Source organism: Pseudomonas sp. KUIN-1, from assembly GCF_009176725.1.
Taxonomy (GTDB): Bacteria; Pseudomonadota; Gammaproteobacteria; order Pseudomonadales; family Pseudomonadaceae; genus Aquipseudomonas; species Aquipseudomonas fragariae.
In genome coordinates, this window is record NZ_AP020337.1 from 3091245 (window position 1) to 3148915 (window position 57671).

Here is a 57671-nt window from a genome sequence, read left to right on the forward strand (position 1 = left end):
ACGGGATTATCTCCGGGCGCAAGGCCTTGCTTGGCGATGTGGTATCGGCGGGCAGTGAAATGTTCAGGATGATCCGCGATGGCCGCATCGAGTGGCAGGCGGAACTGGATGCCCAGCAACTGCCAGGCGTCAAGGCCGGTCAGCTCGCCCGTGTGACGCTGCCCGGTGGTATTGCGGTGCAAGGGCGCGTGCGGCTGGTCTCGCCAATGCTCGACAGCAAGACCAGCAGGGCGCTGGTCTATGTCTCCCTGCCGGTGGGGTCTGTGGCGCGCGCCGGCATGTACGCCAGCGGTCGCATCGAACTGCCGTCCAGCCCGGCGCTGACGGTTCCGGACACCAGCGTGATCCTGCGCGACGGGCGCTCTTATGTGTTTGTGCTGGGCAAGGACATGCGCGTCAGCCAACAGGTGGTCGAGGTCGGAAGACGTCGTGGATCGGCGCTGGAAATCCTCGGCGGCCTGCCAGAGCAGGCACAGATCGTCCGTAGCGGTGGGGCCTTTCTCAATGACGGGGCCAGCGTGACACTGGTCAACGCCGAGGCCCGTGTGCAATGAATATCTCCGCGCTGTCGATTCGTTACCCGGTCCCGGCGGTCATGCTGTTTTTACTGCTGACCCTGTTTGGTTTCCTCGGGTTCGAGCGCCTCGGTATTCAGGACTTTCCCGATACCGATCTGCCTGCAGTGGTCATCAGTGCCTCGCTGGAAGGGGCCGCCCCCGAACAACTGGAAACCGAAGTCGCGCGCAAGCTCGAAGACAAGCTGACCTCGTTGCGCCTGCTCAAGCATGTCACCACGCAAATTACCGAAGGCAGCGTCCTCATCAATGTCATCTTCGACATCGACAAGGATGGCAACGAAGCCCTCAACGAAGTACGCAATGCGGTGGACAGCGCTGCGGCTGAATTGCCCGCCAACCTCGACACGCCATCGGTAACCCGCCTGACCACCAATACCACGGCGTTGCTGACCTATGTGGTCGATGCGCCACGGATGGACGAAGAAGCGTTGTCATGGTTTGTCGACAATGAGTTGAGCAAGCAGCTGCTGACCGTACGTGGTGTCGCAAAGATCAGCCGCGTGGGCGGTGTGGACCGCGAAGTCCAGGTTGACCTTGATCCGGCGTTAATGGCCGGCCTGGGTCTGAGTGTGACCGACATCGCGGATCGGTTGCGGGCGATGCAGAAAGACAATTCCGGCGGCCAGGGCGATCTGGGCAGCGGTCAACAGGCGCTGCGTGTCCTGGGCGGCATTGACGACCCGGCGGCGCTGGGCGCCATCCGCATTCCCGTTAGCGATGGACGAATGCTCGCAGTGCAGCAACTGGCAACCGTGCGTGACACCCATGCCGAGCGCAACACCCTGGCGTATCGCGACGGCAAACCGGTGATTGGCTTTCAGGTCATCCGCTCCCTGGGTTTTTCCGACGTCGGCGTGACCAGGGATTTGCGTCAGGCAGTCAATGAGTTCGCCATACAACACCCTGATGTGCGTATCGAAGAGGCGAGTAATGCCGTCGAGCCGGTGATGGAAAACTATCGTGGCTCTATGGCGCTGCTCTACGAAGGGATGTTACTGGCGGTTTTGGTGGTCTGGTGGTTCCTGCGTGACTGGCGGGCGACGATTATCGTGGCCACGGCACTGCCTTTGTCGATCATACCGACCTTCGGCGTGATGTATTTTGCCGGCTTTAGCCTCAATACCGTTTCGCTGTTGGCGCTGGCGCTGGTAATCGGCATTCTGGTCGACGATGCCATTGTTGAGGTCGAAAACATTGCGCGACACCTGCGCATGGGCAAAACCCCGCGACAGGCCGCGATTGAGGCGTCCGACGAGATCGGCCTTGCGGTATTGGCAACCACCGTGACCCTGGTCGCGGTATTCCTGCCGACCGCTTTCATGGGCGGGATTTCCGGCAAACTGTTTCGCCAGTTCGGTGTGACGGCCAGCGCTGCGTTGATGTTTTCGTTGCTGGTCGCCCGTCTTCTGACGCCGATGATGGCGGCGTATTTACTCAAGCCACGTCCGCATGGCGAGCATGACAGCGGTTTGATGAGACGTTATCTGGGCTGGATTCACACCAGCCTGAGCCGCCGCAAGACCACCATGGCCATTGTTGGTGCTTTGTTTATCGGCTCGCTGGCGCTGATCCCGTTGCTGCCGACCAGCTTTCTGCCTGCCCAGGACATTGCCAGCAGCACCGTCAGCCTGGAACTGCCGCCCGGCAGCAGTCTGGCTCAGACCGGTGAGGTTGCCTTGCAGGCTGAAAAGCGTTTACGCGCGATTCCTGAAGTGGCCCACGTGTTCATCGCGGCCGGCAGCGGCGAAACGGGCGGTGCAGGTGATCGCGATGCGAAACTGACCGTCGATTTGCTGCCGCGTGACCAGCGCGCACTGAAACAATCCCAGGTGGAAGCGAGCATGCGTGAAAGTCTGCGCAGCTTGCCTGGTGTGCGGGTGACGGTCGGCGGTGACGCCAGCGGCGAACGGCTGGACATCGTCCTTGCCAGCGATGATGGCGATTTGCTGGAGCGGACTGCCGCCGCGCTTGAACCGCAGTTACGCCAGATAAAAGGCATCGGCAACGTCACCTCAAGTGCTGCGGTACAACGGCCGGAAATCCAGATGCGCCCGGATGTTGTCCGCGCGGCAGAGCAGGGCATCAGTAGCCAGGACATCGCCGACACTCTGCGCATGGCCACCTATGGCGAATACAGCTCGTCCCTGGGCAAGATCAATCTGTCCCAGCGCCAGGTCAATGTGCGGGTGCGCATGCAGCCGCAAGTGCGCACCGATCTGCAAAGCCTCGGTCAGTTAAGGGTCACCGGGCGTGATGGCCAGATAGCACTGGCGTCGCTGGGCGAGCTCAGCATGGGCAGCGGCCCCGCGCAGATTGATCGTATCGATCGCTTGCGCAATATCACGCTGTCCATCGAACTCAATGGCAGCAACCTGGGCGAAGTGATGGAGCAGGCCAGGCAGTTGCCGGTCATGCAGAACCTGCCAGCGCAAGTAAAACTGGTGGAGCAGGGCGAGTTGCAGTTGATGAGCGAGTTGTTTGGCAACTTCAGCCTGGCGATGGCCGTCGGCGTGTTCTGTATATACGCGGTACTGGTGCTGTTGTTCCATGACTTTATGCAGCCGCTGACAATCCTCTCGGCGCTGCCTCTATCGTTGGGCGGCGCACTGTTGGCACTGTTGATCGGCGGGATGAGTTTTTCCATGGCGTCGGTCATCGGTTTGCTGATGCTGATGGGGATCGTGACCAAGAACTCGATCCTGCTGGTGGAATACGCAATCATGGCCCGCCGTGCACCGACCGTGAGCCGCTATGACGCGTTGATCGACGCCTGCCACAAACGCGCCCGGCCGATCCTGATGACCACCATCGCAATGGGCGCGGGCATGTTGCCGACCGCACTGGGATGGGGTGGCGAATCAGGCTTCCGCCAGCCGATGGCGGTGGTCGTCATCGGCGGACTATTGGCCTCGACCGTACTAAGCCTGTTGGTAGTGCCCGTTATCTTTACTTATGTCGATGATGGTCATGAGGCATTCAAAAGATGGTTTAGCAGGCCTCGCCAGACTCAAGATTAGAAGGGGGCGGGTCAAGGTGACACGCGCACGAGTCCTGATCGAGCGCGCGCGCCTCGGGTGCATGGCCATATCACTCGCCGGGGATTTTTTTCTCTGTACACGCGGGGGCCGCTGCGACTTCTTCCATGGCTTCGCGCAGCATCCTTTGTACCTCTCCCGCTTCGCGCGCGGCATATACACGGCCACCGGTATTTTCAGCGATACAGTTTGAAAGCTTGCTATCGCTGATATTGACAACATTGATCCGCAATCTTGGCTGCTGACGGGCGATACGGGCGGACACCTCGCAAGCGTTTTGCCCACAACCGTCCTCGCCATCGACAAACATGACCACCAAGGCATCTTTAAAACGCCCGTCCACCAGACTTGCCGACTTGATAAGGCTGGCGACTAATGGCGTACCCCCGTCCGCGCTGAGTTTTCCAACCCCGGCCAGCAATTGCTGACGCGCATCACGCTGGAACACGCCTTGATCGACCGTGCCCTCACAGCCTTGAAAAGTGATCAAGCGTGTATCAATGTCTGGGTGCAGTTGCCCGAGCATCGCGCCAAAGGCTTGCTTGGCGACAGTCAGGCGAGTCGGTTCAGCAAGCACGCGAGCTTTTCTCGGGTTGTCGGCGGGAAGCGCGCCACCGACCTGATACATCCAGGCCTCGTCTTCAGAAGACGTATCGATGTTCAGATTCATCGAGCCGGAAGTATCCAGCACCACGGCAAAGTCAGGGGCGGGCACACCCTGTGTGCATGAGTAATTACCCATAGGGGCCGTATTGAACACGTTCCACACGCTCCCGCGCCATGCCCATAGCAGCCACAGTAGTATCAACAGTAACGGCAGTAATAGCAGCAAAACCGGAATACGCAGCCACCATCGCCTTGATGCCGGGCTGGCGAGTGATGACACTGGTAATGTCGACGGGATTGCAGGGGCCACTGGCTGCGCCATACCCCAGCGGATGACTACAGGCTCGTCATTGAGACTATAAAGGTTGTTCAGCGCAGGGGCGCCGACAAGCGTACGAAGACTATTGGCCTCATCAGCTCTATCGCGCGCCTGCAGCTCATCCGCCAACTGCACAATGGCTTGCTGGCGCTGCAGGTAGCGTGCGAGCAACGCCTGTTGCGCGCCAGCGTCGAGGCTGTGATACGGCAAGTGCTGACCGCCTAGTTCAGACCACCATTGCAGCGTGCCGTCGGTACCCGCACGCGGAATGGCAAACAGCCTGGACACGCTGGGCGGAAAGTGGCGACGCAGCAACGCAACCTTGCTCTCCAGTGTGTTCAGCAGCTCGGCAGGGTGGGACGTGGCGTCGATAGTGATGCGTTGCATGGGACCGGTCCCGGATCAGATAAGGCCCCATGGGGCCTCTGAAGATATTTACGCTTTATTCGTAACCCAGACTTAGCTGCAGTCTGGAAACCTTCTGCTGCAGCGCTTTGAGTTCCTGCTGGCGTGCCTCGACCACTGCCGGGTCGGTACTGGCGACAGCCTTTTTCTTGTCGGCCATCTGTTTTTCAAGATCTGCGATCTGTTGTTGCACCTGCGCCTTGTCGGCATGCCGGGCCTTGAGCTGGCTCAAGAGCTTGCTCATTGAACTGTCCAGCGTCGCCTGTTGCCTTTGTTGCTCGGCAAGGCTCTTGCTGGTCGACTGTCGTTGCTCTTGCAGGGCGTTGTACACGTCGCGAAAGGAGGCGTTTTCAGCGCGTGCATCGGTCAGCTCCTGTTCGCGTATGCGGACCTGATCGCTGTAACCACCGGAATGATCGCAGTTCATCTTGGTGATCAGGCTCGCCTCGGCGTTGTTTGAATCACAGCTGCCGGGTTGAGTGGCACAACCGGCCATAAGCAACAGGGCCGAGCTGGCAATCAGTGCTCTAATATTCATGTTCAGTTCAACCCAATGTGATGGCTTGGCGCTGGCTGTAAAGGCCGTCCACTTCTTTTTGCAAAGACGCGACCTTGCTGTTCATTTTGCTGATCTCGCCGTCGATAGCAGTGACCTGTGTGCCGCCACTATTGGCGCGCTCAAGGTCAGCGGTCTTCTTGTATTCAGCTACTTTGGAGCGCATGCCGGTCAGGTCTTTATTCATCTGAGCCAGGTTGCTGTCGACACTGGCGATCTCTTGCTGAGCCTTGGCTTTGTCCAGTGTCTTGGTTTTGATGGATTTCTGAATACCGGCGATGCGCTCTTTGTCGTCGTTGATGACCTGCTGCAGCGTGTAAGTACGCTGGGCAACTTTTTCGGTGTCGGCTTTTACATCGTCACTCATCAGCTGCAGGCGCTGGGTGGTGTCGGAGTACTTGCTGCGCCGGTAGTCATAGTAATAGTTCGCCCCCATGGCGACGCCGCAAGCAGCGATACCCGCCACAACCATGCATTTCACCTTGTCGCTGGGACTCGCAACGGCACAGGCCAGAATACCTACGCCTGCAGCAGCGGCGCAGGCGGTAAGGCCTGAAGTAGAGAAAAATGACGAATCGGTACTTTTGGTCAGACGTGGATCAGGGGCAGTGCCTGAGCCGAGCAGGCTGCTGCCGGTGCCGTTGTTGGCGCAACCGGCCAGCACCAGACTGACGGAGATGATCAGGCCCAACATGGCCCTCGGCAGATGACGACGTACATGTTCCATACTGTTGCTCCTTGATTAATCCTGACGACGAATTACTGGACTGCCTTACAGCGGTTCAGCCATGCATCGGTGTCTATTTTCTGGGTTTTCAGAAAAGCCTGCTGATTGACCCAATGGGTCTGCAGGTAGGGCTTGAGCTCTTTGAGCTGCTCGTTGCGACTGATGATTTCGCCCATGACCGGTATTTGCTGCGCCAGCAAAGGCTCTCCGTAGAGGGTGGCAGAATCTACCAGACTGCTTGCGTAGTACCGGCTGAGCTTGTGCAGTCGGTCTTTTTGTTCGTCGAGCTTGCTTTTACGCATCGGGCAACTGGCATCCTGCTCTGCAGCCGAGCAATTGAGCTCGTAGTTTTTCTGCAGAAAGTCGAGGTATTTGCCATCGTCGAGCATTTTCGTGCACAAAAAGGCACCAAGATTCAGGCTCGCGCGAATTGCCTGATCGCGAGTTTCCTCCTGTTGCTGATTACTCGCGCGCAGCTGGTTTTCCAACGCTTTGAGCTTTTCTTTCAAGGCTTCGTCGGATACACCCGAGGCCAACGTCCCAAGCGTTTGCACGGCATTCTTGTCCTCGGTTTGGCCAGCCTCTCCACTGCCGGTGCCAAGCTTTTTCCAACTGCTCTCGATGCTGCTGACACGCTCGCGGGAGGTCAACGTGCTGGACGCCAATGCCAGGCGTACGCCAGTGGTTTTGCTGGTGGCTGCGGCTTTCGCGTCATAGTAGTTGCGCTCTTTGCGCAGCGAACTGCGCAGCTCGCCTTGCGCTGTGCGGTAATCACCGCCGCGCACCACATAACCGCCAGCCTGGCCATGTTGGCGGTCAAGCTTGTTCAGTCGGAACGGCTCGAACATCATCTCGTCGACATTGCCAAGCATGTCGTGCAGACCAAGCGGGTTCGGCTTGAGCAAACCGGCCAGTTGCAGCTGGCCATTGGAGGATTGCGTCCCGGCGAACCATTCGTAGGCGTTTAAGCCTTCCGGCATCGGGTACCGCAGGTCACGAAACTCCGCAGTACTGACGCTCAAGCCTCCGCGCGCCGCAAACTCCCACTCGACCTCAGTCGGCAAGCGTAAAAACCCAGCTAGACCATCTTCTTTCGGCAGTTTGTCTGCGGAATTTTCGCGTAGCCAGACATTGTATTTATCGGCGGCGTCCATAGCCTGTATCCAGCTCAACGAGACTATGGGCAAGCGCTGCTTGTTCGACGGTGTCGGACATTCTGCCTGTGTCAGTGCGCTGTATTGCAGCGCAGTCATCTCGTACTTCGCCAACAGGTAGTAACGTGATTTAGCGTCTTTTTCGTTAGTGAAGCTGCCCGCAATAAAGGCCGGACGAGTCTGTTCTACGTAGCCATATTCGGCGTTATCGCCACCGATATTGATTGGATAATCATCAAGCGGACCGGCCAGCGGGATAAAGACCTTGCGAAAGACCATGGCGCCATCACACGGCATAGGCAGCACTACGTCTTCAGCGTCAGGCATCGGGTTGTAGAGTTTCTCATCCCAAGTCGCGGCAAACGTCTGAAAACAGATCAGGGTGAAGGGTAGAAAGAGCACCTGGCCCCAGTATTTAGAGTTCACGCAGACTCTCCGCAGGTTGAATTCGGATGGCTCGGGTGGCACCTGCCAGCGCGACCAGCGCTGGAACCACTAACGCAAGCGCCAGTGCGGCAAGGCCGTGCAAGGGGGTAATCTGGCAAATGAAACCGCCGGTGATGCGCTGGCCGCCCAGCAGGTGATTGAACGCCTCACTGCCGGCAAAGTAGAAACCCAGTCCTCCCAGGTAGCCAACCACGGCCAGCAGCAATGCCTGCAGAACCAGATAACCCGCCACTGCGGGCGCTGTGAACCCCATCAGCCGCAGCAATGCGAGGCTGCGGCGTTTGCGATCAATGTTGGCTAGGAAGGCACCTATAAGCGAAGCGATACAGCCCAACAAAGCGGCCCCGGCGATAACCCCGAAGATCACGCCGAGCACATGATTGATGGCTTTTACATTGTCGATATCGGCCAGCCGGCTTCCTGTTTCGATATGTTGAGCATTCAACCAGCGCTCCAGTGGCGCGACGCTGTCGATATCACGGGCGTACAAACGAGCGCGGGCGTAGCGGGGCGTCATATGCTCGTCTGCCTGGCCGTTGGCGGCGCCCAATGCAGAAATTGCAAAACCGTCGCGAAAACGCTCCAGTTGCAGCAATAGGTCGGGATGAGCAAACGCAGCAGGTCTCGAAAAACTGGCTGCCGGCAGAATATCGATCAGGGTCAGGGTAGCCTCGCCCCGCTCGGATACTCCATCGAGGCGCCGCTGAACGACCAGCCGCAGAGTGTCACCGGTGGCCAATGTCAGTCGTCTGGCAGCTGCTTCGCTGAGAATGACCTGGTCAGGCAAAAGCGCGCTGGCATGCTTACCCAGCAACGGATCGCCGAGCCCCGTTGGCAGGATTTCCGCATTGTCGACAAAGCGACCACCGCTGCCGATGAGGTCGGCCTGGGTGTTAAGCGAGCGAGTCATCCCAAGGGCAAAGCCGGTTTCGGGTCGCTGCTGAAGGCTACTGAGCCACTGTTCGTCGTAGTTGCCACTGCTGAGCAACTTGATTTCCAGGTTGCGCGGGTCGCGCAACAGTTCTGCCTGCAACTGGCCGACCACGCCGTGTTTGAGCCCGAACAGCAGTAACAGCGGGGCGATGACGGCGACCAGCGAAGCCGCAATGCATAGCGACACTTTGCGGTCATGCCACAAGTCTGCAATGGCCAGGTTTGCCAGAAGGCCGAGGCGCTCAAAGGGACGTTTCAAAACGCGTCACTCCAGGCAGGCTGACGGCATTCAAACGGGTGATGCCAAAGCTGTTCACCAGTTGCCAATCGTGCGAAACAATAAGAGCACTCAAACCCAGCTCAGCGACCAGGCCCAATAACAACTCGAACAGCTGCCGAGCGTTATGTGGATCCAGGGCAGCTGTAGGTTCGTCGGCGAGTATCAGGCGCGGCTGATGGGCAATGGCGCGCACGCAGGCCACGCGTTGACGTTCGCCGATAGACAGAGCCTGGGGAAATTGGTCCAGCAACGTCTCCAGGTGCAGCGCAGCAATGGCTCTTTCAACGTGATCACTTTTGCTGGCCAGCCCCAGTAGCCGACGGGGCAGGTTGATGTTGTCCCGGGCGTTGAGAAACGGCAGCAGTCCGCCGCTTTGCAGAACAAAGCCCAATGATCGCGCTCTTACATCAGCCAGTGCAGGTTGATCATCAGCCTTAAGCAAAGCTGCGATGTCCATACCATCAAGGCAATAGTGCGCGACGCTTTCAGGCGCCAACAGCAAACCAAGAGCCTCAAGCAGGGTGCTCTTGCCGCACCCACTTTCGCCGGTAATCGCCACGACCTGCCCACGAGTCAGACTCAGCTCGGGCAGCTGTACCCGATGTGCCTGTACGCCGCTCCCTCGCTGCACATTCAGTCCTTTGATCTGGAGCATGTCAGGGCATCATTTCCAGTGGCACCGGATAAACATTGTCACGGGCATCACTACCCTCGGCCAACGGCACCCAGCGGTCCACATCTGCGTTGTATACCTGGTAATGGCGCAGCTTGGTCGACAGGGTACGGATGAATTTCTCCTGAGCGAGACCATCCCAGCTTTTCCAGGTTTCTTCATCGAGGTTGAGGACTTCACTGTGGTACGGCAAATCGTCCAGATATTCCCCCAACACACCCAGTTCCGAGAGCTTGGCAGTACCGTCCTGCTTGAGCTGATTGGGATCTGTACCCATCGTGGCGGCGACCGAGCGTAACCGCTCGAACATTTCGCTTGGGGAGATCAGGCCTTCGTTGGCGGCATCAAGGATTTTCTTGAGCACATCACTGAGGTCGCTGAGCTGTGATTTGGTCAGCAAAACCCGCACATCGGTAGTGGGGACGTTCTGCTTGATCGGGTCGCGGTCGGCGATCCACGCCTGAAAAACCGGTGGTGCCTGGCTGCCGGTCTTTTCTCCGAGATAGGCCAAGCGCATGGCATGACCAATCAGAGCAGCATCATCGAGCATTTTCTGCTCGGCAGGCGCAGCCTTGGAGTTCAATGCACTTCCAATAGCGTCGTCGCCCATGTAGGCGGCTTTGACCTGACCGGTGATTGCGCTGGCCAGCGCGTCGACCTTGCTGCCAAAGGCATCCAGATCACCTGCATCAACCGGGTAATAAAGCGAGGTGTTGGTGCCCGTGTAAGTGGACAACGCCTGATACTGCGCCTCTGCCTTGGCGTGGTCCTTGGCACCTGCCGCCGTTTTCAGGTGCAGGGTGTAAATGGCGACGCCCGGGTTGCTGGCTTCGATCCGTACCTGCTCCGCGTTCAGCCCGGTCCCGGACAGCTTGTCATCGCCATCCAGAGCGCCGGCATCGGTGATCAATACCACATAGCGCGCACCGAATGGGCTCCAGTCGACCTTGTCGATGGCTTGCATGACACCGGCGTAGGAGTCTTCATTGAAGCTCTTGCTCGACACTTTGGCCTGTTTCAGGTCCGCGGCTTTGGCAAGGAAATCCGCACCGTCTTTTACGGTGTTGGGGTCGGCATACATCTTGGTCACGTATTCCAGCCCTGGCACAGCCTGGGTACTGGAACGAAATGCCACCAGACCGAACTTCACCTGCCGCCCGAGATTTTCCTTGGCAATCTGCGCGTATACCTTGCTGATCGCTTCTCGGGTCCGTTCGATGTACGGATCCATGGAAATAGTCGAGTCAATCACGAACACCACCGCGGCACTGAACTCTTTGAGCTGGCTGGTAGCGTTTGCCGCGGCCTGGCCCTGGTTCTGGCCCTGAGTCGTTCCGGTCTGCGCTTGTTGAGCAGCTAAAGCTGCATCGGCCTTACTTACTGAAGCCACATTCAGGATGCGAGTGCGAAAACCCGCTTCGGTCATGACTTCTTCGCCGCTGAGAACCGGCAGCAAATAAAACTGCTTCTGCATGTCGATGAAGTATTCCGGCTCCTGGGCCAGTACACCCGGCGCCGGCGCGCTTTGTTTGAGCTTGGCGCGTAACGGTGCGACAAGGCTCACCGGGTCTGGCGCGTCCAGAATGCTCTCAAGCGTTTTGCGTTCTTTGAAAAACATCAGCCGGTCGCGGTTGGCCGGGTTGGTGAACGCCAGGGTGAGCTGCATTTTCCAGTCGACGGTGCACGATGCTGGTAGCCATCCTGAGGTTTTACCAAAGCTGTCCGGCCCCACTTTGATCCACTCGGCATTGCCTGCATTGGCATGCTCGTAGACATAGAAACGACTAAAGGGAGGCTGCTCGGCACCGGCAGGGCCGCCAGCGGCTGCACTCATGTGGCAACCCGGAGTCGTCAGCACGCGCTGGAACAGAGTCTTTTTACCTTCCTGCAACAACGGTTTGTCGGCCGCCGAGGCCCAGCCGGCCCCCAGGCACGCGCAGGCTATGAGGGTCAGTGAAAAATTGCGCACTGTCACGGCTTGAGCTCCTTCAGGCGCTGAGCGGCTTCTGCGTTGTCTGCCTGATAGCCCAGAATGGTTTCGTACCAGTAAGCGGCAGTGGCGTTGTCAGGGGCGGTGAAACAAGCGCTGGGTTGCAGGTATTTAGGGTCGTACTCCCGCGCATAGGCCTGGGCCACTTCGACGTTGCCGGCCTGGGCGCGATTCGCGTAAAGGCGCTGGGCGACACCGCACTGCTTGTTGTTTTTGGCCAGACCGATGACGTTCAACAGGGTTGCGCTATCAGGCGCCTGCTTGATGCAGCCTTGAACAAAACTCAACTCGTTTTCGCTGTTTAACGCTTCTACGCTGCAGGGCGCAGCGGCAGCGGGAGCCACAACCGCAGGAGTTGTCATCGCAACGGCGGGCGCTGGCTCGGGGGCAGGTGCTTTTTTGAGCCAGAACCACAGGCCCGCCGCGATGATAGCGAGCAATGCCAGACCGATAATCAGCAGCAATACCTTGCGGTTTTGGGTCTCGGGCGCCGGTGTCGGAGTGACTGGCTCGACAACCGGGTCCGGCAATGCCGGCTCGGCTGGTTCAGGCAATGGCGACGAAGCAGGGTCCGCTACCGGAAGCACTGTTTGTGACGCCGCGGCGAGGCTGACGGTGGTTTGCGCGGCGCCGGGTCCAGTAGCACTACCCGCGCCGGACAGGGCCAGACCTTCCATCAGCTTCATCGGATTATCGTCTTCGCCGCTGCCATCTGGGTTGCGCAAACGAAAATTGAATACCCCGGTTGCCGAATTCTGCAGAAGTGGGTCGACAATATCCGGACCTACCTCATGGCTAATCGAATCGCCTTGAGCGTCTTCCACAAAATGCTGGGCGAACCAGCAGGGCGCATTGGCCCATTGCTGGTTGTGCTGCAGGTAGTAGTCGTCCTGGTTGCGCTGGATAGCAAATTCCAGATTGCCTGCATCATGCTCCCAGCCACGTACCTGGAGAAAGCCACAGCCGGGAACCGGACTTGCCAGCGGTGAGAGTTTGATTGTGATGGACATGAATTATCTCGCTTTGAACGCCTGGATAACGCGGCCCATGGCCTCGTTTTGCTCAGGAGTTATTTCTTTGCCTTTGCGGTGACCGACGTTTTTCTGGGTATGAATGGCAATGCCAGAAATCCAGTCATCAGCGAAAATCACGCTCTGGTCGTCGGCTTGCGCTGCGAGGTGCGGGAAGCGACCTGGCATTTCCTTTTGATAAAAGGCAAACAACGGTTGTTTGGCACCCAGCAGGCCCGTTGGCCGTTGACCCGCCGGCTGGGCGGTGTGCCCGAACCAGGCGGCGAAGTCGTTGAGCAGCAGTTGCGCGGTCAGCACCTGGCGCTGCACCAGGTTTTCTCTGCGCACACCGCTCTGGGCACGTTTGAGCAGCGCGTTGCTGAGCTGCAACGGCAAGTCCAGGCGCTCGGCGCAGACCACCAGTTCCTTGACCAGCAGGGCGATGGCCTCAGCGGGCAACTCCAGCAAGTCCAGCAGGTGCTGGCGCCGGCTGAGGTTTCGCAGGTGCGTTGCCCACAGGTCGAATGCCGCTCGGGCGAAGCGGTGTTCGTGGCTCTGGTATTGCGGCGCTACGGCCGCTGCTGCGGGCGTTTCAACCGTGGCAGTGGCTGCGATGGCCTCGCCGAATATGTCGTATTCCACTTCAGGCTTGCCGACAGCTTGCACCGCCGCAGTGGCTTCGCTGGCAGGGCTGCCGAAATCACCGTTCAGGTAAAGGTCGCGCAACTGCTGTTCTGGCAGCGCCATGTAACCGAGCAGTTCGCCAAGTACATGCTTACCGTGCGGCGTCGTCGCGAACGGACGGGCAATCATGTTGGCGATGACCTTCTTCTTGGCCCGTTCGTCTTCGCCACCGGCTTCGTAGTACTCCTCCAGGCGCGGCAGTAATTGCACCATCAACTCGTCCAGTTGCTCGGCAATACGCTGTAACTTGAAGTCGATGTTGGCGATCGGACTGAACGCCGAGCTGAAACGGGTCATGCCGCCGTCGTTCAGCGTAAGCATCGCTTGCCAGGCTTCCTGCGGCTCCGCCACATGGCGTTTGACCAGCTCACTGTTGCTGAACGCTTGTTGCAGAGCCTGTAGCGCAGTGTGCGATGAGTCGCTGTAAGCGCGTTCTTCACCGTCCGCCGCCAACTCGATGAAGCTGGTCTTGAAGCGCGGCTTGCGCACAAGATAGGTGTTCTTGAATGGAGTGCTGCCCCATTGCTTCATCCAGTCTTCGTTGCCGAATCGCTCGATCATGGTCAGTTTGAGCATGTTGTCGCAGCCTTCGGGAAACTGCACGGTCTCGCCGTTGAGCGCGCCGCCGATAAAGCCGTCACACATGGTCAACGCCCAGATCAGCCCGCTGGCGCGGCCATCGCGCTGCTGGGGACTAGTGCCCTGGGTCTTGTCGATCCAGCTCTTGAGCACCGGACCGACGCTCACCACTTCGCTCTGCTTGAAGGTGCTGGTGCACATCACCAGCGCGTTCATTTCCTGCTCGTTGGTGTAACGTTCGAAAAGGTAGGCGACCTTGCCGCGCAGCAGCAGCCTGGCGACCGGATTGTTGGCGGTGCCATTGCTGTCGACTTCGCTGGCCTCGTTGATGCTCATCAGCTTTTGGCGGCTGCGGTAGCCCGGGAAGTCGAGCAGATCGACGCTGTTGACAATCGCGTTGGCCGGCTCGTTGTCCAGACGAAAAATAAGCTCGTTGGTAAGCGCCGCCAGTTCGGCCCTGTTCACCGACACGGCGGAGCGCAAGGTGCCCTCATGGGCCGGACGCACCTCTATGGGTGAATCCGCGCTGCCGCCAAGACGGCTGAGAATATCGACGTTGATGATGCTGTTGCTTTGCACCAGTTGCCCGTCGCGCTCGGTGACCAACGCGCTGATCGGCGCAAAAACTGTCTCTGCCAGCCCCAGGCGGTGCAGGGCGGAGGCCAGTTGTTCATAGGTTTCGGTCATTTTGCCGATACCGCCCCACAGCGGCTCGAACAACTGAGCGCGTTCACGCACCGACAGGCGCGGCGCCAGTTTGATCACGCAAGGCCAATAACGGGCGTTCAATGGGCGCATGGCGTTGGCGTAATGGTGCTCCAGGTAATCCCACAGCAGCACAACGTCGTCACTGCTAACGCCGGGTGTCGGAGCGGCTGCAGATTGCCCATCGAAACGCTGCAGAAGGGCATCGATCTGCGCGTCGGTGACTTGACTGTTCAGGCGCTGATGATCGAAGTCTTCAAACCAGGCGTTGGCCAGAATAATGGCGATCTCGACCTCGCGAAACAGACGCAACTCCACCGGAAACTGAGGGTCCAGGCTTGGCGCAGCAGTTCGCGTGAATCGCGTGACCAGGCCGGTCGCCTCCTTGCCGCCGCCCACCGGGTTCACGTGCTTGATGAAGTCCAGTTGCCGAGTACCCAGCCGGGTCAGCAACTGGCCTTTTTCGTCCGCCGCCAGGGCGGAAATCAGGTAGCTCTTGCCTGCCTGCGACAAACCGAAGAAGCCGATGCCCATGGGCGTCGTCGAGACCCGACCAAGGCTGCGGGACAGGTTGCGAGCACGGTGCAAGTCACGACTGAGGGCGTCGGCCTTGATGGCCACTTCCTCGACCTTTTCGGCCACATCGGCGACCCAGTCCAGGGCCAGGCCAGCACCGGTGTGAACGGATGTCCAGGCATGGGCGAGTTGTATCTGTCTGGTGGTCAGAGTAGTCATTTCGGACTCACGCTCCCGCTGTCGAGCCAATAGTTGGAGGCACCACCTTCGGCGCTCAGCATGGTGTAGAGCTGTAGTTTCACGTCCTTGCGATCAAAGGACTCGCCGGTGTTGCTTTCGATGTTGTCGTCGATCACCAGGGTTTCGGCGATGATCTCTGCATCGCCACGGTCGGCATCTGCGCCATCGACGCGAAAACGCAGCAACAGGCAGGCTTCCTTGCCGTCCTTGGTCGGTTTGCCGACCAGTTTTCGCGTGCCGCGCTCGGTGAGTTCGATCAGATACAAGGGCGCCGCGACCCAACGCTCGGCGTTGAGCTGTCGATAGCCCAGGCGGGTTTTACCCAGCACCCGCAACTGCGGCCCGTCGAGTTGCGGCTCGTGCAATTGCAGGAATTCGTTGCCTTGCGCGTCGCTTTTGATCACATCGCGATAAAGCATGTCGTGATCGATGACAAGATTGTTTTCGTCCAGTTTGCCGATATGGCGCATGGTCGAATACGGCTTGAGCCGGCCAACACTGAAATAGAAGTTCGACACTTTGCGCTGCTCGCTGAGCAGGCATAGCATCGCGCCGACCGCAGCCGTGCTCTTGGGATCGTCAATCTGGCCATTGCGGTGGAAGGGGTACCACCCGCCGGTACGATAACCGTTCATGGGCACGATGCGCCCTGGTGGCAGCGGCACTTTGCGGCGTATATAAGCCTGCACGCCTGGCAGGCGCGAAGGGCGGCCGGTCAGCAGCAGCGCGTCGCAAGGGTACTGGAAGACCACTTCGCACAATGCATCAAGGATCTTGCTCAGGTTGATCTGGCCTTTGAGGAACGCCCGATGAATGGCAGGCAGATCGATACGCAGCACGACCTGACCCAGCTCGAAGCCATCACGGCCACCATCAATGCGTCGAACGCCACCGGCCACGTATTCGCGAATACGTTCACTGATCGCATCTCTTTCCAGCAAATCAGCAAAGAGGTAGTCGTGAACCGGGCTTGGCAATTCAGGGTCGTAAGTTTCGTAGTCCTTGAGCAAGCGCAGGCCCAGTGGCACGAACACTTGCAGGTTGAGCTGTTGGCGCAGGATGGCTTCCTGAGCGCTGGTGCTTTCGTCGCCGCACAGTCGCGACAGGAGCGAGCGCGGTGAAACCACACCAAAATCCCTGAGCGCTTGTTCCAAGGCAGGCAATACGAACCGCTGGATGATGTCCAGCAAGATGTCATCGCCAGCGACCTTGAAGCTGTCACGAAAGCGCTGCTCGGGGATGATCGAAACGTTGCTTCCGCTGGCCTGTTCTGCACCGCGTTCCAGTGAGTAATCCGTAATGACCAGGTCGGTGGTGCCGCCGCCAATATCGATAGTCGCCAGCGTCAGGTGTTCGCGATTGGCCTTTTCCGGGCGTGCCAGCGTGTCGAAGAACTCTTGTGCATGGCCGGCAAAGTTTTCGCGAATCTCGGTGTACAGGTAGACGAGCTGACCGCACGTCGCTTCATCCCACTCCACTTTTATGCGCGGCAGCGGCACACGAGGCGCGGGTACTGGCGAATTCAGCCCCTTGGCTTTACTCGGGTCGAGGTCACCTTCGTGCCACCCCATGCATTTCCAGACCAGCGCCAGCGCCTGAAGCAGCCGGTCGTTTAGCAGGCTGCGTTCTACCTGCGGCATTCCCGGCGGTACTGTCAGGATGATGCTGGACAACTGACGAGGGCGTTGGGTGTGCCCCATGCGCGTGCGTTGTGCCGGGCTGTTGATTTGCAACAGCGCTTGCGTCAGCACCTCGGCGAGCATGAAGGTCATCAGCGAGCTGCGCGAGTATTGCGGGGAGAACGCAGGCAGGCGGTCGTCCTCATTCTTGAGTTTGTAAAACGCCTGGCCGAGTTTGGTGATCTTGTGCGAGAACGGTGCGGCAGTAGCTTTGGGCTCGCTGTCGGTCTGCACGTAGGAATTGTTGAATCGCCAACCGTGGGTGTAGGCGTTTTCGTCCCACAGATAGCGTTTGGGACTCGACAGGCCGGTAGAGCCCTCAGTACCACGCCGACGGCCAGACAACCGCCCGGCTTCGACGCCGACACGAGCAATCGTCGGCCACTGAAACGCATCATGCCGGCCACTCTGGACCGAGAAGTTTTCCTTGCCGAACGACGCCTGGGCAAACTCCACGCGGCTTTCGAACGGCTGGCTGTAGACCCGCTCAGGGTTGACCAGATCGCGAATCTGCAGGATGTAGTTGTGCTTCATCCCATCGCCGGACTGCCCGTGGTTCTCGATCAGAATGCCGCAGGTACGCGAGTTGCCTACGTCCAGCACCAGATCCACCTGAATCGGCAGGTCTATGGAGTCTGCGCCATTGGCGGCCAGCTTTATTTCCGGGACGACAACGCGTGCCGGTTCACTGCTGCGCTGCTCAGGAATAGGCTTGGCCATGAGGCTCAGCAGGTTGAGGTAGTGGCCGATATGCCGCTGCTCGACCAACTCTTCTTCAACATCTTCGCTGGGGCGATGCCGGTTGCCTTCACGATAGATTTCCGCCAACCAGTCCTGCACCCATTTCTGGTCCAGAAACCAGCGGCTCTGACGCGCGTGGCACGCCAGGCGGAAGGACGAGCCGGCATTTATGTCGTCCCGGGTCGGTGCCAGGTATTGCATGCCCGTCGCCGACGCCATCGCACGCGTGTCGAATGCCAGTGTCAGGCGGTGGGTGTTGCCATCGACATCAGGCTGTTCAAGCTCGATCAGACGAACACGTGCCCAATTGGTCGGACCTTCGTCGTAACGCTCTGGCGGCAAAAAACGAAACACCGGTGCTGGCATCCATAGGCCATCCAGCAATTTGAAACTGGACTGCATGCCCAGCGTGAGGTCTTCGTCATCGACTTCGCTGACCAGGCGTTCCTGAGCCTGCGATTGCGCCAACCGCTCACCGGACTGGTTGGCGGTGCCCACCGGCCCGAAGTGGAAGTACTGCTTGGTTTCCTGGTTCTGCAGCAGACGCGCGATGAGCGTATTGCCCATTTTCGCGAAACGTCCGGCAGGCTCGTTACGCAGATCAAGTTTGACGGCGAAGTCCAGAAACTGGATTCCGCTGTCATTGATCAGGTGAACGGTGTCTTCAAATTGCGTCAGTTCTGGCAGCATGGGTACAGCCTTTATTCGCGCCGCATGGACATGGGAAATTGGGTGTTGCCATAGTTGCCGTTACAATCAGCGATGCTCTGGGCACCCGGTTTGCAGGACACCTGAGGCATGTCGTAGCCGCTACCGTCAGTGCAACTGGCTTGGGTCTGACTGTTCAATGCCAGATTGCCCCCATTCATGGCCGCGTTGATCGCGCCGGAGCAGGACACGCCATCCGGGCGTCGGATAGTGACTTTGCCCTGGCCTTTCTCGAACGCGTACTCAAGCCGTAACGGCCTGGAAGTCTTGGCATCCATGATCCCGGCACCGGCGCGGTAATTCCCGTTCAGAAACTCTGCAGGACCTTCCGCAGCGTCAGGTGGAATACTCAACGGTGCACCGGGAGTGCTGACCTGGGCAGATTCGGCGCTGGATACTGGCGACTGTGGCGGCTCTTGCTTCTCTGGCTGCTCGGCAGGAACTGGCTCGCTGACTTCCGGCTTCGGCTCGGGCACTGGCGCCACCGCAGGCGATTGGACGGGCGTTTCAGAAGAAGGCTCGCCAGTGGCCACGTTCGCTGTAGAGGGCATTGGCGTAGCACTGACCACGCTGCTTTCTATTGCCGGGTCTTTTAGCTGAATGCTCTCTGTGGTGACCGGCACGGTTGGCAACGTCACGCCCACGACAGGCAAACAGCCTCTCAGCAGACCAAACAGCAGCAGCGCCAGAACCAGCAGCAACGGCAAAAGCCACCAGAAACGCCGCCACCAGGGCCGAGCCGGCTCTGCAACAAACGGCAGCACTGCCGGAGCTTCCGGCACAGGCGTTATTGGCAAGGAGGAGGGTGCGGGGGCTGCTGCTCGGGGAGTCAGGAAGTAAAGCGGATCACGATGCCTGTCGCCCTCGTTCTGCACGAAGCCCCAAAACGTCAGAATTGGCTGGGTGTAACGCTCGGCTTCGCCTTGTGCGTTGGTGCGTGTGGCTTCAATCAGGTAAACGTAATTGTCCGCGGGCGCATGCGGGACCAGCCCTAGCAGCTTGCCGAAAATAATCTGATCGCTTTGACCACCCTTGTTGCCGGCCTGCACCAGCGTCGAGCTCATCTCAGCGATAGCAGTCTTGAAATGATTCAGCTGGGCTCTTGCGACTTCACGCTCGGCTTCGGTCGCCGAGCTCCAGGGCACGACATCACCTTGTATAGGGCTGTACCAGTCGATGACGCTGCCTTGCTCGTTGCTTTTCGGCACAGCGAGGAAATTCACCAGAGATGGCGATTTACGGGTGAGGGCGGCTATGAGTTGCAACGCAGCCTTGTAGACAGGCTGCCCTGTTTCGCCTACAGCGATGAATTCATCGCTTTTGCCAGTACGAAGGAGCGCACCGTGCATACTAAACATTCCCTTGTAATTCAATCCGTTGGCTGACGGTTATACGTCTGCAGGCCGCCACATTAGTGGCAAATTGCCGTTGGTGTCAATTTATATGTGCCCTCTGTCTTGCCTGGGGGGCGGGTGACAATGAAGAGCCTGGAGCGACGGCAGAGAAGGTTATCTGTACTTGCAGGTTACTGGCCGCCCGCACAACGTTATCAACGGATAGCCGTAATCGCAGTGTGTGTTAGTGAAGCCCCCCAAGGACGTGATCTAAGATTCCATCCCTATTTAGAAAATCCCCCTCACGCCGATAAGGTCTTAGACCGCAGAAAGTCAGTGCTAAATGATTAAGATTTCTATCCTTGAAGACCTGTGAAGTTTACGGTCTAGTGCCCGCGTTACTAAGACGCTAGAGCGTCTTTCGGCTATCGAAATCAAGTTTCAACGTTGGCACAAGAATTGGATAGCTCGCTTTCATAGCCCGATGAGCGATTTATAGCAGCAGCGCGCAGAACCCTCTTGCTAATGCTCACATGAGCACCGCTGGGCTTGCGGGCAGTTACAGCCATTTACTTAACGATGATGGATAATCAATGAACATGATAAATCGCACCAGTTTCGCTAAAAAACTCATGGCCGCGTTCATCGTTTGCGCCATGATCACATTGGCTGTGGGTGGTTTGGGGATGCTCGGTATCAACCGGCTTTCCGATGCCCTTGAGCTGACATTCTCGAATAACCTGGTTTCAGTGGCCAACACCAACGAGACGATGACCGCCCTGACCACTCATAACCGCGGGCTTTACCGTTTGCTTGATGCCAAGGATAAGGCCGCGGCTGAGAAAATGCGCCAAAGCATCAACGGCGAGCTGGAGCGTGCGCAGAAAGTCTATGCCATCTACCGCGCGACTCCGTTGGAGGACGATGAACGCGCAGCGGGTGACCAGTACGACGCCTTGATGCCGGCCTACATGTCTGCTTCCCAGAACATCTTTGACCTGCAGCAGGCAGGCAAACTGGAAGACGCGCGCAATCGCCTCAACGCACTGGCGGAAGGAGAGTTCAACAAGGCTCGCGGCTATCTACAGATCATGATCGACTCCAACAAGCGCCAGATCAAAGAGGGGGCAGAGGCCGCTGACAGGTTGCAAAGCACCTCGGTATTCATGCTGACCGCGGGTATTGTCATCGCGTTTGTGGTGGCGATCATGTTGGGTATTGTGATCACTCGCATGATTACCGGACCACTGAGAAGCGCTATCGAAGTTGCACAACGTATTGCATCGGGTGACCTGACCCAGAGCGTTTCCAGCACCCGAGGCGATGAAGCGGGGCATCTGCTCAATGCGATCGGCACGATGCAGGGCAATTTGAAACGAACGATTCAGGAGATTTCCAGCGCGTCCGATCAGCTTGCCTCCGCTGCCGAAGAGCTTGGCGCAGTCACTGAAGAAAGCACCCGCGGCCTTACTCGGCAAAATGACGAGATTCAGCAGGCTGCAACGGCGGTGAACGAAATGACTGCTGCCGTGGAAGAGGTAGCCCGCAATGCGGTGTCTACGTCGGAGGAGTCGAAATCACTGGCAACCGACGCCGCTAACGGGCGGGGCCAGGTGGATAACACCGTCAAGGGCATAGGCACGATGGTCAGCGAGATTACCGAGTCGACGGGGTCTGTCACTACGCTTGCTGGCCACGTCCGGGATATCAGCAAAGTGCTTGAGGTCATCCGCAGCATTGCGGAACAGACCAACCTGCTCGCGCTGAACGCCGCCATCGAGGCAGCACGCGCCGGTGAGCAAGGCAGAGGGTTTGCCGTAGTAGCCGACGAAGTGCGCGCGCTTGCACACCGCACTCAGGCTTCAACGGTGGAAATCGAAGGCATGATCGGTACCGTGCAGTCCGGCGCCGACGGTGCGGTCGCAGCCATGAGCAAAAGCCTGGCAACGGCCACCAACACCCAGGAACTCGCGCAGCGCGCCGGCAGTGCGCTGGAAAAAATCACCAGCGGCGTGGGGTTGATCAACGAGCGCAACATGGTGATTGCCTCGGCGTCCGAAGAGCAGGCCCAGGTCGCACGCGAAGTGGATCGCAACCTGGTCAACATTCAGGAGCTGAGTGCCCAGTCGGCGGCAGGCGCCAATCAAACGAGCGCATCCAGTCAGGAACTGTCACGGCTGGCGACTTCGTTCAACACCATGGTTGCGCAGTTCAAGCTTTAACGGGCTTGTGCAGGTGTATTCCCTGTCTGGTCGTCTGGACCATTTGGGCCGGGAATACACGCTGCTTTCCTTTGCTTTTCTCTTGTTTCAGGGTTGACCTCGCCAGTTCGCGGGGCCGAAGCGCATGAGAGTGATATGAGTCTGGTCTCGACGCTGAAGACGAATAGCGACCAGATGCGAAATATCTTGAAACATTCGTGTCACATACCGAGTCAATGGAATAACCCTCTTCAAGGTTTTCCAATGAAAACGCCTCGCCCCGACACCCGTCTCAAATCCCTCATCAACTTGCGCAATTTAAAGATGGCGCGGTCTGCGCACGCGTTCGTGCGAGGCAATACCGCCCAGTTCTATGAGTGGCTTCACAGTCAGTCAGGCAGACGTCTGCCCAGCGGTCCGCCGGTCTGGATCTGCGGAGACTGTCATGCCGGCAATCTGGGGCCCACGGGGGACTCGAGAGGGCGCATCGACATGCATATCCGCGACCTCGATCAAGCCGTCATCGGCAATCCTGCCCATGATCTGGTGAGGCTGGGATTGTCGTTAGCGACGGCTGCTCGTGGCTCGGATCTACCCGGTGTCACCACTGCAAGAATGCTGGAAGAGATGATGCAGGGCTACGAAGAAGCGTTTATGGGCGACGACGATGAAGAGCCCGATCGTCCTGCGCAAGTCAAAGCTGGAATGCGTAGCGCGGTGCAACGCACGTGGAAGCATCTGGCCAAGGAACGCTTCGAAGGTACGCAACCGACCATTCCGCTGGGCAAGCATTTCTGGCAACTGTCGCGTGCGGAACGCGATGCGATCAAGGCGCTTTGTGAGACGCCGGAGATTCATGCGCTGGTGACATCGCTTAAAGGCAGGTCCCAGGATGACCGTGTGCGCTTGCTTGACTCCGCCTATTGGGTAAAAGGATGCAGCTCTCTGGGGCTGCTTCGCTACGCAGTGCTGATGGGGGTTGGCGATGAAGAGGATGAAGAGTTCTGCCTACTAGACGTCAAGGAAGCCGTCGCAGCAGCGGCCCCACGTACGGCGAGGGCTCGCATGCCCAGAGACAATGGCAAACGGGTAATGGAGGGCGCCCGCAACCTGTCGCCCGGCCTGGGCAGCCGAATGGTTGCCGTGCGAATGCTGGATCATTCGTTCTTCATACGTGAGCTGCTTCCCCAGGACATGAAGCTGGAACTGGATGAGCTCACTGAGCAAGAGGCCATGCAGGCCGCAGCATATCTCGCAAAAGTGGTTGGTAACGCCCATGCCAGACAGATGGACCTGGCCACACGTGCGGCGTGGATCAGGGATCTGCAAAGCAATCGGTCCGAGACCTTGGACGCTCCCTCCTGGCTATGGTCGAGCGTCGTTCAACTGGTCGGTAGCCACGAGCAAGGCTACCTTGAGCATTGTCGTCGCTACGCGCTGTAGCGCCTTATGAATGCCGAGATGAGCGGAACAGAATTCAGTTAATCGATATTCCGCACATATTCTTCGGGAACGCATAAGGCAGTCAGCGCCAGGTACTTATCGGTTATGGCGCAGAATGGAGAAGTTCAGCGCCGCTGCTACCGAGAGCCAGACCAGGTAAGGGAACAGGATCAGCCCGGTGATGATGTCCAGTTGCAAGGCCATTACGATCATCGCGGCAACCACGACCCACAGCAGAACCAGAATCACCATCGCAGCAACCAGGCGGTTCGCGCCAAAAAATACCGGCGTCCACAACGTATTCAGGGCAATTTGAGCCGCCCACAGGGCCAGCACGACCTCGCTGCCGGGGATCAGCGTCAGGCGATAGCCTGCCCAGGCGAGAAGCAGATAAATCGTCGTCCACGCCACCGGAAACGCCCAGTCAGGCGGCGTGAAGCTCGGCTTTTCAAGAGATTCGTACCAGGCTCCCGGCTTGAAGATGATGCCGGTTGCTCCGGCGGCGCAGCAGGCTAGAAGGAAAATGAAGAAGGTCATGGGTTGTCCTGGGTCGAGGGCTTATGAGGCTGATCGGTGGTAGCGATACCCAGGTTGGACGCCTTTGCGTTGAAAAGGTCCGTTTTTTTGATGTGAGGGGCAGGGCGAGGAAGGGTCGATCCTCCAGCTCGCCCCGTGGGGCATACCCGGCGCCTCGATAAAGTCTGCCGAGGCGTGCCGTTTAAACGGTGGTTTCTACCATGTAGCCCTGCGTTTAAGCGCTTATTGACGGCCTTATGGTGGTGTAATAAACCCTTGATGGCCAGATGCCCGTCAGACCACGGTGGTCTGCGCTTTATCGGAGGGCTGGCCGGACTGGTCGGGCTCTAGCAACAGGTCACTCTTCTGAACTCAGGTGGATAACCAGAACATGCCAGCACCTTTAACTCCCGTGCATACCTCTGCAGATCTGCCGGCGCAGGCCGATGTGGTTGTGATCGGCGGCGGTATCATTGGCGCGTTTACCGCCTATTACCTTGCCAGGCGCGGCATGAAGGTCACGCTGGTTGAAAAGGGCCGCATAGGCGCCGAGCAGTCAAGCCGTAACTGGGGATGGTGCCGTCAGCAGAATCGCGATGCGCGTGAACTGCCGATGGCCACCAAAAGCCTGGAACTGTGGGAGCAATTCGCCGCGCAATCCGGTGAACAGACCGGTTTTACACGGTGCGGTTTGCTCTACCTGAGTAACAACGACCAGGAGCTGGAAGGGTGGGCGCGCTGGGGCGAGTTTGCGCGCACTGTCAACGTTCAGACCCAGATGCTCACCGCCGAGCAGGCCGCCGAACGGGGCAGGGCGACGGGCAAGCCTTGGAAAGGCGGGGTGTTTGCGCCCACAGATGGCATTGCCGACCCTTCCCGCGCAGCCCCCGCAGTCGCGCGCGCGATCATGGCACTGGGCAGTAGCGTTCATCAGGACTGCGCCGTGCGGGGCGTCGAGACCGAAGCCGGTCGATTATCGGCAGTCGTCACCGAAAAAGGCACTATCCGCACCCGGCTCGCGGTGCTTGCCGCAGGCGCCTGGGCATCTTCGTTCTGCCGCCAGTATGGTATTCGCTTCCCGCAAGCGACGATTCGTCAGACCGTACTTTCGGTCACCGCCCCGAGCCAGGAAATTCCCAGTGCGCTGCATACCACCGGCGCGTCCATGACCCGCCGCTTTGATGGCAGTTACACGCTAGCGATCAGTGGCCGGGGGCGAGTCGATATCACGCCGCAGTTGCTGAGGTTCTCTACACAATTCCTGCCAATGTTTCAGCGCCGCTGGCGCAACCTTGCGCCTGGGGGGCTGGAAGGCTGGCAAGCAGGCCACGAAAGCTTGAAGCGCTGGCGCCTGGACCAGCCCACGCCGATGGAGAGAATGCGCATTCTCGACCCAAGCGCTGACGCCTCCGCGGTTGCGCTGACTTACAAACGCGCGGTGGAATTGGTGCCGGCACTGCAGGGTACGTCGATCAAGGCGTCGTGGGCCGGTTACGTGGACAGTACGCCGGACGGCGTTCCCGGTATTGGCGAAATGGCCAGCCTGCCGGGGTTGGTGATCGCGGCCGGGTTCAGCGGGCATGGCTTTGGTATTGGCCCGGGCGCGGGTCATCTTATTGCCGATATTGTCAGCGGTGTGAGCCCCATTGTTGATCCGCGTCCTTATCATCCGGACCGCTTTCAAACGTCCGCCTGGGGCAAGGTGGCGGACTTTTGAGCTGAAGCCGTCTTGTTGAAAACGTTTGGCCGGGTGAGCGGGTGGGTTTATTTCGCCTTTTCAGTCTCGCGCATGAACTGCCCGAGTTCCTTGCTATAGAACTTCGCCATGCTCGTGGTGCCGTGACCACGGGTGTCGGCGCTGGCGGGGATAAGTAATAGCCGTGCGTGCTTGAGCTCTTTCATCGACGCCTCCATCAGGCCAGTTTCCGGCGGGATGCGCTCATCGTCCGCCGAATTGATGGCCAGCACCGGAGCTTGAATTTTCTTCAGACCGGGGGCTGCGTTGAAGTCGGCGGAAGATTGCCATTGGTAGATAAAGTCATTGGCGTCGCCGGTTTGTGCAGCGCTGAGACGTTCATCCACCAGCTTGTCAGCTTGGGCGCGGGTCGGGGCAGCCGCCTGATACGCCAGGGTACCGCCACTGGTAGCGATGCTGAACATCGCGTTGGCCAAGCGTAGGGACGGCGGTTGCGCGCTGTAGTTGCCGTTGTTCCAGGCCGGGTCCTGCTTGATTGACTCCACCAGCAAGCGGCGCATCATCCAGTTGCGGGATGACATTTCGGTAGGTTGGGACGCCATGGGCACCAGCGCATCCATCATCTGCGGCCAGTTCTGGCCCCACATCCAGGTTTGCATGCCGCCCATGGAGTTACCGATGATCAGCCTCAGGTGCTTGATACCCAGACCTTCGGTGACCAACCGATACTGGGCTTGAACCATGTCGTTGTAGTTGTACGCCGGAAACCGGGTACGCAAGCCGTCCGATGGTTTGCTGGACTGGCCTACGCCAATGCCATCGGTGGAAATGATGTAGTACTTGCTGGCATCCAGCGGCTGACCAGGGCCAAACAGCTCACCGCCAAAGTCCTTGCTCAGCATATCGCTGCCTGGCCGATAGGTGCCGTGCAGAAAGAGGATGGCGGGATTCCTGGGATTGCCAAGGGTGATGTAGTGCAGTTTGAGGTTGGCGAGTTTCTCACCGGTATGGAAGGTGAACTGCGGGGCAATCCAGTCGCCCTCGGTCGCGGCGGGTAACGGCGCGGCACTGACGGCGGAGCTGAGTAAGGCCAGAGAAAGCAACAGCCCGACCGTGGGACGTGAAATGAGTCTATGCATGGTTTTGTCCTATTGTTTTTGTTTTAGGAGGTCCTGCGCTTCGATGCCTGCAGGAGTGATCACTTGGCTAATCCTCAGGGCGAGACAATCATGGCGCAACGTGGACGGGTGTCGATACGGGGATCTTCGCTCCCGTCCTGCTTTGTATTTTTGTCAGGGCGTCATGGGTGTTGGAGAGATAATCTGCCAACGATCAGATAATGTTAAGTTAATTTTTATATAACATTACTTAACACCTTCGTGCCACGGAGCCTTGAAGAACGGGTTGGGAAAGCAGAGATTCGCAGAACATGTAACAATGCCGCATGTCTGGGCCTGGGTGCATTAAAGGAAACGACACGACTATCCAGGATGGAATCCTTCATAGAAGATCACAACACACATGAAAGTACTGCCCCTTTTGGTCACCATAGCCCTACTGACACTGTCTCTGAACGGGTGCATGTCGGACACGGAAGAGGATCGATTGCGCAAACCTTTGCATCTCACCGTGCGCGTGAACGATGACAACGGCGAGCCACTTGCCAATACAGCTATAAAAATCCACCAACTCGTGCCCGCCGGCGATAAATTTTTTTGCCTGAGCATCCCGACATTAGCCGGTGGTGGAAAGAGTTGTGCAAACTATAAAAGATTCCCTATCTTCAAAGGCGAATTCCCCGCTAGTGGTTCACTCGACTTTACTGCCGAGTACCTGACCGGGCTATATATTGAAATAGCCGAGTCCTGCGATAAAGCTGACCCCAAAACCAGACGCCGGTATTTCAGGCGCACGATGTACACAGGGGATCTTATGGACAAGGAAATCATCACGATGAACCCCTTGGATAAGGCCTACTTGGGATACTACATACGATATGAACCCTGCACGACCCGCACACCTCCCGTTGAAAACTGGGACGATTATTATTGATGGGCGAACGCCGCCACAAACCAGCGTTGTGACGCAATAAAACACTACAACACGAAGAGTAGAGCCTCATCACCCGAAACAACTCTAGGAGATGGTTCGCGGTGAGCAATGCTCGGCGATTGAATGGGGGAATCAATACCTACGGATATGTTAGTGCGAATCCTCTGCGTTGGAGCGATCCTCTAGGACTAGCTCCTTGGGATTGGAATGATAGAGGAAATACGGGAGTTTGCAGCTATTATGATCAGAGGGTATGTGAAACCACTGGCGACCTGCATAGCTATTATAAGCGAGCAGAAGAAATTTGTAACGGCGAAGATCGTGCAATGAATAGTCTTCTTACGCTCGGCATAGCCAGCGCCTGGACGCGCGGAACGACAGATCTATCGGAATCCGATATCTACAACAAAATCCGTGCTGAACTGATAGCCAATGACAAGAATGCTTCGTCCATGAATGGACCAGACGGCGTCACCGGTGATATGATTGATGCTTACCATAACGATGTATTTAGCGATGTGGGTATTGGTCCATTATCCAGTGCCACGTAGCGGCCATAATTAGTTGATGACGGTGATAATTGTGCTCGCTCGCATCATTTGCATAGCAATAGCTACTTTAGCGTTCCTAGCCCTGTCGGTTTCTGGCTATATCGGCTGGCGTGAGGTAGATGGAACCGCATGGGAATTTTTGGAGTTCTCAGTACTAGGGGCTGGTTTTTTTCCTTGGCTAACGTGGGTGTTGATTTTCTGTCATGCGCGCAAAGGAAATCTTACCCCGCCGCTTGCTGTGGGGGGGCTAATACTATTAATACATTATGTTCTCTTCGCATTTTTAGCGCACTCGTATGAAAAAGTGTATATAGCGCTTCAGGTGGCTGAGGTACTATTTACTGCGACAGTAATATATTTATTAAAATTGCCAGCAAAAAGATTATAATCTTTAAGGTATTAATGGCGACCCCTAACAGGCAATGAGAACTCCAATGGAAATATCTGCGAACTCATTAGTTTTAGCATTGTACTAACATGTTAAAGAAAAATATTGACGCAGATCCGTCTAGCAAGTTTGGGTATTCAATGCCGTAACCTTTAGAAATGCTGGGGCTTGATTTGGATAGGCCGGGCAGGGGGCCGATGCGGAATCTCGTTCAATTTGCCCAAATGGTCACTGCTCTCGGCTCAATCACGATATGGGGTTACCCTGAAGACCGGGTCATAAGGCGGGGCCCACCTGCCATCAATGTATCGCTCAAGCGGGGCTTTTAGGCCTACAGTCTTGAGTGTCGCTCACTGCAAGGAATACAAATGAACGCGTTGCCTTCAACCTCTCTGCCAAAGCACGTCAGCCTGCTGGGTTATGGCGGTCTTTTGCCGTTTATTTCCTTGGCGCTGCTGATCCCGTTCTCTAGCGACTATCGGCCGCTGTTTGCGATTGCCCTTGTCAACTATGGAGCCGTCATCCTGAGCTTCGTCGGCGCCTTGCACTGGGGCTTCGCCATGACCGCCCAAGACATGAAAGCCGAGCAGCGCAGCGGCCGGTTCATCTGGAGTGTCATTCCTGCACTTATTGCCTGGATTGCCACGTTACTGCCAATGCCATTGGGTTGCTTGCTGCTGGTCATCGGCTTTGTTGTCCACTTTTGGCAGGACAGCCAGCTGGTGCGGGTTATAAGCTTGCCTGCCTGGTACCTTCCGATGCGATTACGGCTTACCGTCGTGGCTAGCATCTGCCTGCTGCTTGCCGCGATGGTTGAGGCGCTTCATTTATGAAGCCTCTCACAATCAAATGTTGGCCGTGGAAGATTCGTCGATGCAGCGTTGGTGAAAGAGGCTACGCATAACAACTGGATTCGGGCACACCAGTTCAATGATGGATTGTCGCCCGCTCAGTACGAGAAAAACCTTAACGTCATGTCCGGGATCAGTTGACCACTACATCTGTTCAACGGTGAGCCCCGCTCCTAGGTGTTTGAGTTCGAGCAGGACACCTTTTCAGGGACGGAGTAGGGCGTGTATTGATGGTTGGGGATTCGCCCAGGTGTGACAGGGATGGCCCTAGAGCGACGGGGATATTGGGATTTCATCTAGATCGAAGCAGTAACGGGGGAATCCATCAGCTCGATGAATTCGCACAGTTGGTCATTGAAAACTCACTATGAAGCTGATGGGACATCCGCCTAGATTTTACCGCATCGGGTACGAGTGGTCGCGCCGGGTTGTCCATCGGGATGCCTATTCTCAAGCTTTCTCCTCGCATAATGCATAAAATGCTTCGGTTAATGGCCGAGCCACTGCTGGGTGATCAGCTCTATTCAGGGCGGACTGGGCTACACGGCATTGTTACCTCGCCGGAGCGTCAATAGTGCGTCTGGTGCTGATGGCATTAGCTTTTGCCTAGTGTTACAGATCGAACGCAAGTGCGGCGGTATGACTTCTGTGGAAAGGTTATCGCCATAGTGACGGTTAACGACCCAAGATGCCGGTTACGCTGTAGGCCATGAGCGCTTAAGATACCCCGCCCATCACATCTGAGCCGTCGAACCATGTCAGAACCCCGTATACGACACCTTGCAATTTGTGTTTTTAACCACCGGGGCAAGATTTTAGTCAATCCGTTTCACGACCCGATGAAGCGTCAGTTGCTGTTCCGCCCGCTAGGCGGTGGTGTTGAGTTCGGTGAGAAGAGCATTGATGCCATTACCAGGGAAATCCGCGAGGAGCTCAACCTGCCGATCGCAAATCCCCGCCTGTTGGGTACTTTGGAAAGTATATTCACATATTTAGGTGAGCCAGGGCACGAAGTTGTACAGGTTTACGACGCTGAATTTGAAGACTCCACCCTGTATGAAAAGCCTTGGTTGGAAGGGCGAGAAAGCGATGGCGAAACCTTCCGCGCCGTCTGGCGGGACAGCGCAAGTTTAAACCGTGAAGGCGTACTGGTGCCGGAGGGGCTATATGAGCTACTGCAGTCTTTGTCGTTGCTGGACTGATTGCTTATGATGCAGTGCTGCATTTTGGATTCTCTTTGGGCACCAACGTGTGTGGTGAAATTCGTCGTACCGATAAGCCGGTCGTCAAAAGCTGGCGAGCAGCTATCTCAATAACGTCGTTAGTGGTGAAGGCAAAGAATTGATTGTAAATCCGGCAGCCGATAAGACGCTAACTATTATCTCGAAATCCGAGACCGCTTATGAAGTTTAATAGATTCATTTTGATCGGTTTGGGAGCGCTGCTGACTGGCTGCGTCGGCCATTATCAGCAGCCGGCTGCGAGCGACGCTCATGCCGTTCTCGACGCAAGATGGGGTGAGAATGAATTCATGTCTGGAGGATTTCAATGCTATTGGGCGTACTACGATGCACACTGTCACGACACACCAGAGACCGGTGTGTTGGGAGCACTAGCAGTAACAGATCCTACTAAAGGCCGATTTAGGGTTGACCATGACCGTCGTATCTACCTGAGTGCGCTTAGCTCCGGAATCAGAAAGCGTGAGAATACTGACCAACCAATAATTCATAGAAGCTGTCTCAACATCAGTAGCTTCGTTCCTCTTGTTGGAGCTAGCTATCAGGTCACCCACTCAGCTCCTTCTTCCGGTTGCTCCTTGGAGGTGATCGATAGGCGGACAGGGAAGACGCCCCCGACGCTTATCGTTGAGTCGGTTACAGAGGAATGCGGTTTATAGCCGCTACCCAAGCGGCGTTTCAAGTAACGCGATCGCGGCTGGGTCGGTTTTGATAAGGCTCAACTGGTGCAGGCTAACGTAACCGTCATCTTTGTACTCAACGTCGCGCAGGGTTCCTTCATGAACGAACCCGAGCTTACGGAGAAGATAGAAGCTGGCGGGGTTCTCGGGTTCGACGTCCGCATGCACTCGATGGATGCCCATGTGCGTAAACGCATGTCGAAGAATGTGGGGCAGGGCTCTGCGCATAATTCCGCGCTTCCAGTAACCTGGTGAAAGCCAGTATCCCAGCTCGATACTGCGATCATCAGGTCGCCAGTCATTAAATCCGCAAGCACCGACCAGTTGATCATCGCTATTCTTTGCGATTCCCCACCAGATTCCTCGACGCTCAGACACGAGCCGCTCGTACCACTGCATTTGCTCCGCAGTTGCGTCAAGGGTCTGATAGAACACTCCATAGTGGGCTATCACATCGGGGTGTGACAGACCTGCGAAAACGGAATGGACATCCTCTGGCCTGATTTTGCGCAGTACGTAGTCTCTCAGCTCAAATCTGGGGACAGTTAAAGCCTTGTGTTTTAAATCGATGCCCATGCCTACCCTCGATATCCTACCGGAGACGTCTTAATCACCGAGCGTACCTTGCGGCTCGATTAGCTGAAACCCTGCTACCTGCGCGAACTTTCTTCGAGACCTCTGCGAGGATCCGCATCGACTCCATCTGGCTCGCCAGTAAGCCAATGGACATGTGCGCTAATAAACCCTGCAGAGGGTCGCATCGCCAATCTTGCTTTAAGTAAGCCCACGAACGGCTTGAAAGCCCTTGAGCTTGGGCCTTGCTAACGCACGCCACTATCGCCGCTTCAAATTGCATAGGCATTGTTAACCGTGTGGTAGGGTAGTTCCTTTTTCGCAAAGAGCGGGCGATGCAACAACTAAAGACCCTCAAGCATGTCCATACCTATGATGATGACGAGTCAGTCCATAAGCTTCTGATGGCCTGGATCAAAGCCATCGAGCGGTATACCAACGCGTTTCATGATAATCCGTGGTGGTACAACGAGCGTGCCTCCCTGAGTATTTTGGCAGGGGCTGCCTGGACGCTAAAGGACTGGTTCGCGCTTGAGGAGTTCAGCACCATCAAGCGCATGCGGACGCTCTCACCGGGCGTGGATGAGGGACACCTTCGCAATGGCCGTTGTGACCTTTTCATCCGCAACCCAGAAGAAAGCATCGCCATCGAGGCCAAGCAAGCCGTTCAGCGCATAGGAGTTAGGGCGGATGGCGTAACCGATATGAACAGGGCACTGAAAGCGGCATGGCATGACACGGGTGATCTTGGTCATTGGGAAGCTAATCGCCGCTTCGCGGTGACTTTCGTTGTTCCCACCATCCCCTTGAGCGAGGTTCAGATCGGAACGAGCAAGCGCGTTCAGATATGTCCTGACAAGGTCAAAGCCTCGGTAAATCGTTGGCTCACAGATGAACCCTATTTCCTTGATGGGTCATCTAAGCCAACTCAGTTCGCCTACATCTTCCCAAAAGTGGGAAACGCCGACTACGTCGATGAGCACCGGTATTTTCCTGGCATTGTAGTGATTTTCGATGAGCGCCTCAGGGCGAATCAACTTCGCAAGCCAGCTCAAGCTGCCGATGTAAAGGTCGCGCTGGCATGAAGCAGGCGCGAGGGCTCGCGCCATGCAACTATAGACTGTCTAGATACCGCGATATGGCCGACCTCGCTGATATTCGGCGAGGTCGATGTTGACCAGGTAGTCATACAGTCTCCCAACTCGCGGCTGCCGTCACGTAGGTCGGAGACTGCCGGGGCCCTTATATTAAACGCCATTAGTAGAAAGTTATGCGCTATTACTTTATTGAAAAGACCTCAGCTTACAAGAATTTACTTGTTTTGGAGCGGTGACTGTAGCCGCGGCTGTACCTTTGCTGTTTTCCTTGCTTATGAAGCTCTGCGCATTTTCAATGGAATAGAAAAAGCCAAATATCATGACAAAGTAAATACCCATTATAAGCAAGCATGCCTCGACGAAAGCTGCCTTGCCAGATCTGAGCAAAAAGGTGAATATCATGCGATTCTTCCGTTTGAAATCTTGGCCGGCCAGGCTCGCTATATACGAATCAAGATCAGGAGTTGCGCCAGCTCTAAATGCTATGAAGAAATTCTTGATATTTGCATGAGCAGCCAAATAGAGGAAGGCAAATATCATGGCGCAAATCAGCCCCATAGGTATACCATCTCTATAGTTTTGCTTGGAGATAAGCGCATTGGTTTTTTCTGAGGATATTAGAACCAATACCATCAAGAAAAACTGTATTGACGTATTGCGAAGGAATTCTAAAAAATCTTTTCGCCCTGAATTCAAAATCCACATTAAAAACTCCGGTTCATCAATATTATTCAAAGACGGGAGCACCAGATCACCGTCTAAATAGTTTAAACCTTTGGAGGAGGAGTGGGGCTCGATTTAGCGTTGAATGCGCGGATGCATAAAATTCTGTCTTGACGGCGTTGATCTAGCTGCTGAAGCATCTGCAAAGGACGGCCCGATAGGCCGCCGATCCACACCGGAGTCATCGAAGACCACGCGTGGGTGGAGGCTTGTCCAAAATCAGCATGCAACCAACGCAATGTATGTCACCCCTCACGGCGTATATAGAACTATAGAGTCACCACTCACTGAATGCGCCCGGCCATGTGGCCCAGTGGATCTCGTCGGCGCGCTCTGCTTCGCGGGCAGAAATGGGTTCGGCGCGCGGACTGGTCGGCGAGATAGCAGCGGCAAGTCAGCCCGCTGGACGCAGTAAGCTTAGGACTGCCTGCGCGAAATCAGCCGGCGCCTCTTGAGGTACGTTGTGCCCGATATCGTTAAGAATCACCCGGCGGGCCGGGCCGGTAAATTTGCGCAGAGCCTGTTGCTCATCCTGGGGAGATGCCACCCCGTCGCTTGATCCTGTCAGTATGACCGTAGGCACCGTGATACCAGGCTGACGCGCGAGCTGGTTCTGAATGTGTGCGTACTGTGGGTCGCCGTTGACCAATCCAAAACGATGGCGGTAGGAGTGCGTCACCACGTCCACAAAGGCTGGGTTATGGAACGATAGGGCTGACGCCGCGAACGTTTGGTCAGTGAAGTCCCAAGTCGGCGACCACTGTTTCCATAGAAGCTGGCAAAAGGAATCACGATTCACCTCAAGCCCTGCGTAGCCTCGGGCACTGTGCAGATAATACTGATACCACAAGCGGTGCTCAGTCTCAGGTGCGACTGGCGTGCCCGCATTGGCAATATCCTGGATGTTGTAACCAGGCTCACAGCTGACCAAGCCTGATACGCGCTCAGGCCAGAGGGCGGCTACTACGCATGCTGCCCGACCTCCCCAGTCGTACCCAGCTAGCACGGCCTTCTGGAGGTTCAGCGCATCCAGCAGTGCCAGAAGATCTGCGCCCAAAGCCGCTTGTTCACCGGAGCGTGGGATGTCCGGCGAGATAAAGCGAGTACCGCCGTATCCACGTAGATAGGGAATGATGCATCTGCAGCCAGCCGCGGCTAGGGCGTCAGCAACTTCTCCATAGGCATGGACATCGTAAGGAAAGCCATGGAGAAGGACGGCTACCGGGCCATTGGCGGGGCCGATGTCCAAGTACGTGACATTCAATACGCCGGCTTGAATTTTTTTCACAGGATAGCCCCAGAGGTGATATGCGATTGAAAAATAGCCACACCGCATGACCAGCACGTTTTGACCAATTCCCTACATAGACATCGGGTTTGCACAAGCTATCCAGTGCGGATCAAACCACAGAGCTTGTCGAGAACGATACTACCTTGTGGTTTTTCCACGCCATGATGGCGGCACTGCGCGCCCAACATAAATATTAGAGAAGAGGGGCCTTGGCACCCAGTCTTATAGAAGCTAGCATCGAATCGACGCGCCTGGTCAATGGCCAGTATGCCAATGATTGGGACAAGTTTCTGACTCAATGGCAGGCCGAAATGCAGCGTCTTGATAAGGTCTTGCACGGAATCACAACGCACAATCTGAACCTATCAACCTCTCTCAGAGGCGACGAAATGTGACGAAATGTGACGATTAGCTTGAATCGCCTCTGGTGGCAACACCTAGCTCCAAAGTCGATGCATCGTCGATTAAGCGAAATCGAGAAGCTATTGGCGGGCTGGTGCGGCACTCATTATGGACAGCACTGGTTGAGGGTAGCCCGAACGCCTGGGCAAACATTGAGGCTCCTTCCAGGCCAACTGATTCCAGTAGTTCACTTTGTCGCTCTTGGTAGCCGCCCAGTCTACATTGCCCCCCAGCAGCCGGTGCGAGTAGGACACAGATTCGTGGGGGCGAGAGAGTTTGCTTCGGGACGCCCTCTCACAGAAAACGAGATCGCAATATCGCCGTTGATCCGGTTGGACGTGGTGAGCGACGATGCTCTTCTCAATGCTGCTAGGAAACTTCAGGTTGGGGGGCATGTCACGGGTGTCAAAACTCCAAGCATTGTTTTTACAATTCCAGCACACTATTTACTCTCACCCGAAAGATGGCCAGACAAGGCGTATGCGCTTTATCAGCACATTTTTGGAATGGGTAACTCCTATCCCGATGATGGTTTCTTTTATGTCGGGATCACAAAGCGGCGATGGCAAACTCGGTGGGCGGAACATATCCGAGCGGTGGAGAAGGGGAGTAATCTACATTTCCATAGTAAATTCAGAGAAGAAAGAGCGGCGGAAAGGATTACTTACATCCACCATAAGGTAATGGCGATCACGGACGACCTAGATGAACTTTATAACGCCGAGAGGTTTTTTATCGAAGGACACTGGGATGATGAGCGACGTCTCAACATGATCCCTGGGGGCAAATCCGGCCTTCAATACCTAAGAGAGCATTCAATACTCAAAAGGGGTGTGGTTGCTACACCGGATGAGAGAGAGGGTGTCCTTGATGCGTGGATAAGCGACAATCAAGGAGACAGCCTTCCTCCCATAACCCTCACCGAGAGGTGGCAGGATGAGACTTGGGCTGCTGCCCAGATATGCAGCCGGTCAGACCGTCTATCGGTGTCCCAGATCACGGCGATACGTGAGTTAACCTCTGCTTATCATCCGGAAGAAATTTCGGTCAGGACAGGGGCAACGGTCGCCCAGATCCAAAGCATTATTACTGGGAAGACCTATTCAAGGGTGTAGGATTTTTTAGCTGCCGCCATTTAAATAGTAGATAGGGTTTATGCAGCTAGCAGATCTCGTCTGAAAAATGACAACCCCTAAGTGTTCTCCTCAGCTTCAATGAATTTCTTACGATTCACCATCCAAGGCAGCGCAGGCTGGCTTCGTATTTTCTTGTGGCGATTTCTCGAAAATTCGTACGTCACTAGCTTATCGAAGTGACGGTTCCCCTTCACTACATCATAAGTGATGAGAAAGTAGATCAGTGGGATTTCAGCGTCGACCCACGTGCTCAGCGTCTCACTTAGTGCTGCATGGACATCTTCAGCTCGACTGTAGCCAATGAAAGTCTGGAAAGCTGCTTTACTGGCTTTGCTGCGCAATTTTTTTATTTCATTGATGTCCGCGTGCGCGCGCTTCCACTCCCACTCCACGAAGGTCAGGATATCGTGATCGGAATATTGTAATACTGCATCCGTACGCCCGCCCGATTCGAAAAGGGCTCTTGCTCCAAGCAGGTTGGCGCATTGACGAATCACCAAGCCCATGTGGATTGTCCAGTTGGCCCTATTCGCTAGGCCAGCTGCTTCATCAACAGGAAAATCCTTGTACCAAAGATAGTTGAATAGCGTAACGAAGTCCCGCTCAATCCGTTTCATCCCCATTTCTCCATGTGTCTGATAATCCGTTGAAATAAGCTTTCCAGTCATGGCCAGAGTTAAAAAAAACAGCCCGGTTCAACGCCTTATGCATCTGGGACTCTTGTGGCTGCATAGGCTCGACCCTGTTGAGATTCACCGTTACCTGGCAATCCTGGATCCAGAGGTTTGACCAGCGGGTCAGTTCAATAGGTCGCCCCACTTACGTTGCAACGCTTGTTCTTCGGCGGCGATCTGATGGGTGAGCCCGGTGATCCAACCGGTAGCGAAGTGGTTTGCTTCACGCAGCAGCGACATGATGTCGTCGGCCTGAAATTCCCCAGGCTTTTGCACTGACTCTGCCTCGGTGAGCATTTTGCGCACCATCGTGTTCAGATCCTGTTTAGTGGCAACTTTGGCTAGGCCATAGGCGAAGGGCACCGATTCGTTTTCGACATCTAAAGTGGCACCCGGCAGTTCCAAATACTTCTCGCAAACCATCAAAAAACCAGTGAAGAATGCTTCGAACACCTTGTCTTGCCGCATTTCTTCCGGGATCTTGTGGTACGAGAAGCCGTACATGAACGACAGCACAAACATTATTTGCGATTCCACCTTGGCCTGAGGCTGGTCAGCAAGTTTCTGCGCCTTAATCAGTACCGCATCTAGGCATTGAATTGGCAGGCTAAACAATAATACGTCGGCGTCCTCTGTGAGTTCCGCTTGCAGGGCCTGCGAGATGCTCTGGATTTTCGCGATAGCGGCCGCGCCATCGGCGATTAAGGGAGGAGGGGCGTCGTCCAGCAAATCGTTAAGCTGGTTGTCGAAGCCTAGCATGGCCACCGGAATCGGCGCGGCCAGTGTTGCCAAGGTCTGGGCTTCTTCTTGCAGCAGCTTGTCCAGAATTTTGTTGCGATTCTCCAAAACGAATTTGACGAACACATGTTCTTTAAGCGCCAACCTCACAAAACCTGGCAGGAAGGCGTATAGGATGCCGGCTAGCTTTTCGATATTTTCGTCGTTTCGCAAAGCGGCTAGCCAGGCTTCGCCGGTCTTCTCCTTCAAAAACGGGATAATATTCGACTTATTCTGCTCAATAGCCCCGGCGATATAGTTTAGCAATTTGTCTTTGGTACCGCTTACAGCGGGCTTATCGGCGGTTTTTTCAGGTGTTATTTTTTCTGGCTGCGCAGTCACTGTACGCACGGGAGCTGGTTGCTCGAGGATTTGGGGCTCGATAAATGTGAGAGCTTCCACTTCATCGGTGGCGGTGTGATCGGACTCAACTGGCGCTACCACTTCAACAGGTGCACCGCTCAAATCGGCAGCGCGTGCAGTTTTCAAAGCAGCATTGATAGCCGAAATAAACGGCCCGAGTTCCTTCTCGCCCACTTGGGTCAGTGCACCGATCTTGCGGCCATTGATATGCAAATCGCGTTTGGTCAGGTTTAGAGTTTGCGCGTGACGCCAGAAGAATAGCTTGGGCGAATCCATAAGCACTTTCATGGCGAAGGTTTCGCTGCCAAACAACATTCCTTCTTTCGCGCCGCCGAACAGCGTGTCGTCGATTAATATCAGCACGTCATCAGCGGACAGAGTGCCGCCGTAGGAAGCCAGCGCCCCTTGAAGTTTCTTTGGCGGAATATTGGGTTTGACGAACATCCGCTCGGGCGCTAAGCGCTGCGCTGCAGTGACAACATTCTGCACCACCCGTTGCACCTGCTCCTCCGAAAGCTCGGTTTGGCCTTTGGCCTCCCCGAGAGCTATGGCGCTGCCCGTGCGAACCACTTCGCGCCATTCATCCAGCAACGCAAAAAAGTGCTGAAGGTTTTTTTGGTCAACCACACTCATAGTGGTGACTGCCTCGCCGTCTAAGTGGACTTTGGCGCCTTTTGCTTCCAGCGTTTTTACGTTCTTGAACTCGTACGGTTCCATGTCGGAGAACATTTCTTTGAAGCCGAAGAAGTCCTCTGCAATCAAAGCGCCTTCCTTGCCGCTGCCAAACATTGTGTCGTCGATCAGCACCCTTATGCTGGCCGGATCTTCATTGAGGCCGTAAGAATCCAGTGCGTTATTGAGCATCACGGACGGAATATACGGGGCGACGTAAATACGGTCGGCGCCCGAATAACGTTTGGCGGCAAAGAACTCCTGTAGCAACATGCGCACATCCTTTGTGTCCGCCACCCACCAGAGCAAGCGGCTAAGAAAAAGTAAGATCCAGTGGATTTCCTTACAGGTTTTCGGCGCCCACGGCACAATCTTGAGCGGGGGCTAAACGTTTCTTGCGGTAAGCGCGGGTCTTTATACGTGACATCCAGACTGACGATGAAGCCTCGGCACCGTCGCTAAAACTTTCTCTCTGCCACCCTTAATGGTCATCGCATGTAGGCCCCTGTTCGGCCTCCGACCCCGTAGAGTGATCTACTCTTGTTCTAGTATGGTGCTCGAGCTTGGGAGGTGTATTGCGCAGTGCAGGTGACAACATGACAGACATAAGAATATACACAATTTAACATAATATACATTATGCGTAACAAAGTATTACGTAATCTGGACCAATTGCCCAGCGTATTTCAGCAGGAAAAGGCTCCTGCCGACACATCCCAACCAACCTCGAGTCTCGCCTGAGCTAAACCGCCACTTACAAACACTTCATGTGCTGACGAACCCAGTTCTGCATCCAGTTCCTTTACCAAATTCAGAGCATGGATCTGCAGCGCTGTCGCGATACCTCGATGACCAGGTCGTACGCATTAGCATCAAGTGGGTCGAGAACCAGATCCAACCATGCGCACCTGGTGGACACTATCCTGCGATGTATTTAGGGTTACTTTTCCCACGTAACCCGACCTACGAGAGCTTTATGCCCAATACACTGAGTTTTCACCAGGTTGATGTATTCGCCAGTAAGCCCTTGGAAGGCAATGCACTCGCAGTCGTCAGCGACGCTGATGATCTGACCGCCGAACAAATGGCCGCATTCGCACGTTGGACAAACCTTAGCGAGACTACATTTCTCATGCGTCCTACCCATCCTGATAACGTAGGAGCCTTTGCCCATTGGATCGGACTAGATGCACAAGCTGATATCGAAGTTCGAGCCTTCATTAGCAACAGGTCTGCCGAAGACCCTGTTACTGGCAGCCTTAATGCCAGCCTTGCCCAATGGCTAATACCAGCCGGGCTAATGCCGAAAAGATATACCGTCAGCCAAGGTACGGCGTTGGGGCGTCACGGACGAATTCAGGTGGAACACATTGGCGAGCGCATCTGGATTGGTGGGGAAGTACAAAATGCATTACCGGTCGAGTCTCTTTTTAACCGGTGCAGATGACTAAAAATCAGGTTGAGCCGAGGCCCCTGTGCGCCAGCAGAACAACCGCCCTCGCCCAGCCTTAAAACCCCTGAGATTGATAACTCAACTAAACAGTCATTTAGTTGAGTTATCAACCAACACCAAAAAGCACCTCCGCCCACACTTGCCTCAGGCAGAAAACACTCACCGACTGACGATCAACTCTGCTTCAACTTTTCTCAGCATAAAGGTCTCGCGCTGTATGGACTGCCCCATCGAAGACTCCTGGCGCTGCATAACAGCCTCATTATGGGCGATGGCTTCAGTTACGCCGATCCAGACGGGCCGCATGCCATTGGCTATTTCATGGCTTTCCATCCTCACGGGCTCTAACTGGTGCGCGACATCGCACAGATAGAAATGCGAGGTCATGTGCATCAGATCATACTGGGGCTTCCAATAGGGCCGGTACTCCTCGATGTAACCATAATGCTCGAGCACCTGGATTTCGCGAGCGCCCGTCTCTTCTTCAAGCTCACGCTTCAGACCAGTAACAATGTCCTCGTTTGCATCAAGGCCGCCACCGGGAAAACTGAAGTCGTTATAGCGTTCAGTAAAGAGTAAAAGGATTTTCTCATCCCTCAATACGATGCCGCGTGCCGCATGGCGTCGGAATATTCTGCCCTGTGTGGATTTCAGTTCGGGATGAATGATTTCGGTAATGAGTTGCATCGGGTCTTCATTTCAAGTGAACAGGGGAATTCGAATCATTGTACCAATAGCAAATCAACGGCTGTGATTGCCGAGGGTGCGCAGATCCTCCAGCAACCGAACGAATTCGACAACGGCTGGAGCCATTGTTTGCTCCGAACGGGTAATAAGCCCGATCTGCCGAACGACACCCGGATGATCAACTGGCACTTTGCTCAGGTCTCCCCGCCCATCGTCCGCCGACTCCGGAAGAAGCGTAATGCCCTGCCCCTGTCTGACCAACGCCAGTACCGTAGACATGTAATTGGCTTCCAGACCCGCAGATAAAGGCAGTTGCTCGTCAGCAAACACTCGCTCGACCAGATCGCGAACGCTGCTTTCCCTGCCAGTAAGAACGATCGGGAAAACAGCTATCTCGTTCAGTCTCACTGCGCAACGCTTCGCCAGTGGATGGTCTTTGGGAGCGAACAGGCATAAACGGTCTTCCAGGATGGCGTTGAACTCCAACCCATGGGTGGGCCGAGCCTGTACGCCTAATCCGAAATCCACCTCGCGCTCCATGACAAGCGCATCGATTCGTTGCGCGACGACATCTCGCAGCCTGACCTCGACACCGGGAAATCGCTCGCGAAACGTCTTCAACACTGTAGGCAGTACGCCGGAACACAGCGATGGCAATGCGGCGATGGTGATCAGGCCGCGTCGTGAGGCTGCGATATCCCGCGCGGCGCTAACAATGTTGTCCAGATCCAGCAGCAGTTTCTCCATGGGCAACAGCGCATTTTGCCCGGCACCGGTCAGGCAGACATGGCGTGGGCTTCGTTCCAGCAAGGCAACGCCGAGCCAATCCTCCAGGTGCTGGATTTGCACGGTCAGTGCAGACGGCGACAAGTTGAGAGCGGCTGCTGCCTTGGAAAAACTGCCGGTCTGAGCCACTGACAGGAAGGCGCGGATGTGCTGGATCGAATTCTTCATTTTGTTTTTCCGAACAAGACCCAGTGAATATTTCAATTCACAGAGCATAGCGTTGTTGCTATTACTCTTGCGAAACAACAATAGGGTATCTCGTCGCTGCCGCGCACAGGGATGCCGAAGAGGATCAGCCAATGCTCGCCACACTCGGTGTGATAACCATTCTTGCCATGCTCGTCAGCATCATGAGCAAACGCATCTCTCCCCTGGTTGCATTGATCGCCCTGCCGATCATCGCCGCCCTCCTCGCTGGTTTCGGTCTGCAAACCAGTGGCCTCATCATCACCGGCATCAAGAACGTTGCGCCCGTCGTCGGAATGTTTGTATTCGCCATTCTGTTCTTCGGCATCATGACGGATGCCGGCATGCTCGATCCGATCATCGATCGCATCCTCAAACGGGTCGGCACACGGCCAACCCGCATCATCATGGGCACCGCACTGCTGGCGCTGTTGGTGCATCTGGACGGCTCCGGCGCGGTTACCTTTCTCGTGACCATTCCCGCCATGCTGCCGTTGTACACGCGCCTTGGCATGGATAAACGCATACTGGCTTGCGTAACGGCGATGGCTGCGGGGGTCAACTTCCTGCCCTGGACGGGCCCGGTGCTGCGCTCCTCCGCCGCCCTTCATGTGCCGGTTTCGGATCTGTTTCAGCCGCTCATTCCGGTACAGATCGTCGGACTGATCTTCGTCTTCACCTGCGCGTTTTTCCTGGGACGGCGCGAAGAGCGACGCCTGGGCCTGGGCCCTGACAATCTTGATGTAAAACCCCACCAACGCGTACTCAGCGACGCCGAGTGTGAACTGCGCAAACCTCGGTTGTTCTGGATCAACCTGCTGCTGACGCTGGTGGTGATGGGCATGATGATCGCGGGGGTTGTAGACCCGGTGGTGATGTTCATGCTCGGCACCGTGATTGCCTTGTGCATCAACTACCCTGCCGTGGACGCACAGCGGGCACGCATCGATGCACACGCCAAGACAGCCCTGACCATGGCCAGCATCCTGCTGGCTGCCGGGGTGTTTACAGGAATCATGCAAGGCACCGGGATGCTGAAGGCCATGGCAGAAGTGGCCGTGGGCCAGATCCCGGCCGGGCACGGCAAGCTGATCCCGGTGGTTGTAGGCTTTATATCAATGCCCTTGAGCCTGCTTTTCGATCCGGACTCCTTCTACTTCGGCATCATGCCCGTGGTCGCCGAGGTCGGCAAAGCCCTCGGTGTCGACCCGATGCAGGTCGCACAGGCGTCGTTGCTTGGCGTGCATACCACCGGCTTCCCGGTCAGCCCGTTGACGCCAGCGACCTTTCTGCTGGTCGGCCTGTGCAAGATCGAGCTGGCCGATCACCAGCGCTTCACTATCCCTTTCCTGTTTGCGGCCTCGGTCATCATGACCCTGACCGCTATGGTCATAGGAGTTTTCTGAATGAAAACAATACGGATTGGTTCAGGGGCTGGTTATTCCGGCGACCGCATCGAGCCGGCGATCGAGCTGGCCGAGCATGGAGAACTGGATTACCTGGTATTTGAATGCCTCGCGGAACGTACCATTGCGCTGGCACAGCAGTCGCGTCTGGTGGACCCATCAGCAGGCTACGATCCATTGCTGAGCGAACGTATGCGCCGAGTCTTGCCTTTTGTGGGCAAAGGTACTGATAGCGCGCGCCGCCGCTTGCGAATCATCACCAACATGGGAGCCGCAAATCCGCTTGGCGCCGCAAGCGAAATACGCCGGATAGCGGCAGAGCTTGGCCTGAGCGGCTTGAAAGTCGCAGCGCTGACAGGCGATGACGTGCTCGCAGCCCTGCTGCAACAGCCCGATCAAACCCTCGACAATGGCCGGTCACTGCGATCCCTCGGTGACAGACTCATTTCGGCCAATGCCTACCTGGGTGTGGAAGGCATCATCCAGGCCTTGCGCGCCGATGCTGACGTGATCGTTACCGGAAGGGTCGCTGATCCTTCACTGTTTCTCGCAGCGCAAATGTTCGAGTTCGGCTGGGCCGAGGACGACTGGGCTTTGCTGGGCCGCGGAACCCTGGTCGGGCATTTGCTCGAATGCGCCGGCCAGGTCAGCGGCGGCTATTTCGCGGATCCCGGTTTTAAAGACGTCCCGGACCTCGACCGCCTGGGCTTCCCGCTGGCCGAGATAGATGCGGCAGGCAACGCCGTCATCAGCAAAGTGGCGGGTTCCGGTGGCCGCATTGATACTGCCACCTGCACCGAGCAAATGTTGTACGAAGTGCATGACCCTGCCGCCTACCTGACGCCCGACGTCAGCGCGGATTTCACCCATGCTGCCTTCGAATCCATCGCAAGAAACCAAGTGCGCGTTCAGGGGGCCGACGGACACGCACGCCCCGAGACGCTGAAGGTGTCAGTGGGTTTTCTCGATGGCTGGATCGGCGAAGGACAAATGTCCTACGGCGGCCCCGGCGCACTGGCTCGCGGACAGTTGGCGAAGGACATCGTGCTCAAACGTCTGGCCCTGACAGGCGTGGCATGTGAGGACATTCGAGCCGAACTGATCGGCGTTAACGCCTTGCATGGAAGTCACCTGGGAGCGCGCGCCGAGGGCGAGCCCTGGGAGGTACGCCTTCGGGTGGCCGCGCGTTGCGTGGACAAAAACGATGCGGTACGCGTCGGAAATGAAGTGGAAACCCTCTATACCAACGGCCCGTATGGAGGCGGCGGCGCGAGCAAGTCAGTCCGCCAGGTAGTAGCCGTGGCGTCACTGTTCCTGCCAAGGGACGCAGTCAAACTGCAGATGCATATAGAGGACATGACATGAACACCACCCCACTGCGGGACATCGCTCACACACGTACCGGTGACAAGGGTGACGTGTCCAATATCTCCGTCGTTGCCTTTCACATCGACGATTATCCACGTCTTGCTGAGCTGCTGACGGTGGAGTTGGTCACTGAACACTTTGCTGAACTGCTGGACCCAACCGGACCACCCGTACGCCGCTACGAACTGCCGCGTGTGGGTGCGCTCAACTTCGTTCTACCCGGCATCCTGCGTGGCGGAGTCACACGATCGCTGGCTCTTGATGCCCATGGCAAGGCGCTGGGGGCTGCATTGCTCGATCTGGACCTGGAATGGCGAGCCGCGCCACCCGATGCAGCATTCCGGTCGACCACCTAGCGGCGCACTTTGGCGCACCCTGCCCGCATTGATGCAATAAATCCGTACCCGCTGAAAATTGGTTCACCCACCGGCGAACCAATCCCCTCACCCTGACGTGGACCAGGCCGGCGGACCTTTGAACATTGGCCCGCCAGGCTTGATCCGCAGCCTTCGCTGGCCATATTGCCGGGCAAAATTGACCGAACCAATTTTCATTGGCATCGCTCTTGCACCAGCCCTGTTGCCTGGAAACCCTGCCTGCGGGCAGTTCAGGGCCTCTTTTTCCGGTCTGGCGCGAGTACCACGATGCAAAGGTTCGACCCTGACATTCCCATCGACAACTCTTCGAAACTGGCGCTGGATGCGTTGCGCCAGATCGTTGCCCAGCATGCAGCCTTCCCCCAGCGGGCATTGCCTACCGAGCGGGATCTGGCGGCCGATTTCGGGGTCAGCCGACGGGCAGTTCGTCGCGCCCTGTCGGTGCTGGAAGCCGAAGGCCAGGTCTGGCGCCGGCAAGGTAAAGGGACCTTTGTCGGACCTACACCCCCCAGCGCCGCCATGAGCTTCGCGCGGCTTTCCGGGCGGACCAATTTCACCGAGGTCATGGAAGCGCGCCTGCATCTGGAGCCGGCACTCGCCTCATTGGCCGCGGTACGGGCCAATGGTGAGCAGATGGCGATTCTGCGCCGCCTTGCAGAGCGCACTACTCGCCAGCAGGTCGCCGAGCAGACCGATGCCGAAGGCATCGAGCTGTGGGACAGCGCCCTGCACCGCGCCATTGCCGAAGCGGCGGGTAATCGACTGATGCTGGACATCTTCGAAATGCTCGATGCGATCCGTCTGGACCCCGCCTGGCGCGACTTGCGTCACCGGGCGCGCAATGCCGACCGCCTCGACACCTACAGCCACGATCACGACGACATCGTCAGCGCCATTGAAAGCCGCGATCCGATCAAGGCCGCCACTGCCATGCGCGGCCATCTACGTGCGCTGCAACAGGCCCTGAACACCGTTATCAACCAAGACCTGGAGGCCAGCCTATGAGCGCCACTGCCCACCTCACAGAAAACGGCGACGGCACGGTGCTCAGCGCCAGCGACCTGACCGTCCGCTTTGCCGGTGCGCCCGCCAATGTTGTCGACGGCGTGTCGTTTTCCGTCAAGCGTGGCAAGACCCTGGCTATCGTCGGCGAGTCCGGCTGCGGCAAGAGCGTGACCTCCATGGGCCTGATGGGCCTGTTGCCGACCACGGCCAAGGTAGGCGCCAGCGATTCGCTGCTGATAGATGAAGCCTTGCTGGGCATGTCCGAAGAGCGCTTGCTGGACGTGCGCGGTAACCGTATGGCGATGATCTTCCAGGAGCCGATGACCTCCCTCAATCCGGTCTTCACCATCGGCGAGCAGATCGCTGAAAGTGTGATGCGTCATCAAGGCCTCTCAGACAAGGCAGCCCGCCAGCGCGCGCTAGAGATGCTGGAAAAGGTCCGCGTGCCGGACGCTCGCCAGCGGCTGGACGCCTACCCGCATGAACTCTCGGGTGGCATGCGGCAACGGGCCATGATTGCCATGGCGCTGGCCAATGACCCGGCGCTGATCATTGCCGACGAACCGACCACCGCGCTGGACGTGACCATTCAGGCGCAAATCCTTTCGCTGATCGCCAACCTGCAGACCGAGACCGGCACGGCGATGATTCTGATCACCCACGATTTGGGCGTAGTCGCCGAAGTCGCCGATGAGGTCATGGTCATGTACGCCGGACGCGTCGTGGAAAGCGGCCCGGTGAAAACCCTGTTCGACGATCCGCAACATCCCTACACCATCGGCCTGATGGGCTCGATGCCCTCGATCGGCCCTCGTGAAGGCTGCCTGGCGACGATTAACGGCCGGGTGCCGACACCGGCAGAAATGCCCAGCGGTTGCCGCTTCGCCGGGCGCTGCCCGTTCGTGATCCAGCAATGCCGAGACGAACGCCCGCCGCTGCTTGAGTTGTCTCCCGGACACTTCGCCGCGTGCATCCGGGCGCCTTTGGAACAGCATGTGGGAGTCAGTGCGTGAACCTTTCCGAACGAGATATCGCCGGGCGCCCAAGCCCCGACAGCAACGTGCAGAAGCCCATTCTCGAAGGCATCGGCCTGAGCAAGCACTTTGCCGTGGAAAGCGGCCTTTTGCAGCGGAAGAAGCCGCCGGTACAGGCCGTCAATGAGGTCAACCTGTCAGTCCGCAAGGGCGAGACGCTGGCGTTGGTAGGCGAGTCCGGCTCGGGCAAATCCACCCTTGGCCGCCTGCTGCTCAACCTGCTGCAACCGACTGCGGGTGACGTGATCTACGAGGGCCGCAACCTCGCCAACCTGACACCGGAAAAGCTGCGCCAGGTACGCCGTGACCTGCAGATCATCTTTCAGGACCCGTTCGCCTCGCTGAATCCACGCATGACCGTGGAATCCATCGTTGGCGAACCCATCTGGCTACACAGTCAGGCCAGCCGCAGCGACCGTCAGGAAAGAGTCGCCGAGTTACTGCGCACCGTAGGCCTTGCTCCTGAACACGGTGGTCGGCATCCCCATGAATTCTCCGGTGGCCAACGCCAGCGCATCGGCATTGCCCGCGCACTGGCTTCCGAGCCGCGCCTGATCCTCGGTGACGAGCCGGTCTCGGCGCTGGACGTTTCGGTGCAGGCGCAAGTGGTCAACCTGCTCGAAGACCTCAAGCATCAATTCGGCCTGACTCTGGTGATTGTTGCCCATGGCCTGGCCGTGATTCGCCACATGAGCGACCGCGTGGCGGTGATGTACCTGGGTGAAATCGTCGAACTGGCGCCGGTCGACGCGCTGTTCGAAAACCCCTTGCACCCTTATACCCAGGCGTTGATGGCCGCCGTGCCGGTCAGCCACCCTGACCTGCGCCAGCCGCGTCCGTTACTCGGCGGCGATATGCCCAGCCCCAGCCGCCCGCCTTCAGGCTGCCGCTTTCATACCCGTTGCCCGCACGCTCGTGCGCTGTGCAAGGAGGCTGCGCCGGTCATGGAAACGGTCGAGGCCGAACGCCAGGTCGCCTGCCACTTCTGGCGTGAAATCGCCAACGCAGGCAGCGCCACGCTGATCCTTCCGACACCCAGCGCTGCCTACACCCAGCGCCTGAATCTGTTCAAGCACCATCAATCCCTTGCAGTGGAGAGCCAGCCATGAAAATCGCACGCGTCGTGACAGGAACATTGTTATTGCTGGCCGCCAACGCTGCCTTTGCCGAGTCGACGTTGCGCATCGGTATTCAGGACGATCCCGATGTGCTGGATCCGCACCGTTCGCGCACCTACTCCGGCCGCCTGGTCTACACCGCGCTGTGCGACAAACTGGTGGACGTCAACCCGGACCTGACCTACTCGCCGCAACTGGCCACCGCCTGGAACTGGAGCGAAGACGGTAAAACCCTGACCATGACGTTGCGCGAAGGCGTGACGTACCACGATGGCGAACCTTTTGATGCCGCCTCGGTGAAGTTCAACCTTGATCGCGCCCGCACCCTCCCCGACTCCCTGCGCAAAAGCGAGCTGGCCTCGGTGGACAGCGTCGAGGTAATTGACGCAAAAACTGTCGCCATCAAGCTCAAGCAAGCCGATGCCACGCTGGTTTCGCAACTGTCGGACCGTGCCGGGATGATGCTCGCGCCGAAAGCCGCGCAAGGTGAGTTCGCCTCCAACCCGGTCTGCTCCGGCCCTTACAAATTCGTGCAGCGCGTGCAGCAGGATCGAATCGTACTGGAGCGTTTTGACAACTACTGGAATAAACAGGCTTATCACTTCGACAAAGTGGTGTTCCTGCCGATTCCGGACACCTCGGTGCGCCTGGCCAACCTGCGCTCCGGCGATCTGGACATCATCGAGCGCGTGGCGCCAACCGATGTGAAAACCGTCAAGGGCGACAGCAAGCTGGCGATCTACAACACACCGGGCCTGGGCTACATGCAACTGATGTTCAACATCGGCAATGGTGAAAAAGCCAACTCGCCGATGGGCAAGGACAAGCGCGTACGCAAGGCGTTTGAGCTGTCCATCGACCGCGATGCCATTAATCAGGTGGTGTTCGAGGGTCTGTACGCACCAAGCGCTCAGCCGTTCCCGAAAAACAGCCCGTATTACGACAAGGAACTGCCGATCCCTGCTCGCGATATCGAGAAAAGCAAGGCGCTGCTGGCGCAGGCCGGCGTGAAACTGCCATTGGCGGTGGACCTGAAAGTGGCCAACAACCCCATCGCGCAACAGGTCGGGCAGATCATTCAGGCCATGGCTGAAGAAGCGGGCTTCAAGGTCAACCTGATTGCCACGGAATACGCGACGATGCTCAGCGAACAGGCGAGTGGCAACTTCCAGATCGGCATGAGCGCCTGGTCGGGTCGTCCTGATCCGGATGGCGACATCCATCAGTTCGTGACCTGCAAAGGCGGCCAGAACGACGGCAAGTACTGCAACGCCAGGCTCGACGAACTGCTCAACAAGGCGCGCACCGTGAACGACGTTGCACAACGCCAGGCGCTGTACAACGACGCGCTGCGCTTGCTGGCCAATGAAGTACCCACCGCCTACCTGTATTTCGACCCGCGAATCATTGCCATGCGTAACAACGTGACCGGTTTTGTCCCTAACCCGGACGGTCTGATTCGTCTGAACAATGTCGCGTTCAAGCCATGACTAACGGGCGCACCTGCGAGGTTCCGGTATGCTGATGTTCATCCTGCGACGCCTGCTCAGCTCGATACCGACGCTGATTCTGGTTTCGCTGTTCGTCTTCACCCTGCAGAAGCTGCTGCCGGGTGACCCGGTGCTGGCCATGGCCGGGGAAGAGCGCGATCCGGCAGTCATGGAATACCTGCGCGACAAATACCGGCTCGATGACCCGATCCCCTTGCAGTACCTGAACTGGGTCGGCAACGTGCTGACCGGCGACCTCGGCACATCGCTGCGCACCGAACAAGCGGTAACCACGCTGCTGGCGTCGAAACTGCCGGTGACTATCGAACTGGCGGTGCTGGCCCTGCTGATTGCGCTGTTGATCGGCATTCCCACCGGGATCATTTCGGCGGTGCGCAAAGGCACCGCCGTGGATTACGGGGCCAACGTGGTGGCGCTGTCGGGGATTTCCATTCCGCACTTCTGGCTGGGCATTCTGCTGATCATGGTGTTTGCGGTGAAACTGCAGTGGCTGCCCGCCTCCGGCTTTGTGCCGATGGGTGAGGACTTCGGGCAAAACCTGAAGACCCTGATCCTGCCAGCGTTCGTCTTGGGTGCCGGGCTTTCGGGGATTCTCATGCGCCACACCCGCAGCGCCATGCTGGAAGTACTGCGCACTGACTACGTCCGCACCGCCCGGGCCAAGGGGTTATTCCCCCGTACAGTCATTCTCAAGCATGCGTTGCGCAACGCGCTGATGCCTATCGTCACACTCACGACGCTGCTGTTCGGCGAGTTGCTCGGCGGTGCGGTGCTGACCGAACAGGTATTCAGCATCCCGGGGTTCGGCAAAATGATCGTCGACGCCGTGTTCAACCGCGACTACGCCGTGGTGCAAGGCGTGGTGTTGTGTGTCGCGATTGGCTTCCTGATGTTGAACCTGCTGGCCGACGTGCTTTATCGCCTGATCAACCCACGTCTGAGGACTGCCTGATGACCGCTATTGCCAGCCTCCCGCACAGCGCGATCCTGCCCCGCAGTCGCTCGCCTTTTCTGAAGAAATTCCTTGCCAACAAAGGCGCGGTACTTGGCGCGGCGGTGTTGCTGCTGTTTGTCCTGGCGGCGGTTCTGGCGCCCTGGATTGCGCCGCATGATCCGCTCAAAGCCAACTTCCTCGCCGTACGCAAGGCCCCCTCATTGATCTACTGGATGGGCACCGACGAACTGGGACGCGATCTGTTCTCACGCTTGCTGTATGGCGCCCGCAGTTCACTGCTGGCCGGTGGTGTTTCGGTGGCCATCGCCATGTTCATCGGCGTGCCTCTGGGTCTGTTGGCCGGGTACTTTGGCGGCAAGCTGGACATGATCATTTCGCAGGTCATGGAAGCGCTGCTGTCCTGCCCGTTTCTGGTGCTGGCCATCGCTTTGGGCGCCTTTCTCGGCCCCAGCCTGACCAACGCGATGATCGCCATCGGCCTGTCCGCGATGCCGATCTTTGCCCGGCTGACCCGCGGCCAGGTGCTGTCGATCAAGCACGAGGATTACCTCGAAGGTGCCCGCGCCATTGGTCTGCCGGATCGCTGGATCATCCTGCGTTATGTGCTGCCCAACGTGATGTCGCCATTGGTCGTGCAGGCAACGCTGACCATCGCCTCGGCGATTCTGGCTGAAGCCAGCCTGTCGTTCCTCGGCCTGGGCCAGCAACCGCCGTCGCCGTCCTGGGGCTCGATGCTCAATACTGCGAAGAATTTCATGGAGCAGGCTCCGTGGATGTCGATTGCGCCTGGCGTGGCGATCTACATCACGGTCCTGTGTTTCAACCTGCTGGGTGACGGCCTGCGCGATGCGCTGGACCCCAAGGGCTAAACCTTTCGTCTTCTGCCAAAGAGAAACGCTTATGTTCGATGATCTGGATTACAACCAACCGTACGCGTCGGCCCGCTCGCCGGTGATGGGTAACAACATGGTCGCCTGCTCTCAGCCATTGGCCGCTCAGGCCGGGCTGGACATGCTGCGCCGTGGCGGTAACGCGGTCGACGCCGCCATCGCCGCGGCCATGGTGCTGACAGTGGTCGAGCCCACCGGCTGCGGAATCGGCAGCGATGCCTTCGCCATCGTCTGGGACGGCAGCAAGCTGCAAGGCTTGAACGCGTCCGGCCGCGCGCCACAAGCCTGGACACCGGAATACTTCGAAGGCCAGAGCCAGATGCCGCAACGCGGCTGGCCTGCGGTCAGCGTGCCAGGTGCGGTATCGGCCTGGGTGGAACTGTCAGCGCGCTACGGCAAACTGCCCTTCGCGACCCTGGCCGAACCGGCGATTGGCTACGCCCGCGACGGCTATCAGGTCACGCCGATCATCGCCGAGTTGTGGAAACGCGGCGCGCATCTGCTCAAAGACCAACCGGGCTTTGCCGAGTGCTTCATGCCGGGTGGCAAGGCCCCTATGGCCGGAGAAAAAATCCGGCTCAAGGATCACGCCCGCACGCTGGAACTGATCGCGCAGACCAAAGGCGAAGCGTTCTATCGCGGCGAACTGGCGCAAACCATCATCGCCCATGCCAACGCCAATGGCAGCGTGATGAGCCTCGACGACCTGGCGACGCACACCGTGGACTGGATCGACACCCTGTCGGTGCCCTACGCAGGCGCTGTGGTGCACGAACTCCCGCCAAATGGCCAGGGCATTGCCACCTTGGCCGGCCTGACCATGCTCGAAGCACTCGGCGTCGGTGAACACCCGGTGGACAGCCTTGAGACGGTTCACCCGGTGCTGGAAGCAATGAAACTGGCCTTGGCCGACCTCGACGAACATGTCGCCGACAGCGAGCACATGCGCGTGCCCTCAGCCGATTTGCTGGGCAAGGCGTACCTGACAGAGCGCGCTGGCCTGATCACCGATCAGGCCGCCAATCCCGGGCACGGCTCGCCAAAACCGGGCGGCACGGTGTACCTCTCGGCAGCGGACGAAAGCGGCATGATGATCTCGTTCATCCAGTCCAACTACATGGGCTTCGGTTCGGGTGTGGTTGTACCCGGTACGGGCATCAGCATGCAGAACCGTGGCGCGGGCTTCTCGCTGGATCCGCAACACGTCAATTACGTCGCGCCGCGCAAACGCCCGTTCCACACCATCATCCCCGGTTTTGTCATGAATGCCGACGGCACGCCGCTGATGTCCTTCGGTTTGATGGGCGGCCCGATGCAGGCGCAGGGTCATTTGCAGATGATGATGCGCATCCTGCGCTACAAACAGAACCCGCAAGCCGCTGCCGACGCACCGCGCTGGAGAATCGAAGCCGGTCTGAAAGTCGCCGTGGAGCGTGCGTTTGACCCCGAAGTGGTGAAAGCACTGCGTGCAAAGGGCCACGATATCGATGTCGAAGAGCCGAGCGGCGTGTTTGCCTTCGGCGGTGCGCAGATTATTCAGCGCACCGCGCATGGCTACGTGGGCGGGACCGATCCGAGGAAGGACGGAACGGTCGCAGCTTATTAAGCGAGGCCTCTAGCGCTTGGCAGGCGGTGAACGATCGTGCGCAGTGAGCGAATCCGTTCAAAGTAGCGATGGTTTTTTTACTTTAAAGCGACTTAACTCACGCTGCATGAGAGACGCCCTGACCGAGAGGTCTTTTGCGGAAGCTGCACAGTCTCGGGAGTTGGACTGATTTTGTTGCGTCACCTCATCAATCTGTTCAAGCCCGAGGCTGGCCTGTTGCAGGCCAGACGCCTGCTCACTGGATGCCTGATAGATCAGAGAAACCAGGCTTGAGACTGCACTGGTTCCACTCACGATATTTTTCAGTGATTCGGCCGTTCTGCCGGCAATGATCATCCCGCGCTGCGTTTTGGTAGAAGAGTCGGCAATCAGTGTTGCGGTCTGCTTGGCTGCCTCCGCGCTGCGTGCCGCCAGAGAGCGTACCTCGTCAGCCACCACTGCAAAACCACGCCCAAGCTCCCCTGCTCTCGCCGCTTCGATCGCCGCGTTCAGCGCCAGGAGGTTGGTCTGTGCTGCAATATTGTCGATGGTGGTGATTATCGCGGTGATGTCCTTGCCTGAGTTATCAATTTCCGTCATCGCGGAAATAAGCTCAGTCATCAGCTTGTCACTTTCTCCAGCGTCGGCTCGTGAAGCCTGCGATTGCTCATCGGCTTTTTTGGCGTTGACCGCATTGTCCGACGTTTGAGCGGCCATTTGCGTCATGACCGCGCTGATCTCGGTGATCGAGGATGCAGAGTTTGCTGCGCCGTCCGACAGCGACTGGCTGAGATCCGTAACCTGCTCGGAACTGCCGGTAATCTGAGTGGCGCTGACCTGCACCTCGGATATCAGGTTGTTCAGATTGCTGACCATTTTCTCCAGTGATTTTCCGAGCGTATCGTTGGGTGACGACAGCCTGACATCCAGGTCCAGATCGCCCTCGGAAATTCGCTCGGCGACCCTGACCTGGCGCTGCAAGCTGTCAGACATATCGTTTAGCGCAAATGATAATTGCCCGACTTCGTCCTCGGATCGCTGAACCAGACGCCTGGAAAAGTCGCCAAGGCTGATATTCGCGGCCAGTGCGGCAGCCTCCCTTATCGGACCTACGATTTTAGCCGCAGCAAACCACAACGCTGTCAGAGCCAACAGCAAGATGGTCAAGCCCACCGAGACTTGCCAGATACTATTATTCACACTGCGCGCTTGTAATTCGTGCTCCAGCGTAATGGCCTGGCTCATCACCACCGCTTTGGGCAGGCGGATGAAAACGGCCCATGGCTTGCCCGTGCGTCCAAGCTGAATGGGCATAAGTACTTCGAACGTCTGGGTTTTCTGATTGAGTAAGCTTTCGCTACGGCCACCTTGAATGTCACTCAAGACCTTTTCCCATGAATCAGCAAACAAGGTCTTCATCGGCTGGCCGATAAGCTCTGCACGTTGACTGTCAGCGACCACAAGCCCTTGGTTACTCAGGATGGTCACTGAACCTTTGCCTCCGTAAAGTTCGGTCGACATTTGCTCACTCAGCTTTTGAATGAAGGCAATGTCGAAGTCGGCGCCGACGACGCCGTAAAACGTTCCGTTGGCTACTATGGGTACCGACAACGTCGCAAGCCAGACTTTGTTCCCTTGTACAACATAAGGAATCGGGTCCAGTACGCTTTCTTTCAGCGTCGATTTCGGGCCTTGGTACCACCCGCCTTTGGGAACGCCGTTAGGATGGCTGTCTTGTGAGTCGTACTCAACCAAAGGCTGCACCGCAACACGACCATCCGGGCTACGTGTCCAGTAAGGCGTGAAACGCCCTGTCAAAGGATTACTACCGTCCTGAGCGTCTCTGGATGTCAGATCCTTTCCATCCAGCGCGTCCTGCTCCCAGCATGAATAAGTGCCGTTGAATTCTGGATTGTCTTTCAAAACGCTTAGCAGGACGCTATTAATCTGCTCACGCCCCAACATTAACGGGCTCTGCGAAGCTTTGCTTGCAGCAAACGTGCTGGCCATGGTGCGAGCGGCTTCAAGTGCATTTTGCAGCTTGGCCTGAATGGCGTTTGCCCGCGATTCAGCCAGGTTCTGAATTTCGCGAACAGTGGAGTGTTCGATAAGAACTGCCACCTCGTCAGAAACATACTGTTCATTGGTTTGAGACGTGAATAACCCATAGGCAACCAAGCTGGCAGATGAAACAAACAGGCACAAGCCTGCCGTTATACAAATGCGTGCCTGCAGTGATTTTAGCTTCATAGTCTTGACTGCTCGTTGTTTCCGCTATCGCAGGTACGAGGGCGGTCTATCGTTTAGCCGGTATGCCCACTTCGAAACGTCATGGAGGTGACCCTCAAACAACAGACGCTATGAACTGTTCGTCAAGCAGCGTGCACGCCTGCAACGATTGTTCGCTCTGTTTATATTTGCTGAGACGGGAGGACTGAGTTAAACAGTCGATTGCGTGTGTGATGGATTTTGTTTCCAGAAGTGTGTGCCTTTTTTTAAGGCTTCATTTGACCTGAATCAATCTTTATCCTGAAAAGGCCGGGGCTGCAAAAAAATAATCCACTGTGAACTTGACCATCCGGACGCATGGACAAACCTGGCTTTATGTTCAAATAGTATTTAAATGGATGGATGTATCTTTCGCACACCGACGAACGTTTGATTTATATCAGGCGCATCAAAAATAACATCGTCATACTGCACCTGATATCCCACTCTGCCGGAGCCATTAATGTCGACGCCCCCTGGAAAACTGAAATTGGGTGCTTTAGTCGCTCTGGTGGTTGGCTCGATGATTGGTGGAGGAATCTTTTCCCTGCCACAGAATATGGCCGCCAGTGCCGAAGTAGGTGCTGTGCTGATTGGCTGGGCCATCACCGCAATTGGCATGCTGACGCTGGCGTTCGTTTTTCAAACGCTGGCGAATCGCAAGCCCGATCTGGACGGCGGTGTCTACGCTTACGCCAAGGCCGGTTTCGGCGACTACATGGGCTTCTCGTCCGCGTGGGGGTACTGGATCAGCGCATGGCTGGGCAATGTGGGTTACTTCGTACTGTTATTCAGTACGCTGGGCTATTTTTTCCCTGTTTTTGGAGAGGGCAATACGCTTGCGGCAATGATCGGTGCATCGGTGTTGCTCTGGGGCGTGCATTTTTTGGTTTTACGCGGCATTCAGGAAGCAGCATCTATCAATCTGGTGACGACCGTTGCCAAAGTGGTGCCGCTCATTTTATTCGTATTGATCGCAGTCTTTGCATTCAAACTGGATATTTTTACGACTGACATCTGGGGCTTGGAAAAACCGGACATGGGCAGCGTGATGAACCAGGTTCGCCATATGATGCTGGTGACGGTATGGGTATTCATCGGTATTGAAGGTGCCAGTATCTTTTCTGCTCGGGCCAGAAAACGCAGTGATGTCGGCAAGGCGACGGTCATCGGTTTCATTACCGTATTGCTGTTGCTGGTCCTGGTGAACGTATTATCACTGGGGGTCATGACCCAACCGGAACTGGCCAAACTGCAAAACCCGTCAATGGCGGCTGTGCTAGAACATATAGTGGGTCCGTGGGGGGCTGCGCTGATCAGTGTAGGGCTGATCATTTCGCTGCTTGGGGCTTTGCTGTCATGGGTGTTGCTCTGCGCCGAAATAATGTTCGCTGCCGCTAAAGACCATACAATGCCCGAGTTTCTAAGCCGCGAAAATGCCAATCATGTGCCTGCCAATGCGCTGTGGCTGACTAACGCGATGGTGCAGGTTTTCCTGGTCATCACCCTCTTCTCGTCCAGTACTTACCTGTCGCTGATCTACCTGGCCACGTCGATGATCCTGATTCCTTATCTGTGGTCTGCCGCTTATGCCCTGCGCCTGGCGATAAGAGGTGAAGGTTATGAAAACGCCAGACGCGAGCGCCGGAAAGATCTGTTCATCGCGGCCGTCGCGCTTCTTTATGCCGTTTGGCTGATATACGCCGGCGGCGTCAAATACCTGTTGCTCTCTGCCCTCCTCTACGCCCCCGGTGTGATCCTTTTCGCGAAGGCCAAACTCGAGGCAAAAAAACCGGTGTTCACCCACCTGGAAAAC

Annotated in this window: 44 protein-coding genes and 1 pseudogene (2 of these 45 cut by a window edge); 23 read left to right on the forward strand and 22 right to left on the reverse strand. The window is 57.0% G+C overall.

Features of this window, described 5'->3' with window-relative positions; translation table 11 throughout:
- Both KUIN1_RS13635 and KUIN1_RS13640 read left to right on the forward strand, forming a co-directional pair.
- Nucleotides 1-554: the 3' portion of an efflux RND transporter periplasmic adaptor subunit gene (locus tag KUIN1_RS13635; protein ID WP_011267830.1), read on the forward strand. It extends 550 nt beyond the left edge of the window; only the last 554 of its 1104 coding nucleotides appear in the window; its start codon lies off the left edge, out of view; its stop codon occupies nucleotides 552-554.
- Nucleotides 551-3595 carry an efflux RND transporter permease subunit gene (locus tag KUIN1_RS13640; RefSeq protein ID WP_011267831.1) on the forward strand — a complete coding sequence of 1015 codons (3045 nt, stop codon included), beginning with the start codon at nucleotides 551-553 and terminating at the stop codon, nucleotides 3593-3595. The genes KUIN1_RS13635 and KUIN1_RS13640 overlap by 4 nt, the downstream gene beginning before the upstream one ends.
- Before the next feature lie 70 nt (nucleotides 3596-3665).
- Here the strand turns inward: KUIN1_RS13640 and KUIN1_RS13645 are convergent, their stop codons facing one another.
- From KUIN1_RS13645 to KUIN1_RS13695, 11 genes are all read right to left on the reverse strand, one after another.
- The gene (locus KUIN1_RS13645; protein WP_011267832.1) at nucleotides 3666-4925 is read right to left on the reverse strand and encodes a vWA domain-containing protein; all 1260 of its coding nucleotides are present in this window, start codon (nucleotides 4923-4925) and stop codon (nucleotides 3666-3668) included.
- A 55-nt stretch (nucleotides 4926-4980) separates the two neighbouring features.
- Nucleotides 4981-5481: a lipoprotein gene (locus KUIN1_RS13650; protein ID WP_011267833.1), complete on the reverse strand. Its 501-nt coding sequence runs from the start codon at nucleotides 5479-5481 to the stop codon at nucleotides 4981-4983.
- Between the two features lie 7 nt (nucleotides 5482-5488).
- On the reverse strand, nucleotides 5489-6226 hold the full coding sequence (locus tag KUIN1_RS13655) for a lipoprotein (RefSeq protein ID WP_011267834.1): 738 nt from the start codon (nucleotides 6224-6226) through the stop codon (nucleotides 5489-5491).
- 32 nt (nucleotides 6227-6258) lie between these two features.
- A complete protein-coding gene (locus KUIN1_RS13660; protein ID WP_162496732.1) occupies nucleotides 6259-7707 on the reverse strand; it encodes a formylglycine-generating enzyme family protein in 1449 nt (482 codons plus the stop codon).
- Nucleotides 7708-7795: 88 nt separating this feature from the next.
- Complete coding sequence (locus KUIN1_RS13665) at nucleotides 7796-9019, reverse strand: FtsX-like permease family protein (RefSeq protein WP_011267836.1); 1224 nt, start codon at nucleotides 9017-9019, stop codon at nucleotides 7796-7798.
- The gene (locus tag KUIN1_RS13670; protein WP_011267837.1) at nucleotides 9003-9695 is read right to left on the reverse strand and encodes an ABC transporter ATP-binding protein; all 693 of its coding nucleotides are present in this window, start codon (nucleotides 9693-9695) and stop codon (nucleotides 9003-9005) included. The genes KUIN1_RS13665 and KUIN1_RS13670 overlap by 17 nt, the downstream gene beginning before the upstream one ends.
- A 1-nt stretch (nucleotide 9696) precedes the next feature.
- Nucleotides 9697-11688 carry a vWA domain-containing protein gene (locus tag KUIN1_RS13675; protein ID WP_103377857.1) on the reverse strand — a complete coding sequence of 664 codons (1992 nt, stop codon included), beginning with the start codon at nucleotides 11686-11688 and terminating at the stop codon, nucleotides 9697-9699.
- Nucleotides 11685-12713 (reverse strand): hypothetical protein, encoded by a 1029-nt coding sequence (locus KUIN1_RS13680; protein ID WP_024651656.1) that lies wholly within the window; start codon nucleotides 12711-12713, stop codon nucleotides 11685-11687. Before KUIN1_RS13680 ends, KUIN1_RS13675 begins: the two co-directional genes overlap by 4 nt.
- Before the next feature lie 3 nt (nucleotides 12714-12716).
- On the reverse strand, nucleotides 12717-15416 hold the full coding sequence (locus KUIN1_RS13685) for a putative virulence factor (RefSeq protein ID WP_011267840.1): 2700 nt from the start codon (nucleotides 15414-15416) through the stop codon (nucleotides 12717-12719).
- Nucleotides 15413-18547: a virulence factor SrfB gene (locus tag KUIN1_RS13690; protein ID WP_011267841.1), complete on the reverse strand. Its 3135-nt coding sequence runs from the start codon at nucleotides 18545-18547 to the stop codon at nucleotides 15413-15415. The genes KUIN1_RS13685 and KUIN1_RS13690 overlap by 4 nt, the downstream gene beginning before the upstream one ends.
- A gap of 11 nt (nucleotides 18548-18558) precedes the next feature.
- Complete coding sequence (locus tag KUIN1_RS13695) at nucleotides 18559-19914, reverse strand: SrfA family protein (RefSeq protein ID WP_011267842.1); 1356 nt, start codon at nucleotides 19912-19914, stop codon at nucleotides 18559-18561.
- 578 nt (nucleotides 19915-20492) lie between these two features.
- Here KUIN1_RS13695 and KUIN1_RS13700 point away from each other — a divergent pair.
- Entirely contained in the window at nucleotides 20493-22121 is a 1629-nt protein-coding gene (locus tag KUIN1_RS13700) for a methyl-accepting chemotaxis protein (RefSeq protein ID WP_152092037.1), read from the forward strand.
- Between the two features lie 243 nt (nucleotides 22122-22364).
- Nucleotides 22365-23543, forward strand: a complete 1179-nt coding sequence (locus tag KUIN1_RS13710; protein ID WP_116886227.1) for a DUF2252 domain-containing protein — start codon at nucleotides 22365-22367, stop codon at nucleotides 23541-23543.
- Between the two features lie 96 nt (nucleotides 23544-23639).
- Here KUIN1_RS13710 and tspO read toward each other — a convergent pair whose 3' ends face one another.
- Entirely contained in the window at nucleotides 23640-24080 is a 441-nt protein-coding gene (gene tspO, locus KUIN1_RS13715; protein ID WP_011267845.1) for a tryptophan-rich sensory protein TspO, read from the reverse strand.
- A gap of 370 nt (nucleotides 24081-24450) precedes the next feature.
- Between tspO and KUIN1_RS13720 the strand changes: the two genes are divergently transcribed.
- Complete coding sequence (locus KUIN1_RS13720) at nucleotides 24451-25776, forward strand: NAD(P)/FAD-dependent oxidoreductase (RefSeq protein ID WP_116886226.1); 1326 nt, start codon at nucleotides 24451-24453, stop codon at nucleotides 25774-25776.
- A 47-nt stretch (nucleotides 25777-25823) separates the two neighbouring features.
- On the opposite strand, the gene KUIN1_RS13725 is transcribed toward KUIN1_RS13720, so the two are convergent.
- Nucleotides 25824-26894, reverse strand: coding sequence for an alpha/beta fold hydrolase (locus KUIN1_RS13725; protein WP_103714851.1), 1071 nt, complete (start codon nucleotides 26892-26894; stop codon nucleotides 25824-25826).
- Nucleotides 26895-27276: 382 nt separating this feature from the next.
- On the opposite strand from KUIN1_RS13725, the gene KUIN1_RS13730 reads away from it, so the two are divergent.
- The 4 genes from KUIN1_RS13730 (at nucleotide 27277) to KUIN1_RS13750 (ending at nucleotide 30799) form a co-directional block, all read left to right on the forward strand.
- The gene (locus KUIN1_RS13730; protein WP_024638175.1) at nucleotides 27277-27807 is read left to right on the forward strand and encodes a hypothetical protein; all 531 of its coding nucleotides are present in this window, start codon (nucleotides 27277-27279) and stop codon (nucleotides 27805-27807) included.
- Between the two features lie 326 nt (nucleotides 27808-28133).
- A complete protein-coding gene (locus KUIN1_RS13735) occupies nucleotides 28134-28358 on the forward strand; it encodes a hypothetical protein (protein WP_024638174.1) in 225 nt (74 codons plus the stop codon).
- A gap of 756 nt (nucleotides 28359-29114) precedes the next feature.
- Entirely contained in the window at nucleotides 29115-29579 is a 465-nt protein-coding gene (locus KUIN1_RS13740; protein ID WP_103714849.1) for a DUF3429 domain-containing protein, read from the forward strand.
- Between the two features lie 773 nt (nucleotides 29580-30352).
- A complete protein-coding gene (locus tag KUIN1_RS13750; RefSeq protein ID WP_011267849.1) occupies nucleotides 30353-30799 on the forward strand; it encodes an NUDIX hydrolase in 447 nt (148 codons plus the stop codon).
- A 701-nt stretch (nucleotides 30800-31500) separates the two neighbouring features.
- Here the strand turns inward: KUIN1_RS13750 and KUIN1_RS13760 are convergent.
- Nucleotides 31501-32094, reverse strand: a complete 594-nt coding sequence (locus KUIN1_RS13760) for a GNAT family N-acetyltransferase (protein ID WP_103714845.1) — start codon at nucleotides 32092-32094, stop codon at nucleotides 31501-31503.
- Between the two features lie 332 nt (nucleotides 32095-32426).
- Here KUIN1_RS13760 and KUIN1_RS13765 point away from each other — a divergent pair, with 332 nt between their 5' ends.
- A complete protein-coding gene (locus KUIN1_RS13765) occupies nucleotides 32427-33176 on the forward strand; it encodes a hypothetical protein (protein ID WP_103714841.1) in 750 nt (249 codons plus the stop codon).
- Between the two features lie 198 nt (nucleotides 33177-33374).
- Here the strand turns inward: KUIN1_RS13765 and KUIN1_RS13770 are convergent, their stop codons facing one another.
- Nucleotides 33375-33923, reverse strand: coding sequence for a hypothetical protein (locus KUIN1_RS13770; RefSeq protein WP_152092038.1), 549 nt, complete (start codon nucleotides 33921-33923; stop codon nucleotides 33375-33377).
- A gap of 382 nt (nucleotides 33924-34305) precedes the next feature.
- Nucleotides 34306-35247, reverse strand: coding sequence for an alpha/beta fold hydrolase (locus KUIN1_RS13775; protein WP_374754976.1), 942 nt, complete (start codon nucleotides 35245-35247; stop codon nucleotides 34306-34308).
- A gap of 698 nt (nucleotides 35248-35945) precedes the next feature.
- On the opposite strand from KUIN1_RS13775, the gene KUIN1_RS13785 reads away from it, so the two are divergent.
- On the forward strand, nucleotides 35946-36719 hold the full coding sequence (locus KUIN1_RS13785; protein ID WP_197739784.1) for a hypothetical protein: 774 nt from the start codon (nucleotides 35946-35948) through the stop codon (nucleotides 36717-36719).
- Nucleotides 36720-36796: 77 nt separating this feature from the next.
- Here the strand turns inward: KUIN1_RS13785 and KUIN1_RS13790 are convergent, their stop codons facing one another.
- Both KUIN1_RS13790 and KUIN1_RS13795 read right to left on the reverse strand, forming a co-directional pair.
- Nucleotides 36797-37357 carry a hypothetical protein gene (locus tag KUIN1_RS13790; protein WP_103714832.1) on the reverse strand — a complete coding sequence of 187 codons (561 nt, stop codon included), beginning with the start codon at nucleotides 37355-37357 and terminating at the stop codon, nucleotides 36797-36799.
- A gap of 180 nt (nucleotides 37358-37537) precedes the next feature.
- Nucleotides 37538-39499, reverse strand: a complete 1962-nt coding sequence (locus KUIN1_RS13795) for a hypothetical protein (RefSeq protein ID WP_103714830.1) — start codon at nucleotides 39497-39499, stop codon at nucleotides 37538-37540.
- A gap of 703 nt (nucleotides 39500-40202) precedes the next feature.
- Here KUIN1_RS13795 and KUIN1_RS13800 point away from each other — a divergent pair.
- On the forward strand, nucleotides 40203-40673 hold the full coding sequence (locus tag KUIN1_RS13800; RefSeq protein WP_232059969.1) for a PhzF family phenazine biosynthesis protein: 471 nt from the start codon (nucleotides 40203-40205) through the stop codon (nucleotides 40671-40673).
- 165 nt (nucleotides 40674-40838) lie between these two features.
- On the opposite strand, the gene KUIN1_RS13805 is transcribed toward KUIN1_RS13800, so the two are convergent.
- Both KUIN1_RS13805 and KUIN1_RS13810 read right to left on the reverse strand, forming a co-directional pair.
- Nucleotides 40839-41366 (reverse strand): NUDIX hydrolase, encoded by a 528-nt coding sequence (locus KUIN1_RS13805; RefSeq protein ID WP_103377815.1) that lies wholly within the window; start codon nucleotides 41364-41366, stop codon nucleotides 40839-40841.
- Between the two features lie 54 nt (nucleotides 41367-41420).
- Nucleotides 41421-42320 (reverse strand): LysR family transcriptional regulator, encoded by a 900-nt coding sequence (locus KUIN1_RS13810; RefSeq protein ID WP_162496663.1) that lies wholly within the window; start codon nucleotides 42318-42320, stop codon nucleotides 41421-41423.
- Between the two features lie 131 nt (nucleotides 42321-42451).
- Here KUIN1_RS13810 and KUIN1_RS13815 point away from each other — a divergent pair, with 131 nt between their 5' ends.
- The 10 genes from KUIN1_RS13815 to KUIN1_RS13865 all read left to right on the forward strand — a co-directional run bounded on the left by KUIN1_RS13815 (nucleotide 42452) and on the right by KUIN1_RS13865 (nucleotide 53608).
- Entirely contained in the window at nucleotides 42452-43744 is a 1293-nt protein-coding gene (locus tag KUIN1_RS13815) for a CitMHS family transporter (protein WP_152092039.1), read from the forward strand.
- Nucleotides 43745-45109 (forward strand): acyclic terpene utilization AtuA family protein, encoded by a 1365-nt coding sequence (locus KUIN1_RS13820; protein WP_152092040.1) that lies wholly within the window; start codon nucleotides 43745-43747, stop codon nucleotides 45107-45109. It abuts the gene before it with no gap.
- Entirely contained in the window at nucleotides 45106-45468 is a 363-nt protein-coding gene (locus KUIN1_RS13825) for an AtuA-related protein (RefSeq protein ID WP_116892433.1), read from the forward strand. Before KUIN1_RS13820 ends, KUIN1_RS13825 begins: the two co-directional genes overlap by 4 nt.
- A 288-nt stretch (nucleotides 45469-45756) precedes the next feature.
- Nucleotides 45757-46494, forward strand: coding sequence for a FadR/GntR family transcriptional regulator (locus KUIN1_RS13835; RefSeq protein WP_003401136.1), 738 nt, complete (start codon nucleotides 45757-45759; stop codon nucleotides 46492-46494).
- Nucleotides 46491-47507, forward strand: a complete 1017-nt coding sequence (locus tag KUIN1_RS13840) for an ABC transporter ATP-binding protein (protein ID WP_152092041.1) — start codon at nucleotides 46491-46493, stop codon at nucleotides 47505-47507. The genes KUIN1_RS13835 and KUIN1_RS13840 overlap by 4 nt, the downstream gene beginning before the upstream one ends.
- A complete protein-coding gene (locus KUIN1_RS13845) occupies nucleotides 47504-48637 on the forward strand; it encodes an ABC transporter ATP-binding protein (protein WP_024651963.1) in 1134 nt (377 codons plus the stop codon). The genes KUIN1_RS13840 and KUIN1_RS13845 overlap by 4 nt, the downstream gene beginning before the upstream one ends.
- Nucleotides 48634-50136 carry an ABC transporter substrate-binding protein gene (locus tag KUIN1_RS13850; protein ID WP_152092042.1) on the forward strand — a complete coding sequence of 501 codons (1503 nt, stop codon included), beginning with the start codon at nucleotides 48634-48636 and terminating at the stop codon, nucleotides 50134-50136. Before KUIN1_RS13845 ends, KUIN1_RS13850 begins: the two co-directional genes overlap by 4 nt.
- A gap of 28 nt (nucleotides 50137-50164) precedes the next feature.
- Nucleotides 50165-51109 (forward strand): ABC transporter permease, encoded by a 945-nt coding sequence (locus tag KUIN1_RS13855; protein WP_011267881.1) that lies wholly within the window; start codon nucleotides 50165-50167, stop codon nucleotides 51107-51109.
- Nucleotides 51109-51981 carry an ABC transporter permease gene (locus tag KUIN1_RS13860; protein ID WP_003401131.1) on the forward strand — a complete coding sequence of 291 codons (873 nt, stop codon included), beginning with the start codon at nucleotides 51109-51111 and terminating at the stop codon, nucleotides 51979-51981. The genes KUIN1_RS13855 and KUIN1_RS13860 overlap by 1 nt, the downstream gene beginning before the upstream one ends.
- A gap of 31 nt (nucleotides 51982-52012) precedes the next feature.
- The gene (locus tag KUIN1_RS13865; RefSeq protein ID WP_172980056.1) at nucleotides 52013-53608 is read left to right on the forward strand and encodes a gamma-glutamyltransferase family protein; all 1596 of its coding nucleotides are present in this window, start codon (nucleotides 52013-52015) and stop codon (nucleotides 53606-53608) included.
- A gap of 57 nt (nucleotides 53609-53665) precedes the next feature.
- Here KUIN1_RS13865 and KUIN1_RS28690 read toward each other — a convergent pair whose 3' ends face one another.
- Together KUIN1_RS28690 and KUIN1_RS28695 are read right to left on the reverse strand one after the other, a co-directional pair.
- Complete coding sequence (locus KUIN1_RS28690; protein WP_442963291.1) at nucleotides 53666-54580, reverse strand: methyl-accepting chemotaxis protein; 915 nt, start codon at nucleotides 54578-54580, stop codon at nucleotides 53666-53668.
- Nucleotides 54575-55837 (reverse strand): annotated as a pseudogene (locus KUIN1_RS28695) (PDC sensor domain-containing protein); the annotation flags it as partial. The pseudogene KUIN1_RS28695 and the gene KUIN1_RS28690, both read right to left, overlap by 6 nt.
- Nucleotides 55838-56318: 481 nt before the next feature.
- On the opposite strand from KUIN1_RS28695, the gene arcD reads away from it, so the two are divergent.
- A protein-coding gene (gene arcD, locus KUIN1_RS13875) for an arginine-ornithine antiporter (RefSeq protein ID WP_152092045.1) crosses the window boundary here: on the forward strand, nucleotides 56319-57671 show its 5' portion. 75 nt of this gene lie beyond the right edge of the window; the window shows 1353 of its 1428 coding nt (coding positions 1-1353); the start codon lies at nucleotides 56319-56321; the stop codon falls past the right edge of the window.

Bases quoted from the DNA above. Each gene is read 5' to 3' on its own strand.
- KUIN1_RS13640 (WP_011267831.1), top strand. From the start codon at position 551: ATGAATATCTCCGCGCTGTCGATTCGTTACCCGGTCCCGGCGGTCATG.
- KUIN1_RS13645 (WP_011267832.1), bottom strand. From the start codon at position 4,925: ATGCAACGCATCACTATCGACGCCACGTCCCACCCTGCCGAGCTGCTG.
- KUIN1_RS13650 (WP_011267833.1), bottom strand. From the start codon at position 5,481: ATGAATATTAGAGCACTGATTGCCAGCTCGGCCCTGTTGCTTATGGCC.
- KUIN1_RS13655 (WP_011267834.1), bottom strand. From the start codon at position 6,226: ATGGAACATGTACGTCGTCATCTGCCGAGGGCCATGTTGGGCCTGATC.
- KUIN1_RS13660 (WP_162496732.1), bottom strand. From the start codon at position 7,707: ATGCCTGACGCTGAAGACGTAGTGCTGCCTATGCCGTGTGATGGCGCC.
- KUIN1_RS13670 (WP_011267837.1), bottom strand. From the start codon at position 9,695: ATGCTCCAGATCAAAGGACTGAATGTGCAGCGAGGGAGCGGCGTACAG.
- KUIN1_RS13680 (WP_024651656.1), bottom strand. From the start codon at position 12,713: ATGTCCATCACAATCAAACTCTCACCGCTGGCAAGTCCGGTTCCCGGC.
- KUIN1_RS13685 (WP_011267840.1), bottom strand. From the start codon at position 15,416: ATGACTACTCTGACCACCAGACAGATACAACTCGCCCATGCCTGGACA.
- KUIN1_RS13690 (WP_011267841.1), bottom strand. From the start codon at position 18,547: ATGCTGCCAGAACTGACGCAATTTGAAGACACCGTTCACCTGATCAAT.
- KUIN1_RS13695 (WP_011267842.1), bottom strand. From the start codon at position 19,914: ATGCACGGTGCGCTCCTTCGTACTGGCAAAAGCGATGAATTCATCGCT.
- KUIN1_RS13700 (WP_152092037.1), top strand. From the start codon at position 20,493: ATGAACATGATAAATCGCACCAGTTTCGCTAAAAAACTCATGGCCGCG.
- KUIN1_RS13710 (WP_116886227.1), top strand. From the start codon at position 22,365: ATGAAAACGCCTCGCCCCGACACCCGTCTCAAATCCCTCATCAACTTG.
- tspO (WP_011267845.1), bottom strand. From the start codon at position 24,080: ATGACCTTCTTCATTTTCCTTCTAGCCTGCTGCGCCGCCGGAGCAACC.
- KUIN1_RS13720 (WP_116886226.1), top strand. From the start codon at position 24,451: ATGCCAGCACCTTTAACTCCCGTGCATACCTCTGCAGATCTGCCGGCG.
- KUIN1_RS13725 (WP_103714851.1), bottom strand. From the start codon at position 26,894: ATGCATAGACTCATTTCACGTCCCACGGTCGGGCTGTTGCTTTCTCTG.
- KUIN1_RS13730 (WP_024638175.1), top strand. From the start codon at position 27,277: ATGAAAGTACTGCCCCTTTTGGTCACCATAGCCCTACTGACACTGTCT.
- KUIN1_RS13735 (WP_024638174.1), top strand. From the start codon at position 28,134: ATGAATAGTCTTCTTACGCTCGGCATAGCCAGCGCCTGGACGCGCGGA.
- KUIN1_RS13740 (WP_103714849.1), top strand. From the start codon at position 29,115: ATGAACGCGTTGCCTTCAACCTCTCTGCCAAAGCACGTCAGCCTGCTG.
- KUIN1_RS13750 (WP_011267849.1), top strand. From the start codon at position 30,353: ATGTCAGAACCCCGTATACGACACCTTGCAATTTGTGTTTTTAACCAC.
- KUIN1_RS13760 (WP_103714845.1), bottom strand. From the start codon at position 32,094: ATGGGCATCGATTTAAAACACAAGGCTTTAACTGTCCCCAGATTTGAG.
- KUIN1_RS13765 (WP_103714841.1), top strand. From the start codon at position 32,427: ATGCAACAACTAAAGACCCTCAAGCATGTCCATACCTATGATGATGAC.
- KUIN1_RS13775 (WP_374754976.1), bottom strand. From the start codon at position 35,247: ATGCGGTGTGGCTATTTTTCAATCGCATATCACCTCTGGGGCTATCCT.
- KUIN1_RS13790 (WP_103714832.1), bottom strand. From the start codon at position 37,357: ATGAAACGGATTGAGCGGGACTTCGTTACGCTATTCAACTATCTTTGG.
- KUIN1_RS13795 (WP_103714830.1), bottom strand. From the start codon at position 39,499: ATGTTGCTACAGGAGTTCTTTGCCGCCAAACGTTATTCGGGCGCCGAC.
- KUIN1_RS13800 (WP_232059969.1), top strand. From the start codon at position 40,203: ATGCCCAATACACTGAGTTTTCACCAGGTTGATGTATTCGCCAGTAAG.
- KUIN1_RS13805 (WP_103377815.1), bottom strand. From the start codon at position 41,366: ATGCAACTCATTACCGAAATCATTCATCCCGAACTGAAATCCACACAG.
- KUIN1_RS13810 (WP_162496663.1), bottom strand. From the start codon at position 42,320: ATGAAGAATTCGATCCAGCACATCCGCGCCTTCCTGTCAGTGGCTCAG.
- KUIN1_RS13815 (WP_152092039.1), top strand. From the start codon at position 42,452: ATGCTCGCCACACTCGGTGTGATAACCATTCTTGCCATGCTCGTCAGC.
- KUIN1_RS13820 (WP_152092040.1), top strand. From the start codon at position 43,745: ATGAAAACAATACGGATTGGTTCAGGGGCTGGTTATTCCGGCGACCGC.
- KUIN1_RS13825 (WP_116892433.1), top strand. From the start codon at position 45,106: ATGAACACCACCCCACTGCGGGACATCGCTCACACACGTACCGGTGAC.
- KUIN1_RS13835 (WP_003401136.1), top strand. From the start codon at position 45,757: ATGCAAAGGTTCGACCCTGACATTCCCATCGACAACTCTTCGAAACTG.
- KUIN1_RS13840 (WP_152092041.1), top strand. From the start codon at position 46,491: ATGAGCGCCACTGCCCACCTCACAGAAAACGGCGACGGCACGGTGCTC.
- KUIN1_RS13850 (WP_152092042.1), top strand. From the start codon at position 48,634: ATGAAAATCGCACGCGTCGTGACAGGAACATTGTTATTGCTGGCCGCC.
- KUIN1_RS13855 (WP_011267881.1), top strand. From the start codon at position 50,165: ATGCTGATGTTCATCCTGCGACGCCTGCTCAGCTCGATACCGACGCTG.
- KUIN1_RS13860 (WP_003401131.1), top strand. From the start codon at position 51,109: ATGACCGCTATTGCCAGCCTCCCGCACAGCGCGATCCTGCCCCGCAGT.
- KUIN1_RS13865 (WP_172980056.1), top strand. From the start codon at position 52,013: ATGTTCGATGATCTGGATTACAACCAACCGTACGCGTCGGCCCGCTCG.
- KUIN1_RS28690 (WP_442963291.1), bottom strand. From the start codon at position 54,580: ATGTCTGACAGCTTGCAGCGCCAGGTCAGGGTCGCCGAGCGAATTTCC.